This window comes from Bradyrhizobium sp. WSM2254, from assembly GCF_000472645.1.
Classification (GTDB): Bacteria; Pseudomonadota; Alphaproteobacteria; order Rhizobiales; family Xanthobacteraceae; genus Bradyrhizobium; species Bradyrhizobium niftali.
In genome coordinates, this window is the sequence record NZ_AXAB01000035.1 from 1 (window position 1) to 57,405 (window position 57,405).

A 57,405-nucleotide genomic window follows, 5' to 3' on the forward strand; every position below is an offset into this window, starting at 1 on the left:
GGAACAGTGCGAAGTGAGGAGCTATCGATGACGTAACAACCCTTACCCGCCGAGGTCTGCGAGAGGATGAGACGACGATGGAGAATCGGTCTTCCCGGCGCAGGTGAACCCTGGTGACCCAAATGGCCCGGTCGAGGCCTGTCCGCTAACCAGATCACATGCGCGCTGATATCCATGATGGCCCGGAGCACGCGCTCCAAACAGAGGCCGGATACATTGATGCAAGACCGTATCCACCGGATCGTCGAAATCTTCTTGCACCCCACGGCCGGACCATACATTTGGGTCAAACTGAGAAGTCCGGGCGCTCAGCCGGCAGGTCGGCTTTACCCCCAAATCCAGACAAACCGCTGCATCGGACCAACTGAGCCATGGCCCAAAACCAGACATCCCGTTCGTGACGCGGCAACAGGCGGCTTAGAACAGGCGGATGGCGCACCATACGTCCGGAACTTGATTTAGCGCAAAAGAGCTGAGGCGACTTGGGGCTAGGCTTTTCAAGCTTCTCAATCGGTCACCTTGTGGATCGCAGCAATGATCATTGAGCGCTTAAGCCAAGAGCACCGCAATATCGAGAAACTGCTCGCCATCCTTGAGCGGGAACTTGAGGTTTTCGACCGCGGCGACCGCCCCGACTATGAGGTGATTGGCGCGGTTATCAGCTACTTCGAACTATACCCGGAGGTTTACCACCATCCTCAGGAAGACCTGGTCTTCGCCAAGTTGAAAATTCGCGATCCGGGCGCGGCTGCGAAGGTCGGTGATCTCGCTCGCGAACACCAGAAAGGGGCCGATCTTTTGCGCCGGGTCGCTCATGCGATCGACAACGTGCTCGCGGGTCAGGAAGTCCTTCGGCAAGATGTGGATGCCATCGTTCGCGATTTCATAGAGCACGAGCGGCGCCACATCATGAAGGAAGATCGCGATTTCTTTCCCGCCGCCCTGGAAGCTCTCGAGCCTGAAGATTGGACGGAGATCGCTTCGGCCATGACCAATCCTGAGGATCCGCTGTTCAGCGAGGCCGCCGAAGAGACGTTCGACGCGCTACGGGCGCGCATCTTGCAGTTGGAACAGGAAGCCGAAGCCGAACGGCACTAGTCAAGCTCATCCGCATTGCGCCGATCGGACTCAATCTCCGGGAGGCCAAAAGCCTCGTCCTAATCGCCGCCGGTCACTTCCGGTGCGCCAGACGGGCCGACCCGCCCATGAGCGTGGGATTGGGCTTGGGGCCATCCAATCGCGCACCGCCCTATTTTGTGCTACCTAGTTGAACAAAAGGTAGCAGGAGGAAGCCAACGATGACTGACGATCAAGTCAATCGCGTCGTTCAGCACCTTTGCGAGCATATGCACCTGGCGCTCCGATTGAAGGACAGCGAGGCACATCCGCCAAACGCCAAGGATATTGGATTTGATTCCGCCTCTGTAAGAACTGTATTGCTGACCGGGTTGCGTACGGCGGGCGTCGCGATCAACCACGAGGCAGCCGGGGCGGGCGAAGAGCCGCCGTGGTCCTGAACGCAAAACGCGAGACAGAAGCTCCCGCCAATGTCTGAGTCGGGTCAGAAGCGGTCATGGCTGCCGGGCGACCGCCCTCATCCCTGGCCCGCCGGCGGGACGACATAAAGCGTCAGCGCAAAGACCGCATAAATGAAGATCATCAGCGCGCCGACGAACCATGCCGAGCGTCCGCTGGCCGTGATGAAGGTTGCCGTGACCGTTGAAATCATCACCATGGTGACGGCACCGGGCCAGAACTGCAGGTTCATCGGCGTGGGTCCGACGACATAGCTGAGCAGCACCAGCGCGGGTGCAACGAACAGCGCGATCTGGGAGGCGCTGCCGAGCGCAATGCCGACGACCATGTCGAGCCGGTTCTTGCGGGCCGCGCCAAGGGCAACTGCAAATTCGGCGGCGGCTCCGACCAGCGAGACGACGATGAAGCCGACGAAGGCCGGGCTCATCCCGAACGTTTCCGCCGCCTTCTGCACCGATTCCACGAAGATTTCACTCACGAGCGCGACCAGCACGGTGACGACCAGCAGCGTGCCGACCGCGATTCCGATCGGCCAGTGTGCCTCCTTGTCGTCGCCATCATCGGCGCTTGCGAACAATTCCTTGTGCGTCCCGAGCGAGAACAGCAGGCCGAGCGCATAAGCGATGATCAGCAGGACCGAAATGCCGACACTGAGCTTGTGAATGACGGCCCCTCCCTCGGGCAGATGATCGAGATCGGCGACCGCGGAAGGCGCAAGCAGGGCGACCGTTGCCATCAGCAACAGGCCCGACGAGAGCCGCGCGCCGGCGCGATTGTACTCCTGCACGTGGTAGCGCAGGCCGCCGAGCAGCAGGCAGACCCCCAACATGAACACCGCGTTGGTCACGATCGCCCCCGCAATCGAGGCCTTCACCAGCATGTACTGGCCTGCACGCAGCGCCGTGATGGCAATGATGAGCTCCGTCAGATTGCCGAGCGTTGCGTTGAGCAGTCCGCCCACCGCATCGCCGGTCTTGGCGGCGACCGCTTCGGTGGCGTGGCTGAGCAGGGCCGCCAGCGGCACGATCGCAAGCACCGCCAGCACGAAGAGGAGCGTGTGGGAATGCGGGGCAGCCGCCTCGGCCACCAGCACGATGGGCACGAAGACCAGCATCCAGAGCAAAGGGGTATCCCGGATTTCCCTGAGCAGGGTTTGCATGACGGCCGCCCTTTCCATGGATGCGCTGATGGAAGGGTCTGGCGGGCCTGCGAGGCGAGTATTGATCTGCCTCAACGTGGGCCGGAGGAGACGCGCCGCTTGGTGGCATGACGCGGACATCGCGCTTGATGAGAGGGCGCTCCGGTCCTGTCCTCGATCACCGGCACGATAGCATCATGCCAGTGTTTTGCCCGACGGGTCAACGTGATCGCGGTCACGAATGTCGTCGCGGCGCGACACGAAAATCCCTGGTCGATCAAGGGGCCTTCTACTGTGCATGGGGTTGTTTTTCGACTTTTTATTTTGGGCGGCGCAAGACCCTCACTCCGCCCGCAACATCTCCGCGATCGCAGCCCCCGCCGCGATCGTGCCGAGCCTGCCGCCGACATCGCGTGTCGCCCTGCCCTCGCGAAGCGCCTTCGCCACCGCCGCCTCGATCGCCCGCGCGGCCTCCTCAAAGCGGGCGGCGCCGCTGTTTTCGCCGTACCAGCCGAGCAGCAAGGCCGTCGACAGGATCAGCGACACCGGATTGGCGACGTCCTGCCCGGCGATGTCAGGGGCCGAGCCGTGCGCGGCCTGCGCCATGGCGTAGCGGTCGCCGACATTGAGCGAGCCGCCGAGGCCAAGGCTGCCCGAGAGCTCAGCCGTGAGGTCTGACAGGATGTCGCCGAACATGTTGGTGGCGACGATGACGTCGAAACGATCGGGATTGCGCACCACATGCGCCATCATGGCATCGACCAGGATGTCGTCGACTTCGAGGCCGGGATAGGCCTTCGCCGCCTCGCGGCAGATGTCCAGAAACATCCCGTCGCCGATCTTGAGCACATTGGCCTTGTGCACGATGGTGAGGTGCCTGCGCCGCTTCATGGCGAGACGGCAGGCCGCATGCGCGATGCGCTCGCAGCACAGACGCGTGATCCGGCGCAGCGAGATCACGACGTCAGGCGTGACCAGCATCTCGCCATTGCCCTGCTCCATGTTGCGGTCGGCGTAAACCCTTCGGTGTTCTCGCGCACCACGACGAGATCGAAATCGCCGAGGCGGCCGGGCCGCCCGGCATAAGTGCGCGCGGGCCTGACATTGGCGTAGAGGTCGAGGTTCTTGCGGAAGTGCCTGGACGGATTGATCTCGCCATGCGCCTCGTCCTTGAAGTCGAAGGTCGCGGTCGGGCCCAGGATCAGGCCGTCGGCGGCGCGGACGATGTCGAGCAGCTCGGGGCGCACCGTCGTGCCGAATTGTTTCAGGCTCGCATGGCCGACCGCATGCTCCTCCAGGCGAAGATTGAGCTGGAAGCGTTCCGAGGCCTCGCGCAGCACGAGCGATGTCGCGGTCGTGATCTCGGGTCCAATGCCGTCACCGGGCAGAACGACGATATGCATGACGGATCCCCTGAAATTGCAGCAGCTCGCGCGATCATACGCCAGCGCGCGGGCGCATCGCCTGACCTTCGCGCATACACAGCATGCAGGCATGTGCCTGTGGCAGCGGCCTTAAGCGTAGTACATGCCGAAAAGTCCCCTATGGCCACGCCGCCGGAGCAACGCGCTAACGCAATGACGATCACGTTACCTGCCGCCGCGCGCGAGCCCGACCACCCGATCGCCGACGGCCTGCCGGCCGCGCAGCGGCGCTGGGCGATTGCCGCCATCTTCACCGCGCTGGCGATGGCCTCGCTCGACACCGCGATCGCCAACATCGCGCTGCCCGCCATTGCCGCCGATCTGCATGTCACGCCGGAGCAGTCGGTCTGGGTCGTCAACGTCTACCAGATCGCGCTGGTGGCGACGCTGCTGCCGCTAGGGGCGCTCGGCGAGATCGTCGGGCACCAGCGCATCTATCTCGGCGGCCTGATCCTGTTCACCATCGCCTCGCTGTTCTGCGCGGTGGCGTGGTCGCTGGACAGCCTGCTGGTGGCGCGCACGCTGCAAGGCCTGGGAGCTAGCGGCATCATGAGCGTCAACACGGCGCTGGTGCGTTTCGTCTATCCCGGCCGGATGCTGGGCCGCGGCCTCGGCCACAACGCACTGGTGGTCGCAACCGCCTTCACCTTCGGGCCCTCGATCGCCTCCGCCATCCTCGCGCTCGGCCCGTGGCCGTGGCTGTTCGCCGTCAACATCCCCTTCGGCCTCGTTGCGATCGGCATCGGCTTTGCGATGCTGCCGAAGACGCCGCGCGCCGATCACGGCTTTGACTTTCTCGGCGCGATCCTGGCGTCTGCCTGCCTCGGCCTGTTCATCACGGGCATCGGCAGCGCCGCGCACAATCTGTCGCCTTTCGTCGTGGGCATCGAACTGGTCGCAGCCCTCGCGCTCGGCTTCATCCTGACGCGCCGGCACGCCGATCATCCGGCGCCGATGCTGCCGATCGACCTGTTCAGCCGGCCGATGTTCGCGCTGTCGGCGGCGACGGCCGTGTGCTCCTTCGCGGTGCAGGGCCTCGCCTTCGTCTCGCTGCCGTTCTATTTCGAGGATGTGCTGGGGCGCTCGCAGGTCGAGACGGGCTTCTTCATGACGCCCTGGCCGCTGGTGGTCGGCATCATGGCGCCGATCGCCGGGCGCCTGTCCGACCGGCATGCGGTCGGGCTGCTCGGCGGCATCGGGCTCGTGCTGCTCGGCCTCGGCATGGCCCTGCTCGCGCTGCTGCCGGCCAACCCTGCTATCCCCGATATCTTCTGGCGGATGGTTATCTGCGGCATGGGCTTCGGCTTCTTCCAGGCGCCGAACATGAAGACGGTGATGTCGAGCGCGCCGCCCCACCGCAGCGGCAGCGCCTCCGGCATCGTCGCCACCGCGCGCCTGACCGGACAGACGACGGGAGCCGCGCTCGCGGCGCTCTGCTTTGCGCTGGCCGGTCATGACGGTGCGACCGTCGCGCTGGCGCTCGGTGCAGGCTTTGCCGCGCTCGGCAGCGTGATGAGCTTCCTGCGGCTGGCGGTGAAGTAAGGCCTTCAGGCCAAGTGCCGCGCCGCCGTCACATCGATCGTTGCCGGCGGGATGATCGTCCCATCATCCAGCGCAGCGAGACGCGCGTCGATGGCTGCGATGACCTTGCGCGAGTACGGCCCGAGATGCGCATAGGCCGCGATCATCTGCACCGCGATCCGCGCCGATGACGTGTCGCGCTTGGCGCAGTTCATGAAGGTCTGCCAGAGCGGCCCGCGCGCTTCCGGAATGGCGGTGACCACGCGGTGCACCGTCTCCATCGCCCCGATCTTGGCGCGGATATCGCCCTCCGCAAGCTCGTGGCGCTGCCGCGAACGGTCGAGCAGCGTCATCAAGCGGTCGATGCGTCCAGCATAGGCAGCCGGACTGTAGATGCGTTCAAGCACCCGCTTGTAATCCATCAGGATGTCGCGCAACGGGCGCACCGGATCGAAGTTGATCCCATCCGTGCACTGATCGGCGCCGATGGTCGGCGCCAGATCGTGGCCCGGGTGCAGCCGGCCCTCGCGCTCCAGGCGGCGCGTCAGCTGCGTGTTCGGCAAGGCATAGAGCAGGCCGACCATGCTGACGGGGATCGCGGCCTCCTCGATGAATTCGATCATGGCCTCCGCCATCGAGACCTTCTCATTGTCGAAGCCGACGATGAAGCCCGCGGTGACGAGAATGCCGGCGGCGTAGATCTTGTGGATGCTCTCGGCGATGTTGCGCCGCGTGTTCTGCTTCTTCCGCATCGCGACCAGCGTCGCCGGATCCGGACTTTCGATGCCGACGAAGATGCCGAAGAAATTGGCCGCCCCCATTTGCTCCAGCAGCTCCGGATCGTCGGCGAGGTTGATCGAGGCTTCGGTCGAGAATTCGAACGGATAGCCGTGGGCGCGCTGCCATTCGGCGAGCTGCGGGAGGAACAGCCGCAGCGACTTCTTGTTGCCGATGAAATTGTCGTCGACGAAGTCGAGATGGCCGCGGTAGCCCATCTGGTAGAGCGTCTCGAGCTCGACGAACATCTGCTCGGCCGTCTTGGTTCGCGGAACGCGTCCGTAGAGCTCGATGATGTCGCAGAACTCGCAGGTGAACGGGCAGCCGCGCGAATACTGCACGCCGAGATAGAGATAGTCCTCGAATTTGAGCAGGTCGAACCGCGGCACCGGAGTCCCGGTGACGTCGGCCTGGAATTTCGGCGCGGTGAAGACGCCGGAGCGCACACCGCCCTCCCAGGCCGCGATGAATTCGTCGATGACACTCTCGGCCTCGCCGAGCACCCGGAAGTCGGCCTTCTCATAGATGTGGGGGCTGGAGGTCGGATCGGGACCGCCGACGACCACCGGCTTGCCCGCCGCGCGGCATAGTTCGATCAGGCGCAGCGTGTCGGCCTGCTGCGGCAGCATTCCGCCGGTGAAGACGACGTCGGCCCAGGCGAGATCCTCGTCGCTCAGGGGAGTCGTGTTGCAATCGATCAGCCGGACCGTCCAGCTCTTGGGCAGCATCGCGGCAACGGTGATCAGGCCGAGAGGAGCAGCGGGGCGCTTCACGCCCATCAGTTCGCACGACTCACCAAAAGTCCAGAACGACTCCGCCGTGAACAGCGGATAGAGCATCAGCACGTTGGGGCTCGGCACGTTCATGGAACTCCTTCTGGCTTCGACCCAGTGTAGCAGAGCATCTTCGTCTTGCACCCCGGCAAAAGGGACAAACTGTCGCTCGCTCCTGCGAGGGGAACACGCCGGACGTCGCCCCAGGCCCTGGATTGGCGCCCGGGGAGAGGCCACGCCCCGCCGAAACCGGGTACGGCACAACACCGCCCGCCCCTAAATCATCCTGCGACCGCGAAAATCTTCGACGGCCACCCCGCGGACTGTTGATTTGAACCGTTCCAGATTGCCGGACACATTGCGCCCCTGAGTCTAATCGGTGGATTGGGCCAATCAGGGGACTTGCGATGGCAAATCTAACAATAAACGGAAAAACCTTCACCCTCGACGTCGAGCCGGATACGCCGCTGCTCTGGGCGATTCGCGAGAATGCCGGCCTGACCGGCACCAAATATGGCTGCGGCATTGCACAATGCGGCGCCTGCACGGTTCACATCGACGGCGTCGCCACCCGCTCCTGCGGCGTTTCGGTCGCCGAGGCCGAGGGCAAGAAGATCACCACAATCGAAGGGCTCGCCTCCGGCAAAACGCTGCACAAGGTGCAGGAAGCCTGGATCGCGAAGGACGTTCCGCAATGCGGCTATTGCCAGAGCGGCATGATCATGGCGGTGGCGGCCCTGCTGAACGAGAAGCCGAAGCCGACCGATGCCGACATCGACGAGGCCATCACCAATATCTGCCGTTGCGGCACCTTCCAGCAGGTGCGCGAGGCGATCCACACGATCGCAAGCGCGTAAGGAGCCGCCCCATGAACAAGCACGTCTCTCCCAAGATGAACCGTCGTGCCTTCGTCATCGGCAGCGCCGCGGTCGGCGCGGGCCTCGCAATCGGCCTCGACCTTCCCTTCGGCGGTCCCGCCGTGGTGCGCGCCGCCGACGGCTCGCCCGAGATCGGCGCCTGGGTCGTGGTCAGACCCGACGACACCGTGGTGATCCGCATCGCCCGCTCCGAGATGGGCCAGGGCTCGCTGACAGGCCTCGCCCAGCTCGTCGCCGAGGAGCTCGAATGCGACTGGTCGAAGGTCACGACCGAATATCCGACCCCCGGCCAGAGCGTCGCCCGCAAGCGCGTCTGGGGTGATTTCTCGACCGGTGGCAGCCGCGGCATCCGCTCCTCGCAGGACTATGTCCGGAAGGGCGGCGCCACCGCGCGCGTGATGCTGATCCAGGCCGCCGCCGATTCGTGGAAGGTGCCTGCCTCCGAATGCACGGCCGCGAGGAGCGTCATCACCCATACGCCGACGGGCCGAACCACGACCTACGGCAAGGTCGCCGAGGCCGCGGCGAGGCTGACGCCGCCGGCCGACGTCAAGCTGAAGGACCCGAAGGACTGGAAGCTGGTCGGCAAGGGCGTGCTGCGCCTCGACACCGCCGACAAGACCACCGGCACGATGGTCTACGGCATCGACGTCAAGGTACCGGGCATGCTGAATGCCGCGATCAAGGACTGCCCGGTGTTCGGCGGCAAGCTGAAGAGCTATGACGAAGCCAAGATCGCCGGCATGAAAGGCGTCAAGAAGGTCGTCAAGGTCGGCGATACGGCGGTTGCGGTCGTTGCCGACACCTGGTGGCACGCCAAGACCGCGCTGGAAGCGCTGCCGATCGTCTGGGACGAGGGCGACAACGCCAAGGTCTCCAGCGAGTCGATCGCCAAGTGGCTGGCGGAAGGGCTCGACAACGAGCAGCCGGCTTATGTCGGCAACAAGAACGGCGACGTGAAGGCAGCAATTGCCGGCGCCGCCAGGAAGGTCGAAGCGGTCTACAACTACCCTTACCAGAACCACGCCACGATGGAGCCGATGAACGCCACCGCGCTCTACACGGCGGACAAATGCGAGGTCTGGTGCGGCACGCAGAATGGCGAGGCGGCCTTCGCGGCGGTGCTGGAGGCCTCCGGCCTGCCGGCGGAGAAGTGCGACGTGCACAAGGTGATGCCTGGCGGCGGCTTCGGCCGGCGCGGCCAGACCGACTACGTCCGCCAGGCGGTCATGATCGCCAAGCAGATGCCGGGCACGCCAATCAAGCTGTTGTGGTCGCGCGAAGAGGACATGGCGCACGGCAGGTACCACCCGATCACCCAGTGCAAGATGACCGGCGCGTTCGACGCCGACAACAACCTGGTCGCGCTGCACTACCGCCTGTCCGGGCAGTCGATCCTGTTCTCGCTCCGCCCCGAGGCGCTCCAGAACGGGATGGATCCGGCCGCATTCCAGGGCGTCGCCCAATCCGGCGAGGCGGCGTTCGGCTATTCGGTGCCGAACCTGCTGATCGAGCATGCGATGCGCAACCCGCACGTTCCGCCTGGCTTCTGGCGCGGCGTCAACGTCAATCACAACGCGATCTACATGGAATGCTTCATGGACGAGCTGGCCAATGCCGCAGGCCAGGACCCGCTCGAATTCCGCCGCAAGCTGATGGGCAATCACCCCAAGCACCTGGCGGTGCTCAATGCCGTGGCCGAGAAGATCGGCTGGGACAAACCGGCACCGCAGGGCGTCTATCGCGGCATCGCGCAGGTCATGGGCTATGGCAGCTACGTCGCCGGCGCCGCCGAGATCTCGGTGACCGATGGCAGCAAGATCAAGGTGCATCGCATCGTCGCCTCCACCGACCCCGGCTACGTCGTCAATCCGGCGCAGGTGGAACGGCAGATCGCGGGCTCCTTCGTCTATGGCCTGTCCGCGCTGTTCTACGGCGGCTGCACCGTCAAGGACGGCAAGATCGAGCAAACCAACTTCGACACCTACAACTCGATGCGCATCAACGAGATGCCGAAGGTGGAATCGGTGATGGTGCCGAGCGGCGGGTTCTGGGGCGGCGTCGGCGAGCCGACCATCGGCGTTGCGGCGCCGGCGGTGCTCAACGCGTACTTCGCCGCGACCGGCAAGCGCATCCGCTCCGTGCCGCTGCGCGACCAGAACATCACCTTCGCCTGAGAGAAGCCGCGGCGGCCACGACGGCCGCCGCGTCATTTTGCCTGGATGATCCCAATGAGTACGCGCCCGGTGACACGGCGGAATGCCGTGCTCGGCATCACCGCGGCAGCCGCAACGCTGGCGCGGCCATCGATTTCAAGGGCGCGGTCCGCGGGCCTCGTGGTCGTGGTCGGCGGCGGCTTTGGCGGTGCGGCCTGCGCGCGAGCATTGAAGCGGGCCAATGCGTCACTCGACGTCACGCTGATCGACGCGAACAGGGTGTTCACCGCCTGCCCGTTCAGCAACGAGGTGATCGCGGGTCTACGCAACATCCAACTCCAGCAATTCAGCTATGACAAGCTCGCCGCCGACGGCGTCTTTGTCGTCAGCGAGACCGCGACGAAGATCGACCCGCAGCAACAAAGCGTCACTGTCGAAGACAGCACCTCGTTCTTTTACGACCGCCTCGTGCTCTCGCCCGGCATCGACTTCCACGTCGAAGCCCTCCCCGGCTACGACGACGCGGCGTCGGAGAAAATGCCGCATGCCTGGAAGGCCGGCGCGCAGACGCTGCTGCTGCGCAGGCAGTTGGAGGCGATGGACGACGGTGGCACGGTCGCCATTGCAATCCCCGCCAATCCCTCGCGCTGTCCGCCGGCGCCCTACGAGCGCGCCAGCCTGATCGCGCATTACCTGAAGACGAAGAAGCCGCGCTCGAAGGTGCTGGTCCTCGATGCCAAGGACAATTTCTCGCAGCAGCGGCTGTTCGAGAAGGCCTGGAAGGAGCTTTACGGCGACATGATCGAACGCATCGCACTGTCGCAAGGCGGCCGCGTGACCTCCGTTGACGCACCGACGAAGACCATCGTCACCGAGTTCGGCAACTACACCCCTGACGTCGCCAACGTCATCCCGCCGCAGCGCGCCGGCCACGTCGCCCAGATCGCGGGCACGGCGGATGCGACCGGCTGGTGCCCGATCGATCCTGTGACCTTCGAGTCGAAGCTCGTCCGAAACGTCCACGTCATCGGCGATGCCTGCCTCGGCGGCGGCATTCCCAAATCGGCGTCGGCCGCGAGCGCGCAAGGCAAGGCCTGCGCCGCAGCGATCGTCAGCCTGCTCGCAGGCCGTGCCCCGGAGGCGCCGCGGCTCGCCGGTGTCTGCTACACCACGGTCGCGCCCGGTTACGGCTTCTCGCTCGCCGGCAACTACCAGCCCAGAGGCGATATCTTTGCCGAGGTCGAGGGGGGCGCGACCAGCCCGGTCGACGCCCCGCGCGAGCTGCGTGCCCGCGAGGCGACCGAAGCCGAGCGTTGGTTTCAAACCATCACGGCGGACACCTTTGGCTAGATTGACCGTCCATATCGCAGCGATGATCGCTGGTCTCACATTCGCCTGCGAAGCAGGCGCCGAGGAGCTCGCGCCCTACAAGATCGTCGGCGACAGCATTCCGGCTTCGCTCACCGGCACGCCCGGCGATGCCGCGCGCGGACGCGCGCTGGTGCTGGCGCGCACGACGACCTGCATCCTCTGCCATTCCGGCCCCTTCCCGGAAACGCGGTTCCAGGGCGACCTCGCGCCCGATCTGACCGGCGCCGGGAACCGGTGGTCGGTGAGCCAGTTGCGGCTTCGTCTGGTCGATGCCTCGCGCTTCAACGCGGCGACCATCATGCCGTCCTATTATCGCAATGACGACCTTGTCCGCGTCGGGCGCAATTTCGCCGGCAAACCGATATTATCGGCGGCGGAGATCGAGGACATCGTGGCCTATCTTGCAACGCTTCGGGACTAGGACTGCTCATGCCAACCACGCGACGACAATTCCTGAGCCTTGCCGGCGGCATCACCGCCGCCGGGACGATCCCGATCGTCACCCTGCGGCCGCTCGAGGCGACGCCCGCGATGCTCAGCGCGGCGGTCCGCAACGTCGTCGGTGAAGCCCAGATTCGCACCGGCAGGGTGAAGCTCGACATTCCGCCACTGGTCGAGAACGGCAACACCGTGCCGATGACCGTGAGCGTCGCAAGCCCGATGACGCCTGACGACTACGTCAAGAGCATCCACGTCTTCAACGAGAAGAACCCGCAGCCGAACATCGGCAATTTCCATCTCGGCCCCTCCTCCGGCCGCGCCCAGGTCTCGACGAGGATCAGGCTGGCCGACACCCAGAAGGTGGTCGCAATCGCCCGTCTCTCCGACGACACGTTCTGGCAGGTCGCCGCCGACATCGTCGTGACGCTGGCGGCCTGCACCGAGGAGCTGAACTGATGGCCGCGCTGATCAACGTACCGGCAAAGGCCAAGCGCGGCGACGTCATCGAGATCCGCACGCTGACCTCGCACATCATGGAAACCGGCTTTCGCCACACCGCCGACGGCCGGCTCGTGCCGCGCGACATCATCACGAGCTTCACCTGCCGCTACAACGGTGCCGAGATCTTTCGCGCCGACCTGTTTCCGGCGATCGCCGCGAACCCATACCTTTCGTTCTTCACGGTCGCGAAGGAGAGCGGCAAGTTCGAGTTCGAATGGACCGGCGACAACGGCTATTCGTCCACCGCGGCGGCATCGATCACGGTCGAATGAATTCCTGGCGCGCGATAGCGGTGGCGATACTGCTCTCCACGGGCCCCGCCCTACTCGCCGGCGAGATTGCGCCCGAGGCGCGCCGGTCCGGCTACGCTTTCATGGGGCCGGACACGCGTGCCATGCAGGATGACGACACGTCCAATCCGGGCATGCTGTTCGTGCTCGACGGCGAGACACTGTGGACGAAGAAGACCGGCAGCGCGGAGAAGGCCTGCGCGGATTGCCACGGCGATGCGCGAGGCAGCATGAAGGGCGTCGCGGCGCGCTATCCCGCTTTCGACAAAACACAGGGGCGCCCTGTCACACTCGATCAACGCATCAATCTCTGCCGCGCCAATCATCAGCAGGCAACGCCGCTCCCCTACGAGAGCCGCGACCAGCTGTCGCTGTCCGCCTTCGTCGCCCACCAGTCGCGCGGTGTCGCGATCACGGCTGGCGAGGATCCGCAACTCAGGCCGTTCGTCGAACAGGGCCGCGACCTCTTCATGCAGCGTGAGGGCCAGCTCAACCTTGCCTGCACCAATTGCCACGACGACAACTTTGACAAGCATCTCGCCGGTGCGCCGATCACGCAGGGACAGCCGACCGGCTATCCGCTGTATCGGCTGGAATGGCAGACGCTGGGGTCGCTGGAGCGGCGCCTGCGCAGCTGCATGTCCGGCGTCCGCGCCCAGGCCTACGATTACGGCGCACCGGAGCTCGTCGCGCTCGAGCTCTTTTTGATGTCGCGGGCGCGCGGCCTGCCGATGGAAACACCGGCCGTGCGGCCTTGATTCCTTCGAATTAGGACTAGGCAGGCGCGGCACGGTCGCTAGTATCCCTCCCAAAGACGATGAGTCACAGGGAGGACTTGAAGTGGTCGACTACAGAATCTCGCGCCGTACGCTCTTGACGGGCACCGCAGCGGCTGGCGCGCTCAGCCTGACCGGATTGCCGGCGCGCGCCGAGGTCAACTGGAAGAAATACGCCGGGACCAAGCTGGAGGTGATCCTCGCCAAGGGTCCGCGCGGCGACAACCTGCAAAAGAACATCAAGGAGTTCACCGATCTCACCGGCATCCAGGTGGAATCGGAGCAGATCCCCGAGCAGCAGCAGCGCCAGAAGGTCGTGATCGAGCTCACCTCGGGCCGGCCGAGCTTCGACGTCGTGCACATGAGCTATCACGTGCAGAAGCGGCAGTTCGAGAAAGCCGGCTGGCTCGCCGACATGACGCCGTTCATGAAGGATCCGACACTGACCGCGCCCGATCTCGTCGAGAGCGACTTCTCGGCCGCCGGCCTGCAATATGCCAAGAACGACAAGGGCCAGATGCTGTCGCTGCCCTGGTCGGTCGACTATTTCATCCTCTACTACAACAAGGAGCTATTCCAGAAGAAGGGCGTCGCTGTCCCGAAAACCTTCGACGAGATGATCGCGGCCGCCGAGAAGCTGACCGATCCCAAGGAAGGGACCTACGGTTTCGTCGGACGGGGCTTGCGCAACGCCAACATGACGTTGTGGACGAACTTCTTCCTCAATTGCGGAGGCGAATTCCTCGACGCCAAAGGTAACATCCTGACCGACGGTCCGGAAGCAATCGAGGCGACAAAAATCTACCAGACGCTGCTGACGAAGGTCGCTCCGCCCGGCGTCGTCGGCTTCAACTGGATGGAGTCGATGGCTTCGTTCACGCAAGGGCGCTCCGCAATGTGGATCGACGGCGTCGGCTGGGCGCCGCCGCTGGAGGATCCGGCCGCCTCGCGCGTCGTCGGCAAGGTCGGCTACATCGTCGTGCCTGCCGGACCGAAGGGACAATATTCAGCCACCTACGGCGACGGCCTCGGCATTGCCGCGGCGAGCAAGAACAAGGAAGCCGCCTATCTGCTCTGCCAGTGGGCGGTCTCGAAGAAGCAAGGCGCGCGGCTGCTGCAGGCCGGCGGCGGCGTGCCGTTCCGCAACTCGATCCTGAACGACGCTGAAGTCCAGAGCGGCGTGAAGATGCCCAAGGAGTGGCTGCAATCGGTGATCGATTCCGCCAAGATCAGCAAGCTGGGCCTGCCCGTGATCATCCCGGTCGCCGAATTCCGCGATCTTGTCGGCGCCGCAGTTACCTCGACCATCACAGGTACCGACCCCGCCACAGAGCTGAAAAAGGCCCACGACCAGTTTCGGCCGATCCTGGAGCGTAGCGAAAAGACGTGAGTGCGCTGACACAATCGACTCCGGCCGCGGCACAGTCCGATGCCGCGCCGGAGCAAGAGTTGCGGCCGCCGTCCTACTGGCCGTTCGTGGTGCCGGCGCTGGTCGTCGTGCTCGCCATCATCATCTTCCCGTGGGTCTTCACCATCTGGATGAGCCTGAACGAGTGGAAGGTCGGCTCGCCGACCACCTTCGTCGGGGTCTCCAACTATCTGCGGCTGACCAGCGATCCGCGCTTCATCGAGGCGGTGGGCCACACCATCGTCTACACCGCGCTGTCGGTGGTGCTGCCGCTGGTGCTCGGCACGTTCGCGGCCGTGGTGTTCCACCAGAAATTCGCCGGCCGCGGCTTCCTGCGCGGCGTCTTCATCATGCCGATGATGGCGACGCCGGTCGCCATCGCGCTGGTCTGGACCATGATGTTCCACCCGCAGCTCGGCGTGCTGAACTACCTGTTGTCGCTGGTCGGGATACCCGCGCAGCTCTGGGTGTTTCATCCCGCGACCGTCATCCCCTCGCTGGTGCTGGTCGAGACCTGGCAATGGACGCCGCTCGTGATGCTGATCGTGCTCGGCGGCCTCGCTGCAATTCCGACCGAGCCCTATGAGAGCGCGCAGATCGACGGCGCCAATCTCTGGCAGGTGTTCCGCTTCATCACGCTGCCGCTGATCATGCCGTTCCTGTTCATCGCCGGCATGATCCGCATGATCGACGCGGTGAAGAGTTTCGACATCATCTTCGCGATCACGCAAGGAGGACCCGGCTCGGCGTCGGAGACCATCAACATCTACCTCTACAGCGTCGCCTTCACCTATTACGACCTCGGCTACGGCTCGGCGATCGCGGTGGTGTTCTTCCTGCTGATCATCCTGCTTGCGGCTGTGATGCTGTATGCCCGCCAGCGCATGGTGTGGACCGAAATCGCGAGTGGCGCATGACACCTCGTCAGATCATCGGCAAGATCGGCCTGTGGCTTTCGGTGTTCGTCATCGTGTCGCCGGCAATCCTGTTCTTCCTCTGGATGCTGTCGCTGTCGCTCAAATTCGAGATCGACAACGCCGCCTACCCGCCGGTGTTCTTCCCCGAGCGTATCGCCTGGAAGAACTATGCCGACGTGCTCGCCTCCAACCGCTTCCTGACCTATTTCGTCAACAGCCTTGTCGTCACCGGCAGTGCGACCGCGCTGGCGTTGATCGTCGGCGTCCCCGCCGGCTACGGGATCGCGCGCATGGCTGCGCATAAATCCGCGATCGTGATCCTGATCGCGCGCATCACGCCCGGCCTGTCCTATCTGATCCCGCTGTTCCTGCTGTTCCAGTGGCTCGGATTGCTCGGCACGCTGGTGCCGCAGATCATCATCCATCTCGTGGTGACGGTGCCGATCGTGATCTGGATCATGATCGGCTATTTCGAGACGACGCCGCTCGAGCTGGAGGAAGCCGCGCGGATCGACGGCGCCACGCGCTGGCAGGTGTTTCGCCACGTCGCCCTGCCGATCGCCAAGCCGGGGATCGCGGTCGCCTTCATCCTCGCCGTCATCTTCTCCTGGAACAACTTCGTCTTCGGCATCGTGCTGGCCGGACGCGAGACGCGCACCCTGCCCGTCGCCGTCTACAACATGATCTCGTTCGACCAGTTGAGCTGGGGGCCGCTCGCGGCTGCCGCGCTGATCGTCACCCTTCCGGTGCTGCTGCTGACGGTGTTTGCGCAGCGGCAGATCGTGGCCGGGCTCACCGCGGGCGCCGTCAAGGGCGGGTGATCACCCGATGCCGCCAATCGTGGGGATGCGATCCTGGTGGGCTCACCAGCCCACGCGCAGGCCCACGCGTCCGCCGGCGACCTTCTCGTCCGGCCCGTAGCCGATGCCGCCGTTGAACTGCATGTTGCGATTGAGGCGGAGCGCCGCATTGAAGGCGAGACCGTTGGCTCGCTCGAAGGTCCCGTAGTTCATCGTCATGGCGAAGGTCTCGTCCGGCAGCAGCGTCGGCACGCCGGCCATGGCAAAGGCCACGGCGACGCCGCTGGTCGCCTTGCTGGTCCGCGCGCTGAGGTCGTCGAGCCGGCCGTTGATGCTGGCGAGCTGCGCATTGATGGCGCTGAGATCGCTCGTCGAGGCCAGGCCGAGATTGGCGAGCGTGGTGGTCGCGAGATTGCCGGCGCCGTCGGACGTGACAAGCTGCGTTGCGCCGCTTTGCGCGGCCTTGCTTGCCGACGAGGTGATGCCGGCCATGGTGTAGGTGTTGCCTGCCGTGCCGAACGCCTGCTGATTGGCGCGCGTCGCTGTGGCGCCGCTGCCGATCGCGGCGGAGTTGGTGAAGCCGGCGCTGGTGTTGTTGCCGACGGCGACGGCGTTGGCGCCTGCGACCGATACGGTGTTGCCGATCGCGATGCCGCCTGCCCCGGTCACGGTGGCCGTGTTCGCCATCACCAGCGCATTGGGCGCGTTGACGGCGTTGCCGGAGCCGAACACGGAGGAGCCGGCCGCGCTCGCGGTGCCGGCCACGGTGTTGTTGGAGCCGACCACGTTGACGTTGTCGCCCCGGCCGGTCTGGTTGGCGCCGTTGATCGTGTTGTTGTCGCCCAGCACGAAGCTGCCGTTGCCGTTCAGGGTGTTGGGGTCGCCGATCGCGAAGCTGCCATTGCCGCGGACGACCTGACCGGTGCCGAACGCGCCGCTGTTGCTGCCGGTGACGCTGTTGCTCGCACCGACCGCGGTGCTGTTGGCGCCGGTCACCACACTGTTGGAGCCGACCGCCGTCCCGTTCGTGCTGCCTGCATTGGCAATCGCCCACGCACCGACGGCCAGCGAACTGTCGCCGGCCGCATAGCTGCTGTTTCCGTACGCCGAGCTGGACATGCCGGTCGCGGTGCTCCAGCCGCCGGATGCGGTCGCGTAGTCGGCCGTGGCATGGGAGCTCGTCCCCACCGCCGTGGATATCCAGCCGGCAGCACTGCTGTTGGAGCCGACGGCAACGGCAAAGTCGCCGCTCGCATTGCTCACATAGCCGTAGGCGGAGCTCTCATAGCCGTAGGCCGCGCTCTGCGCCCCGGTGGCGGAGGTATATCGACCGCCCGCGTTGGCGCCATACCCGAGCGCGACGCTTTGCTCGTTGGTCGCCTGGCTCAGGGCGCCCGCGGCAAGGCTGAAATTGCCAAACGCGTTGCTCGACGAGCCATAGGCCGAGCTGGATGGGCCGCCGGCCGTGCTGCCGGCGCCGCACGCCGTACTTCCGGCAGAGCCTGCGCCTGCGCCGCCGGTGCTGTTGCTGGCGTCGACGCAGACGAACTGCGCCTGTGCGGATGGCGGATCGAGCAAGGCGCCGAGCACGATTGCCGCCGCTGCACAAATCGTCGCCGGCCGCGTGCGCCGCCACGCCGCCCTCCTGCCCGCTCGTCCGGTCCGCTCGCCGATCCGGCCCTCGGCCAACCGCGCCGCAAGATTCAACCCCCGCTCGTACATCGCTCACCTTCACGTCATTGCAAACTGTCCGAGCCGCGAAACACACACGTCTGGCCCGCGCGCAATAATATGAATATTCATGTCCGGAGACTGCGGTTCGACGGTGCGGAAACTTGCCTGATCGTCCCAATTTGCAGACCAACTGCCCGAGGGAGCGGCCTGGCATGACGAAAATTCCGTATCTGCGCTTCGACACCGCGGAGTTGCCTGTCGCCGAGCGGCTCGACCGCTACCGCGCGATTCTCACGCACTACGACGTGACAGTCCCCGAGGGCATAGACCGGGACGACTTCGAGGTCCTGGCCGAGGCCTGGTTGCTCGGGGGACTGGTCACTGCGTCCACCCGGATGGGGCCGGTGCGCTTCACCCGTTCCGCCGCACTGGCCAAGGCCGATGGCCGCAATTCATTCGCGCTGCTGCTGCTCAGGCGCGGCGCCTGGAGCGGCGAAGTCGACGGCGAGCCGATCTCGGCCGGTCCCGGCCAGGTGCTGGTGCTCGATCTGACCCGGCCCTTCGACGGCACCGCCACGGCGACCGACACCATCAGCCTCGACGTCGAGCGCGATCCGATCGTCAATGCCGCGCCCGACGGCCTCGACCTGCACGGCCTCGTCCTTGACGGCGCCGCCGGCCGCGTTCTCGCCGATCATATGGCGCTCCTGCGGCGCAGGCTTCCGGCGATGGACGAGAACGACGCGCCCGATGCGGTCCGGACGACGCTCGACCTGCTGCGCGGATGTTTTAGCGTGGCCGCCCGGCCGCGCGAGCAGGGGCTTGCCCGGCGTGACATCGCCATCCTTCACCGCGCCAGCCGCTTCATCGACCAGAATCTGGGCCGCTCCGACCTTTCGGTGGCGGCCATCTGCCGCGAGATCGGCGTGTCGCGCTCGGTGCTCTATCGGGTCTTCGCGCCGCTCGCGGGCGTCGCCGACTACATTCGCGGGCGGCGGCTCGAAGCGATCCATGTGCTGCTCGATGACGCCGAAGAAGATCGCTGGAATGCAGAGATCGCCGCTGAATTCGGCTTCGTGAGCCAGGCCCATTTCAGCCGCAGCTTCCGGCAGCATTTCGGCTACTCGCCGCGCACGGCGCGCGACTCCCGCTTGCACGATCTTGCAGCAGCAGTCGAAGCCGGGCCGGAACTGTTTCGCGAGTGGATTGTCCGGCTCGGCTGACCCGCCAGGTGCGGTCCGAAAAGAAGCGGCCGGACGATTCGCCCACATTCTACTTGGAGTTGACGCACGGTTTGCGCGCACATATGCTACGGTTCGTAGCATTTCTCAGTGTGACGAGAGTCGCATCCCGCGTACGAAACGCCAGAGAGACGCCAAATGTCAGCTCGTCCCCTGATCCCGCGCCGGAAGCTGTTTGGTAATCCGACCTACGTCGGCGCCAAATTATCGCCGGATGGACAATTGCTGTCCTGGCTCGCCCCGGTCGACGGCGTTCTGAACATCTGGGTATCCCCGGTCGACAGCATGACGGCAGGCCAGCCCGTGACGCGCACCAGGGGCAGACCGATCAACTGGCAGAGTTGGAGTCCGGACGGTCGCTACATCATGTTTCTCAACGATGAGAACGGGGATGAAAATCTGCACCTGTTCGTTGTCGATCCCCGCAGTTCGGAACTCCGGGATCTCACGCCCTTCGCCAATGTCCGTGCGCTGCCGACGCACTGGTCGCACATTGTCCCCGACAAGATTGCGATCAGCCTCAACGATCGCGACGTGCGATGGCACGATACGTTCCTGCTCGACCTCGCAACCGGCGAGCGCACACTGGTTTGGGAGAATCGCCAGGAATTCCATTTCGTGGGACTCGACTGGCGGCTCAAGCCGCGCCACGCCCACAGCAACGCGCCCGACGGAGGCACGCGCTTTTGGCGCATCGACGAGCAGAAGGTCACGCATTGGCGCGACGTCCCGTACGAAGCCTACACGAGCACACGGCTCTGGGCGTTCGACGCCGGGTGCAACCACCTCCACATGAGTTCGAGCCTGGAGCACGACAAATCGGCGCTTCTGCGAATCAACTGGTCAACCGGTGAGGAGCGCGTCCTGTTCAAAAGCGACCGCGCCGACGTGACGGACGCCATATTCAATGCCCGGACCCTCGAACCGGAAGCGGTCTGCATCGACCCCGGCCGGCAGGAATGGACGGCTTTGACGCCAGCGGTTGCAAGCGAGCTCGATCTGATCAGGGCGCGACTTCCTGGCCACGCGTTCCATGTCGAAAGCCAAAGTGATGACGATCGCCGGTGGATCGTGACGAGCCACACGGCGGATCAGCCCGCCACATATCACCTTCTCGACCGCGACAAGCAGACCATCACCGAGCTGTTCACGGCGCGGCCCGAACTCAAGCCTTATCGCCTGGCACCAATGCAGGCAGTGCAAGGCAAGTCGCGCGACGGCTTTACCCTCGTCTCCTACCTGACCCTGCCGGCGGAGATCGAGGCCGACCGCCCGCCTCGTCCGCTGCCGATGGTCCTCATCGTCCACGGCGGTCCATGGGGGCGCGACATCTACGGCTATCGCAGGGATCACCAGTGGCTGGCCGATCGCGGCTACGCCGTCCTTTCGGTCAACTATCGGGGATCGACGGGCTTCGGCAAGGCGTTCGTTGCCGCGAGCGAAAAGGAGCATGCGCGAAAGATGCATGACGACCTCATCGACATGGTCGATTGGGCTATTGCCGAAGGCATCGCGCAAAAGGACAAGGTCGCGATCTTCGGCGTGTCCTACGGCGGACTGGCCTCATTCATCGCCGCGACCTTCACGCCAGAGGTGTTCTGTTGTTCGGTGCCGGTGGTCGGCATCTCCAACCTGCAAACGCTGCTGGAATCGATGCCACCCTATTGGGCCGGTTTCGCGGAGTTCATGTATCGCAGCTACGGTGATCCGCGCACTGAGGAGGGCCGCAAGCTGCTCGCCGAGCGCTCACCGATCAACAAGGTCGACAACATCAAGAAGCCCATGCTGATCTTTCATGGCGCCAACGACGTCCGGTGTAAGATCGCGGAAAGCGACACCATCGTCGCCGCCATGCAGGCCAAGAACATTCCGGTGACCTACATCGTCTATCCCGACGAGGGGCACGGCTTCCAGAAGCCAGCCAATCAGCTGTCCTACATCGCGATTGCCGAGGCGTTTTTTGCACGGCATCTGGGCGGTGCGTGCGAGCCCATTGGCGAGGACTTCGAAGGATCCAGCCACGAGGTTCGCGCGGGGGCCAATATCCTGTCCGACCTGGGCGTGGCTTGAAAATTGGCGGCCGGGCGACCTTGCGCCACCCGGCCGCGATCATTGCTGGCGACGACCTATTCCGCCGGCGCGGCATGCATCGCCGGATGCGCGGCATAGTGCTCGGTGGTGCCCAGCTTGCTGGCCGCGAACAGGCCGGCGGCCATCACGGCATAGGCGAACGCGACCGCGGGCGTGACGCCGAAGCCGCCGCCGATGCCGACGGCCTCGCCATGCATGAAGCCGAAATAGGTCAGCACCGCACCGACCAGCGCGAAAGCGGAGGCTTTCTCGAAGTCGCGCTCGATGATGAAAACACCGATCGCGCCGAGGATGAGGCCGCCGAGGATGGAGCCGCCGCCCATGACTTCGAGCCCGTGATAGAACACGCCCTGCTGTGGCAGCGCGGCGATCGCGGCCGCCTTGACCGCGTCGGCCTTGTCGGCGGCGAGCCCGCCGACGCTGGTGGCCGCCATCATGGTCGAGCCCAGCATCGTGTCGATCTGGAGCTTGGCCCAGGCGGCCAGATGCGGCGTCAGCGCCAGCACGATCGCCGGCGCATGCTTGACCGGCGTGGTCTGGAACGCTTGCGCGCCGATGAGCATGCCGATGTAGAGCAGGATCGGCGAGATCGCGACGACAGGCACCAGCGCCAGCAGCACCGAGATGATGCCGAACCAGGCCAGCACGACCACCATGATGCCGGTCGCAGCCGAATAGCCGATGCGGCCGCCCATCGCCTTCCAACCGGGATGACCGATATAGACGGCGTTGATGAAGGGATTGCCCATCAGGCAGCCGATCAGGCTGACGACGCCGTCGGCGGTGAGCACGCGCGTGGTCGGGTACTCGTCACCGGCGGCTTCCGCGCTCTCGACATTGTCCATGGCCTCGACGAGATCATAGATGCCGAATGGAATGGCCGTGACCAGGATGACGCCGAGGAATTCGAAGCCGGAGAAGACGTAGCCCACCGCCGGGATCGGCACCGAGAAGCCGAAATTGGCGAACGCTGCGCCGACGCCCGCGATGCTCAATCCGCCGAGGCCAAGACCGAACAGGTTCGAGCCCCAGGCGATGATCATGCCGGCCGCGATGGCGACGAGCCCCGCCGGAATGCCGCGCCAATATTTCACGCCACCGAACCAGCTCACCAGGATGATGGCGAAGCAGACGAGACCAATCTGCGGCGTCATGTACATCTCGAGCGCCGGGCGCATCGAGATGAAGGTGACGGAGACGCCGGCGAGCGTGCCGAGCAGCGCCGCGCGCGGCGTGATCTTGCGGATGAACGGCGCGATGAAGCCGCCGATCATGAGAATAAAACTCTGGAAGAACACCCAGACGAGGCCAGCCGACCAGCCCTTGAGCGGATCGCCGGTCTTGATCGTGATCGGCAGCATGATCACGAAGGTGACGATGAACATGTGCGGCACGCTGACGCCCGAGGGCAGCGCGCAGACGTCGTTGCGGCCGGTCTTCTGTGCCAGACGATAGGCGAGGTAGGCGTAATAGAAGGTCGACAGGCACATCATCAGCCCGAGCGCGGGCAGGATGCGGCCGAACACGAGGCTGTCAGGCATCTTCAGCACGAAGCGCAACAGGCCCGTGAGCACCAGCATGTTGACGAGGATGTTGGTGCCGAAGCCGAAAAACGCGTTCCAGTCGCCCGATGTCCATAGTGCCGGCTTGAACCCGGACGTGTTCAGATCAGATTTGCCGGCCGTCCCTGTCATTGTGCTCATGGTGATGCCCCTAAGCTGAAGTGGAAATCTTCATCGCCTCCAGTACTGCGGCTGAGTCCGCGACCCAGCCGAAGATGCCGCCCTGGGCCTTGATCATTTTCAGGCCCATCTCGTGAAACTCGGGAAAGTAGGATGCGCAGCCGTCCGAGATGACGACGCAGCGATAGCCGCGGTCATTGGCCTCGCGCACGGTGGTGTTGACGCACACTTCGGTGGTGACGCCGCACACCAGCAGATTTTCGATGCCGTATTTCTCCAGCACGTCGGTGAGCTCGGTGGCGTAGAAGGCGCCTTTGCCCGGCTTGTCGATCACGACTTCGCTGTCGAGCGGATAGAGCTCGGGAATGATGTCGTGACCGGCCTCGCCGCGAATGAGAATGCGCCCCATCGGGCCGGGATCGCCGATGCGCAAGGACGGGGCGCCGCGCTCGACCTTCGCCGGCGGCGCATCGGAGAGATCGGGCAGATGGCCCTCGCGGGTGTGGATCACCAGCATGCCGGTGTCGCGCGCCGCCTTCAGCACCGCGCCGATCGGCTTCACCGCACGCGCAAGCTGGCTGACGTCGTTGCCGAGCGTCTCGCCGAAGCCGCCGGGCTCCATGAAATCGCGCTGCATGTCGATGATGAGAAGCGCGGTGGCGGGCCAGTCGAGCCTGATCGGCTCGGGCTCGGCGCTGATGACGCCCAATGTCGGCTTGGTCGAGTTCAACATGACTCAAGGCCCCCGCGAGAACTCTCTTTGCCAGGAGTTCTGCAAACGCCGTGCCATTGTGTACAATAGCGGTGGGGCACAGGCTGCGAGGGAATTCGTTGTGCTGTCAGAAGGTTACGTCAGCAGCTGGCGGCTGCTTATTCCCTGTGCGACGGCTTTGCGACGTGCAGTTGCTTAAAGGATGAGCGGACTCCGCTGTCATTCCGGGGCGCGCGTAGCGCGAGCCCGGAATCCATCGGGCCGCAATACATGAGGCGAAATGGATTCCGGGCTCGACGCTTCGCGCCGCCCCGGAATGACGACAAGAAACTACCGCCCCGCCCCATACAGCCGCCGATACTCGTCCTCATACGGCGCATAGGAATCCTTCAGCGTCGCCATGTTGAGCAGCATGGTGGCCACCATCGCGGCCGTCTTGTCGAACACGCGCGTCTTGACCCAGGCGCTTTCGGTGCGGCGGCTGCCGGAGAGCGCGACCACTTCGCGCTCCACCTCATACGCGTCGTCGACGAAGAGCGGCCCCTTCACCAGCCTGATCTCCTGGTCGGCGAACAAGCCGACCGCCGGGCCCTTGGCCGGCAACGGATCGTCCTTGGAGCGGTACTGGAACAGCACGCTCAGCATCTCCATCGGGATGATCGGCTTGCGCCATGGGTTGTCGACACTGGAATAATACGGCGAGCTCTCGGTGATGACGGCGAGCTTCTGCCGGAGCGAGAACGGATAGAGGTCGCCCATGGTCTGGTCGAACGCCATGCGCACAGCTTGCCGCTTGCTGGTCTGCGCGATCTTCACCTCGCGCAGGATCACGGGATCAGCGAGCGGCTTCAGCTCGGTGAGGCGGGTCTCGAGCGCGGTTGCCGCGTGCGGTTCGCCGACCGAGGCCGTGCCGCGCAGCACTTCGGTGCCGTCGCGCTTGACCATCTGGATCTGGCACCGGCTCGCACCGGCTAGAGGTTTCGACAGGATCGCCTGCACCTCCTCGCCTTCGAAGCAGGCGTTGCGATAATGCGCGGAAAGACAGCCACTCTCGAACCAGGCCTGTCCCCACAGCCGTGCGCCAAGCGGGGCGAACTGGCTGAAATGCGTCGGGCCTTCGATGGTGCCGCCCTTGAAGCCGAGCTTCTGCGCGGTGGCATCGTCATGGATCGAGGCGTGCGCGTCGTAAGTTTGCGCATGGAGCATCTGGCGCGGCTGGCGCCACGGCCCGATCAAGGCCTCGGCCGTCTCGGTGATCTCGGTGTCGAATGCTTTTGCCGTCATGGTGTCCTCCGCAAGCAAGCCATGACTAGCAGGAGCGCCACGGATGCGGCCAGCGATATTGACTTCGCCGGCCCATGCTCTTGACTGCGATCTCCCGCTTCGCACAGCCGCAAGCCTCCCGCGGCGCAAAATCCCTCGCCCGACCAGGACAACAAGGACTTCCGAAATGACGCTGATGCAGGTCGAGCTGGACGATAAATACCGGCTCGAATCGAAGCGGATCTTCCTGTCCGGCACGCAGGCCCTGGTTCGACTGCCCATGTTGCAGCGCGAACGCGATCGGCTTCAGGGGCTCAACACCGGCGGCTTCATCTCGGGCTATCGCGGTTCCCCGCTCGGCATGTACGACCACGCGCTGTGGCGCGCCAAGTCGCACCTCCAGCAGCACGACATCGCCTTCGTCCCCGGCCTGAACGAGGACTTGGCTGCGACCGCGGTCTGGGGCAGCCAGCAGGTCGGCCTGTTTCCCGGCGCCAAGGTCGATGGTGTGTTCGGTATCTGGTACGGCAAGGGCCCCGGCGTCGACCGCTCGGTGGATGCGCTGAAGCACGCCAATGCGGCCGGCACCTCGCTCAATGGCGGCGTGCTGGCGCTCGCAGGCGACGACCACGGCTGCCAGTCCTCGACGCTGGCGCATCAGAGCGAACAGGTGTTCGCGGCAGCGCTGATTCCCGTGATCAATCCGGCAACGCTGCAGGACTATCTCGACCTCGGCCTCTACGGTTTTGCGCTGTCGCGCTTCTCCGGCTGCTGGGTCGGCTTCAAGGCGATCAGCGAGACCGTGGAAAGTTCGGCGTCGATTGATAGCGATCCCGAACGCATCCAGATCAGGCTGCCCGACGATTTCGAGATGCCGCCCGGCGGCCTCAACATCCGCTGGCCCGATCCGCCGCTGGACGCCGAGAGACGCCTGTTCGGCCCGAAGATGGCCGCAGTGCAGGCCTTTGCCCGCGCCAACCAGCTCGATCGCATCGTGCTGGATTCAAAGCCCGCGCGACTCGGCATTGTCGCGACCGGCAAGGCCTATCTCGATCTGCGCCAGGCGCTCGCCGACTTAGGGATTACCGACAAGGACGCGCAGGACCTGGGCCTGCGCATCTACAAGGTCGCGCTGACCTGGCCGCTGGAGGAAAGCGGAGCCAAGCGCTTCGCCGAAGGACTTCAGGATGTCCTGGTGGTCGAGGAGAAGCGCGGCTTCATCGAAGACCAGCTGATGCGCATCCTCTACAATATCGACGCGTCCAGGCGCCCGACCGTCACCGGAAAGCGCGACGAGCGCGGCGCGCCGTTGCTGCCGAGCGAGGGCGAGCTGACGCCGACCATCGTGGCGTCGGCGCTGGTGGCGCGGCTGCGCAAGCTCGGCCATCACAGCCCGGTGCTGGAGCAGCGCCTCGCGCGGCTCGAGGCGTTCGACAATCCCGTGACGGCCAGCGCGCCGATCAAGCTCGCGCGCACGCCGTTCTTCTGCTCGGGCTGCCCGCACAATTCCTCGACCCGCGTGCCCGAGGGCAGCCGCGCCATGGCCGGCATCGGCTGCCACGGCATGGCCCTGAGCATGCCGACGCGCCGCACCGATTTGATCTCGCATATGGGCGCCGAGGGCGTGAACTGGATCGGCCAATCGCCCTTCACCACCGAGAAGCACATCTTCCAGAATCTCGGCGACGGCACCTATACACACTCGGGCTTGCTCGCTCTTCGTGCCGCTTCAGTCGCCGGCATCAACATCACCTACAAGATCCTCTACAACGACGCCGTGGCGATGACCGGCGGCCAGCCGGCCGAGGGCGGCTTCAACGTCGCGCAGATCGCGCACCAGGTCTGGGCCGAGGGCGTCAAGCGCCTCGCGATCGTCTCGGACGATCCGGGCAAATACCCCGAAGGCAACTACTTCCCGCAAGGCGCAACGATCCATCACCGCCGCGAGCTCGATGCCGTGCAGCGCGAGCTGCGCGACATCAAGGGCCTCACGGTCGTCATCTACGACCAGACCTGCGCGGCCGAAAAGCGCCGCCGCCGCAAGCGTGGGCTCTATCCCGACCCCGCCAAGCGCGCTTTCATCAACGAGCTGGTCTGCGAAGGCTGCGGCGACTGCTCGCAGGCCTCGAACTGCGTCTCGGTGCAGCCGCTGGAGACCGAATTCGGCCGCAAGCGCCAGATCGACCAGTCGAACTGCAACAAGGACTTTTCCTGCGTCGAAGGCTTTTGCCCAAGCTTCGTCACCGTGCATGGCGGCACGCTGAAGCGGATGAAGACGTCGGCGGTCGATTCCGGACAGTTGTTCGCCGACCTGCCGCTGCCTCCTGCCCGCGAGCTCGAGGCGCCGTACAACATCCTCGTCACCGGCATCGGCGGCACCGGCGTCATCACCATTGGCGCACTGCTCGGCATGGCCGCCCATGTCGACGGCCGCGGCTGCTCGGCGCTGGACTTCACCGGCCTGTCGCAGAAGAACGGCGCGGTGATGAGCCATGTCCGCATCGCACCGAAGCCCGAGGACATTTCGGCGGTCCGCATCACCACCGGCGGCGCCGACGTCATCCTCGGCTGCGACATGATCGTGTCGGCCGGCCCCTCCGCGCTCAGCCGCGCCGAACGCGGGGTGACCAAGGCCTACATCAACGCCGATCTGCAGCCGACCGCAAGCTTCGTACAAAACCCCGATCTCGATTTCGAGATGGGCACGATGCAGACCGTGCTGCGCGACGCCGTCGGCGACAAGAACCTCGACATCATCGACGCCACGGGCATTGCCTCAGCCCTGATGGGCGACTCGATCGCGACCAATCCCTTCATGCTCGGCTTCGCCTTCCAGAAGGGCGCGATCCCGCTGTCGCTGGAGGCCCTGCTCCGCGCCATCGAGATCAACGGCGCCGCGATCGAGATGAACAAGCTCGCCTTCACCTGGGGGCGCCTCGCCGCCCACGACATGTCACGGGTGCGCAGCGTGCTCCAGTTCAAGAGCCGTGCGGCCGCGCCGAGCAAATCGCTCGATGACATCATCGCAGCGCGCGCGGAGTTTTTGACCGGCTATCAGGACAAGGCGTATGCCGACCGCTATCTCGCAGCCGTCGCCAGGGTGCGCAAGGCGGAGAGCGCGGCCTCGCCCGCGTCCACGGAGCTGACCGAGGCCGTGGCCAAGAACCTGTTCAAGCTGATGTCCTACAAGGACGAGTACGAGGTCGCGCGGCTCTATACCGACGGCAGCTTTGCCAAGAAGGTGTCGGAGAAGTTCGACGGGGACTTCACGCTGAAGTTCTACCTCGCCCCGCCGATCTTCGCGCAGCGCGACAAGACGACCGGGCATCTCCAGAAGAAGGAATTCGGCGGCTGGATGATCCACGCCTTCCGCGTGCTGGCCAAGCTCAAGTTCCTGCGCGGCGGCGCGTTCGATCCGTTCGGCCGCACCGAGGAGCGCAGGACCGAGCGGAAGCTGATCGAGGATTATCTGGCGATGATCGACCAGCGGATCGCTGGGCTGAACGCGGCGCAGGTCCCGCTGCTGGCACGGCTCGCGCGCGTGCCCGAGACGATCCGCGGCTTCGGCCACGTCAAGGAAGGCAATATCAAGCAGGCGATGGCCGAGACGGCACGGCTGCAGGCGGAGCTCGAGAATAGCCGGTTTGCGGCGGCAGCGGAGTAGAGGTCAGGAAGGCGAAAGCCTCTCCTCGTCATTGCGAGGAGCCCTTGCGACGAAGCAATCCAGAGTCCCTCCGCGGGAGGCAGCCTGGATTGCTTCGCTGCGCTCGCAATGACGGAGATTGTGGGAGGCGCTCGCCACACACGCGGTGTCATCGCCCGGCTTGACCGGGCGATCCAGTACGCCGCGGCCGTCGTGATGAATCTCGCTACCTCTGGAATACTGGATGCCCCGCCTTCGCGGGGCATGACAGCGGTGGAGACGGCTAGACCGAGGTCGTGGCGACGCTTGGTGCCAAGGCCGTCACCCCGCCCTCCGCCAGATGCCGCCCCGCGATATACCCGAACGTCAGCGCCGGCCCGAGCGCGATCCCCGCGCTCGGATAGTTGCCGTTCATGATCGAGCCCATGTCATTGCCACACGCATAGAGCCCCGCAATCGGCGTGCCGTCGCCTCGCAGCACGCGGGCCTGGGCATCGACCTTCGTGCCGATCGCCGTGCCGAGATCGGCCGGATAGATCCGTAGCGCGAAGAACGGTGCGCGAAGGATCGGCGCGACGCAGGGGTTCGGCTTGTGAGCGGCGTCGCCGAGGTGACGCTGGTAGATCGTGCTCCCCCGGCCGAATTCAGGATCGCGCCCCTCCTTTGCTCCGGTGTTGTAGCTCGCGACCGTCGCGGCGAGCACGGATGGCTTGATGCCGATCTTGGCCGCAAGCTGCGCGATCTCGGGAGCCTCGATCAACTCACCGCTCGCCACATAGCGCCGAACGTTGAGGGTAAACGGCTTGATGCGGCCGAGGCCATAGCGCCACAAAAACTGACGATCGCAGATCAGGTAGAACGGCCGATCGGGCTCGCCATGGCCGTCGCGCAGCAAGGCGAGCACGAACTCGTGGTAGGACAGCGCCTCGTTGACGAAGCGCCGGCCCGCGGCGTTGACGGCGATCACGCCGGGCTTGGCGCGATCGGTCACCATGTGCGGAAAGACGCCACGGCTGCCGTCCGCGCGCCGGAACAGCGAGGCCGGCACCCAATAGGCCGGGCTCGTCGCCTCCGTATTGAGCGCAGCCCCGGCCGTCGCCGCGAGCCGAAGCCCGTCGCCTGTACCTGATGCATTGGCCGCCGAGACAAATTCGGCCGCAGGCGGAAAGAACCGCTTACGCAAAGCAGCATCGTGCGAAAAGCCGCCGGCCGCGAGCACCACGCCGCGGCGCGCCGCGATCGCACGGTCGCGGGAGCCGTGACGGATCACCACGCCGCTGACGCGATCGCCATGCATCGACAAATCCTCGACATCCACGCTGAAGAGGATCTCGACCTGCCGCGCCAGCAGCGAGGCGTAGAGCCGCGCAGCGAGCGCGTTGCCGAGATGCAGCGTCGTGCCGCGCGGGCTGCGCAGCGGCGGCCGCAATCGCGCGAAAGCCGGGCCCAGCTGCGTGCCGTCGAAAGCCACGGGCTCAAGCACACGCCCGCCTGATGTCGCGCCCAGCCGTTCCGGATAATAGTCCGGACAGATCTTCACCGGCTGGAGCCGCACCTCGGTCCTGGCTTCGAGCCAGGCGATCGCTTCGGGTCCGCGCGCCAGGAAGGCGGCGCGCAGGCCGGCATTGGCCGGCTCGGGGACCGTGCTCGACAGATACTGGACGGCGTCAGTGACGCTGTCGGACAGCCCCGCCGCCTTCATCTTCGGGTTGGCAGGGATCCAGACCATGCCGCCGGACCACGCCGTGGTGCCACCGACGAAGGCCGTCTTCTCGATCACAAGCACACTCAGGCCTTCGGCGGCCGCAACGGCCGCCGCCGTCATGCCACCGGCGCCGGCGCCGACGACAATGACGTCGTAAGTCTCGTGCGCCGGCATCATGCGGCAAGTTTCCGGAGGCGAGGCATGACATCGTCATACCTCGCCCGCGGGCTCGCAGCTAGCGGGCGGGCTTGCGCTCGATCGGGTCGATGTCGATCGCCCGCAGGCGGCCGAGCCGCAGCACGTCCATGGCGAGCCGCCGGCCGATCCGGTCGCGGTCGAGCACGCGGATCAGATCGTCGACGCCGTTGATCTCGACGCCGTCGAGCCTGATCACGACGTCGCCGGGCAACAGGCCCGCCTTCGCCGCCGGCCCATCCGGCTCGATCTGCATCAAGAGCGCGCCCATCTTGTTCTCGACGCCGGCCAGCACGGCATGCCGCCGTGGAACCGGCGCGGTCTGTCCGGCAACGCCGATATAGGCGCGGCGGACATAGCCGTGACGAATGATCTCCGCCAGCACGAATTGCGCGGTGTTGCTGGCGACCGCGAAGCAGATGCCTTGCGCGCCATTGATGATGGCCGTGTTGATGCCGATCACCTCGGCATTCGACGACACCAGCGGGCCGCCGGAATTGCCGGGATTGAGCGCGGCATCGGTCTGGATGACGTCCTCGATGGTGCGGCCGCTAACCGAACGGATCGAGCGTCCCAGCGCCGAGACCACGCCGGCGGTCACGGTCGATTCGAATCCGAGCGGATTGCCGATCGCGATCACGAGTTGGCCGCGCCGCAGGGTCTTGGAGTTGCCGAGCGCGGCATAGGGCAAGTCGCGGACGCCGTTGGCGCGCAGCAGCGCAAGATCGGTGTCGGGATCGACGCCGAGCACGCGGGCGTCGCCGACATGGCCTTCCACATCCCGCAGCCGGATCTCTTTGGAGGCGCCGACCACGTGGCTGTTGGTGAGCACGAGCCCATCCGGCGAGATCACGATGCCCGAGCCGAGCCCGCCGCGCTCGCGGCCGTTCGGCACTTTCGGCCCGGTCTCGACGCGCACGACGGCTGGGCCGACGCGGTCGGTGACGTCGATCACGGCATTGGAATAGGCGTCCAGCAGGGCCCGGTCATTGTCCGGGGCAGCCGCCGCCGTTCGCGATGACGATCCGTCATCGGCGATATCTGAGGTAAAATCCAGCATGGCAAGAGTCCTTGAGGCTCACACAGATGGTGGCCTGTTCCTGCCAGCGCAAGTGGCCCGCCTGGGGCGCAAGGCTGGGCTGCCGGGTATTGACGACTAAGGCGCGCGCCGCAGCGCGCCCCCTCTTGCCTTGACCGGGTCGAGCAGCGACCAGTCGCCGTCCGGCAGCACATACCCCCTGGGGAACGGCGCGCGCAGCTCCAGCCCGAGCGAGCGCAGCACGCGGTCGTCGCGGTAGTAGCATTGCAGCACCACGCGGACGAGGGTTGCCGCGCCGTCGGAGCTGCGGAACTGCTGCGCGACGCCATCGCGCGCGGCGGCTTCGAGATCCGCCAGCGGCATGCCGGCAAGCCGCGCCAGATGATCGAGCGCCGCCACGACCGGCCTCGTGTCGCGGCCGAGGGTTGCAAGAATGTCGGCCTGGATGATCTCGTCATCGGCGCCGGGGACCCGGTATTCCTCGCTCGGTGGAATGATCATCGCGGCGATGGTGCGCAAATCCTGGCGCTGTCGCGGCGTGAGGGTGAGCTGTTCGGTCATAAGAATCCTCAGTCGAACAAATTGGCGAGGCGCTGCTTCATCTGGTCGGCGATGTACAGCGCGAGGGCCTGGATGGTGGACGTCGGGTTCACGCCGCCCGAGGTGACGAAGATGCTGCCGTCGACGATGAAGAGGTTCTTCACGTCGTGCGAGCGGCCCCATTCGTTGACGACGGAGCGTTCGGGGTCGGTGCCCATCCGCGCGGTGCCGAGCAGGTGCCAGCCGCCCCACGGGATCGGCGAGTTGACGCAGATGTCGGTCGCCCCCGCGGTCTCGAGCACCTCCCGGCCGCGCGCCAGCGCGTGCTCCATCATCTTCCGGCTGTTCTCGCTGAGCGTGTAGTCGATCTTCGGCGCGGGAATGCCGTGGCTGTCCTTCAGGACGGGATCGAGCGTGACGCGATTGTGCTCTTCCGGCAGGTCCTCGCAGATCGCGGAGAAACCTAAGCGATGGCCGTTGAGCTTGCGGAAGACGCGATGATGATCGGCGCCCCAGGGCAGGATGCCCTTCTGCTCGCTGACGACGGCCTCGAACACTGGCCCTGCCCCGCGCACGAACTGGACGCCGTAGCCGCGCACGAAGCCGCGCGACAGGTCGGTGTCATACCATTCCTTGCTCCACAGGCAGGTCGGTGGCGCGCGGTTGCTATCGGTCGGCTCCTTCACATAGCCGTAGATCTGCGCATAGGGATGGAACATCAGGTTCTTGCCGACGAGACCCGACGAATTGGCAAGTCCGTTCGGAAAGCGGCCCGACGCGGAGTTCAGCAGCAGCCGCGGCGTACCGACACCGTTGCAGGCGATGATGACGACATGCGCCGGCTGAAACTGCTCGACACCGTCCTTGTCGTAATAGACCACGCCCGAGGCCATGCCGTTCTCGTCGGTGGTGATCTCGCGCACCCGGCAATGGGTGCGCAGCTCGACACCGGCACGGACCGCATGCGGCCAATAGGTGATGTCGGTCGAGGATTTGGCGCCTTGCGCGCAGGCCGGCGTGCAATGGCCGAGATTGATGCAGCGCGCCCGGCCCTCATAATCCATGGTAGCGACCGTCGTGTCCGACGGCCACCAGTGCCAGCCGAGCTTGTTCATGGCCTTGCCGATGATCGCACCGGACAATCCCATCGGCTGTTGCGGCATCGGCGGATGCGTCAGCGGCGAGAGCGGATCGCCCGATAGCCCCGACGTGCCCATCATCCGGTCGTTCTCTTCGAAGAACGGGGTCAGCGCGTCGTAGTCGATCGGCCAGTCGTCGGCGACGCCGTCGAGCGTCTTCACCTTGAAATCGGAGGGATGCAGCCGCGGCCAGTGTGCGGTGTACATCACCGTCGAGCCGCCGACCGCATTGTAGTTGACGACCTTGATCGGCGAATTGTCGTCGTTGATCGGATAGTCCTCGGGCCGACCGCGGACGTTCGGGCTCGACGACCACTCGCCGTAGAACTTGGCTTCCCAGTCCCGACCCGTGCTGGGATATTCCGCCGGGTTCATCCAGCCGCCCTGCTCCAGGCAGAGGATGTGCATCTTGGTCTCGGCCAGCGACCACGCCACCGCCGCGCCTGAAGCGCCGGCGCCGATGATCAGGACGTCCACGGGGTCTTTCATCGCGACCTTTTCCTCCCCCTCGCCGCTTCCCGGGCGATTCGGCCTCCGCAGTCCGCAAGGCCGGCGCAAACGATAGGGGCAGAGCGACGGCTGAGTAAAGCCGCGGGGCCGGAATGTCGCACTTCGCAGGGCGCAGACCATTGGTATCGCCACATCCGGATGCTAGGAACGAGACGAAAGAGCAATCGATAGCGAGACCGTATGTCCTTCGAGAATTCATTTGCCGCCGCCCGCGCTTTCGCGCTTGTTTTGTTTCTTGCTCTGCCCGGATTTCTGGCCTCCTCAGCGCCTGGGTTCGCACTGACCGCGACGGCGACCGTGCGGGACGCCAATTCCATCCAGCTTGGCGACGTCACCTATCGGCTCGACGGCGTCGACGCGCCCGAGCTCGACCAGGTCTGCATCGACGATCACGCCGATCCCTGGACCTGCGGCATCGAGGCCCGCGATCAGCTGGCCAAGCTGATCGGCAAACGGGCGGTACGTTGTGACGATGTCGGGCCGGAAAAGAGCTTCGGCAAACGCCACCGTGCGATCTGCACGGCCGAGGGCGACAAGGCCAGCCTGAACGAGCAACTGGTGAAGCTCGGCTTCGCCATCGCCCGCGAGCCGATCAAGGCCAACGTCAAGCCGGCGGCAGCCGAGGCCAAGACGGCCTCGTCCGGAATCTGGAAGGGCTGTTTTGTTGCACCGCAAGAATTCCGGACCGGCAAAAAGGACGGCGCACTCCTGGGCGCCGCCTGCCGGCCGGACCGCGACAAGGAAATCCGCGCCGTGCTGTTTCCGGACGAACTGACCATGCCGCCCAGTTGCGGCATCAAGGGCAAGCTTGCGGTGCGCGCCCGCGTCACCGGCAATATCGGCATCTATCATCTGCGGGGCTGCCCGAGCTATCCGGCGACCACCAAGCCGGACCGCTGGTTCTGCTCGGAGGACGACGCCCAGGCCGCCGGCTTCCGCAAGGCCTATAATTGCCGCCGGCCGAAGTGAACAAGTCGTTCACGCGGCCGTGAGCGGTACCCGGAGACAGTATTGATCCGGAATTGAACTCCATGGCGAGTTGCTGCACTTATCAACGTGCGCACGCGCTTTGCGCGAGCGCTTCCTTGGCAGACGATCCTCATTGGATTGTCTTTGCTCGGGCGTTTCCTCCCTAGACTTGGGCCGCTTGTCACAAACAAGCGGCTCTTCTTTTTTGTGCCCCCTACTTCCGCATCGGCATGATCTGGTCCATCGGCGGCATGTTCTGGTTGAGATGCGCCATGATCCAGACGGTGCCGCCGACCACCAGGAAGACGACCAGCAGCCCGAAGGCGAGCGCCAGCACGTTGTTGGTATTGTCCGGCCCCGTCGTGATGTGCAGGAAGAACACGAGGTGCACGCCCATCTGCGCGATCGCGAGCACGATCAGCGCGACGGGAATGGACGGCTGCCAGACCAGGTCAGTGCCAGCGATGAAGAACGACGTCGCCGTGAGCAGCAGCGCGAGTGCGAGGCCGACGACGTAGCCGAGGATGCGCGCGCCGACGCTATGCTGCTCTTCCTCGCCCGGCGCGAGATCGTGCCCGGCCGGAATATGGGTCTGATCGCTCATGCGCCACCCCCAAGTAAATAGACGACAGAGAACACCCCGACCCAGATGATGTCGAGTGCGTGCCAGAACAGCGCAAAGCACATCATCCGCCGCAACACGTCGGCGCGAAAGCCCTTGGCGAAGACCTGCGCCATCATGGTGAGGAGCCAGAGCACGCCGGCGGAGACGTGCAGGCCGTGGCAGCCGACCAGCGAGAAGAACGACGTCAGGAACGCGCTACGCGAGGGGCCGTAACCGCGCGCGACGAGATCGCCGAACTCGCGGAACTCGATGGCGAGGAAGATCAGCCCGAGCGCGCAGGTCACGGCCATGCCGAGATAGAACCAGAACCGGTTGCGCACGTCGGCCGCGATGCTGGCCATGCCGCAGGTGAAGCTCGACAGCAGCAGGCAGACCGTCTCGATCGCGACGTTGCGCTGCTCGAAGATCTCCGACCCCTTGGGGCCGTCGGCGGTCTGGCCGGACAGCACCGCATAGGCCGCAAAGAAGCAGGAAAACATCACGATGTCGGAGAGCAGGAAGACCCAGAACCCGTAGGCGGTCACGATCCGCTTCGACGCCGGCCCGGGATGCTCGACGACGAGCCCGATGTGATGGGGATCGGCATGCGCACGGCCGACAGTCGCGGTCATCGACATCAGAGCGCCCCCGCCATGCTGACGAGGCTGCGTCGCTCCTCGAGATTGATGCGGTCGATCCGTGCGACCTCGTCGGCCGGGATGACGTATTCGTCATGGTCGCGCCAGGCGAACACGACGAAGGTCGCGAACGCGCCGATGCCACCCAGGATCACCATCCACCAGATGTGCCAGATCAGCGCAAAGCCCATGATGGTGGCGAAGAACGCGCAGACGAAACCGGTCGGCGAGTTCCGGGGCATTTCGATGTCGTGATATTCGGGCGCCTCGTGCTCGAGCGATTGCTGCCGGGCATGGGTCTTCATGTCCCAATAGGCATCCTCACCGCGCACATCGGGACTGAAAGCGAAGTTGAAAACCGGCGGCGGCGACGAGGTCGCCCATTCCAGCGAGCGGCCGTCCCAGGGATCGCCGGTGCGGTCGCGCAAGGCCTCGCGATTCCTGATGCTGACGACGAGCTGCATGATCTGGCAGATCACCCCGATCGTCAGCACGGCCATGCCGGCCGCCGCAACCAGCATCCAGGGCCGCCACGCCGCGACGTCGTAATGCTGCAAACGCCTGGTCATGCCGAGCATGCCGGCGATATAGAGCGGCATGAAGGTGACGTAGAAACCGAGGAAGGTGAACCAGAACGCGAGCTTGCCCCAGCGCTCGTCCAGGCGGAAGCCGAACGCCTTCGGAAACCAGTATTCGAAGCCGGCGAACGCGCCGAACAACACGCCGCCGATGATGACGTTGTGGAAGTGCGCGACCAGGAACATGCTGTTGTGGAGCATGAAGTCGGCCGGCGGCACCGCGACCAGTACGCCGGTCAGGCCGCCGATGATGAAGGTGACCATGAAGCCGACCGCCCACAGCATCGGGGTCGCGAAGCGGATGCGGCCTCCATACATCGTGAACAGCCAGTTGTAGATCTTCACCCCGGTCGGCACCGCGATGATCATGCTGGCGATGCCGAAGATGGCGTTGACATCGGGGCCGGCGCCCATCGTGAAGAAATGGTGCAGCCAGACCATGAAGGAGATGACGCAGATCGCCATGGTGGCCAGCACCATGGAGCGATAGCCGAACAGCGCCTTGCCGGAGAAGGTCGAAACCACCTCGGAGAAGATGCCGAAGGCCGGCAGCACCAGGATGTAGACCTCAGGATGGCCCCACGCCCAGATCAGGTTCATGAACATCATGACGTTGCCGCCGGCCTCGTTGGTGAAGAAGTGGAAGCCGAGGTAACGGTCGAGCAGCAGCATCGCGAGCGTGGCGGTGAGGATCGGAAACGCAGCGACGATGAGCAGGTTCGAGGCCAGCGTGGTCCAGCAGAACATCGGCATGCGCAGATAGTTCATGCCCCGGGTGCGCAGCTTCAGCACGGTGGTGACGAGATTGATGCCGGCGACCAGCGTGCCGACGCCGGAGATCTGCAGCGACCACGCGTAGTAGTCGACGCCGACGCCCGGCGAATAGGACAGTCCCGACAGCGGCGGGAAGGCGAGCCAGCCGGTGCGGGCGAACTCGCCGATCACGAGCGAGAGATTGACCAGCAGCGCGCCGGTCGCGGTCAGCCAGAACCCGACCGAATTGAGCGTCGGAAACGCGACGTCGCGCACGCCGAGCTGGAGCGGAACGACCAGGTTCATCAGACCGATCACGAACGGCATCGCGACGAAGAAGATCATGATGGTGCCGTGCGCCGAAAAGATCTGGTTGTAATGCTCCGGCGGCAGGTAGCCCTGCGACTGGTAGGCCACCGCCTGCTGGATCCGCATCATGATCGCGTCGCTGCCGCCGCGCAGCAGCATCACCGAGGCCAGCAGGATGTACATCACGCCGATCCGCTTGTGGTCGACGCTGGTGATCCATTCGTGCCAGAGATAGGGCAGATGCCCTTTCACCACGACCCAGATCAACACGCCGAGGATCGCGACCAGCACCACGGCACCCGCGACGAGGGGTATCGGCTGGTCGAACGGGATCGCCGACCAATCGAGCTTACCGAGCATCGTGGCCTCCACTGTGCGGCCTGCCGGCATCGGAGAGCAGCTCCGGGCCGGGCCCTGGCGGAATGTGCTGGGTCGCGATCAGGTCGAACAGGCGGGGATCTTCGAGACGATAGGTCGGCCTACCCCTCTCGATGCCCTGTTGCATCAGCTTCGTGTAACTCTCCTCGTTCAGCACGGCATCGGACTTCGCCGTGGTCGCGACCCAATCCGGAAAGGCGAGCGGCGAGATCACGTTGACGTCGAACATCATGTCGGGAAAGCCGTCGCCGGAGAAATGCGCCGACAGACCTTGCAACTTGCCCTCATTGTCGGCACGCAGGTTCAGCTTCGTCACCATGCCGTTCATGGTGTAGATCATGCTGCCGAGCTGCGGGATGAAGAACACGTTCATCACGCTCGACGACGTCAGCTGGAAATTCAACTCGGCGCCGGCCGGCACCGTCAGCGTGTTGACGGTGGCGATGCGTTGGTCCGGATAGATGAACAGCCATTTCCAGTCGAGCGAGACCGCCTGGATGCGGACCGGACTGCCGGTGCCCGGCACGGGCGCTGCGGGATCGAGCTGATGCGAGCCGATCCAGGCGACGCCGCCGAGCAGGATCACGGTGAGCGCGGGGATCGCCCACACCACCATCTCGACGCGCCCGGAATAGACGAAATCGGGCTGGAAGCGCGCTTTCGTGTTGGACGCGCGAAACCAGAACGCAAAGGCCAGGATCGCGATGATGGTCGGCACCACGATCGTAAGCATGATGAAGACGGAATCGACCAGGATGGTGCTGTTGGCGGCAGCCACCGGCCCTTGTGGATCGAGCAGATTCATCGGCAAGCCACTGGCGATTGGGAAACCCCAGGCGAGAGCCTAGCGCGGAAAAGCCCCCGCAACAAACGCAAGCTCGGTAGAACGGTTCCGCAACACGCCCGCTCAATCGCGCGCCGTGCCGTCCGGCGGCATGCAATTCCATGCGATGTCAATGACATCTACGCGGGACGGCCGGCCTTCTCACCTCCGCACTCCATTGCTAGTTTGCACGAAATTATCGGGATGAAACGGGATGCAGGGCCCTGAGGACGATGCCGGCCGCGCTGCAGCAATTCTGCTGGCCCGCGGCGTGGTGCGGGTACTCGCGACAATGAAGATCGACAACGAGCCCGCTTACAAAGAGGTACTCCAGCAGTACCCGATCCCCGGAGTGAACTGACATGCGCTTGAAGGACAAGGTTGCAATCGTCGTCGGCGCCGGCCAGAGCCCCGGCGAAGGCATGGGCAACGGCCGCGCCACCGCGCTGACCTTCGCGCGCGAGGGCGCCAAGGTGTTGTGCGTCGATCATCATCTGGAATCGGCACAGGAAACCGTCGCGATGATCGCCGAGAAGAACGGCACCGCCGCAGCCTTCAAGGCGGACGTGACGAAAGCCGCCGACATCAAGGCGATGGTCAAGGACGCGCAGACACGCTGGGGCCGGATCGACGTGCTGCACAACAATGTCGGCGTCAGCCTGTCCGGCGGCGATGCCGAATTGCTAGAGATCACCGAAGAGGCGTTCGACCGCGTCGTCGCCATCAATTTGAAAAGCTGCATTCTCGCTGCGAAAGAAGTGATCCCGATCATGCGCGCGCAGCACAGCGGCGCCATCATCAACATCTCCTCGATGGCCGCGATCACCACCTACCCTTACGTCGCCTACAAGGCGACGAAGTCGGCGATGATCGCCTTCACCGAACAGCTCGCCTACCAGAATGCCGAATACGGCATCCGCGCCAACGTCATCCTGCCCGGCCTGATGAACACGCCGATGGCCGTCGATACCCGCGCCCGCGAGTGGCACAAGACCCGCGCCGAAGTCGAAGCCGAACGCGACAGCAAGGTGCCGCTGCGCAAGAAGATGGGAACGGGATGGGACGTCGCCAACGCCGCGCTGTTCCTGGCGTCGGACGAGGCAAATTTCATCACCGGCGTGACGCTGCCGGTTGACGGCGGGGCGAGTGTGAGACGGGGGTAGGCGAAGCGAGCGCAGTGCCCTTTCCCTTCTCCCCTTGTGGGAGAAGGTGGCGCGAAGCGCCGGATGAGGGGTCCCTCTCAGCGAACTCAACTGGCGAAGGGACTCGCGGAGAGAAACCCCTCACCCGGCTTCGCTTTCGCGAAGCCACCCTCTCCCACAAGGGGAGAGGGTGCACTGTCACTGCGGCGACCGACTGACCCGCCAGATCGTGCCGTTCCCGTCCTCCGACACCAGCAGCGATCCGTCCTTCGCCACGGCTACTCCCACCGGCCTTCCCCACACCTCCGTGTCGCTCACCACAAACCCCGTGACGAAATCCTCGTATTCGCCGGTCGGCTTGCCGTCCTTCATCCGGATGCGGATCACCTTGTAGCCGGTGCGCTTCGAGCGGTTCCAGGAGCCGTGCTCGGCGGCGAAGGCGTCGCCCTGGTATTCGGATGAAAACTGCGTGCCCTGGTAGAAGGTCATGCCGAGCGAGGCCGAGTGCGGCTGTATCAGCACGTCGGGGACCGTCACCTTGTCCTTGAGGTCGGGCCGCGCGCCGGCATGGCGCGGGTCTTCGTTGCCGCCGATATAGAACCACGGCCAGCCATAGAAGGCGCCCTCCTTCACGCTGGTCACGTAGTCGGGCACGAGGTCGTCGCCGAGGCCGTCGCGTTCGTTGGTCGAGCACCACGGCAGGCCGGTCTGCGGCTGGATCGCGAGGCCGACGCAATTGCGGATGCCGGTGGCGTAGATCTTCCGCTCCTTGCCATCGGGATTGAAGGCCAGCACGGTGGCGCGTTCGGTCTCGCTGGCCCAGGCCGCACCGAGCGGCTGCGTTTTCGACCACGCATCCATCCCGCCCGGCGGCGTGCCCATGCCCTCGGCGACGTTGCTGAGCGAGCCGACCGAGACCAGCATGCGCTTGTTGTCAGGCGTGAAGACGATGTCGCGGGTGGAATGGCCGCCGTCATGCGGCAGGCTTGCCACGATCGTCTCGGCCTTGCCGCGCGCCTTGAGGTCACCGGCCTGATAGGGAAAGCGGACGACGCTGTCGGTGTTGGCGACATAGACCCATTGCGGATTGTCGCCGTTCGGAAAGAAGGCGATGCCGAACGGCTGCCGCAGGCCGCCGGCGAACATCTCGTTGGTCGCGACCTTGCCGCCCTCGCCGGCGCGCAACACGCGGATGGTGCCGGCCCGCGTCTCCGCGACGAAGACGTCGCCGTTCGGCGCCACGCGCACGATGCGCGGCGCGCGCAGCCCTTCCGCGAACAGCTCGATCTTGAAGCCCGCCGGCACCTGAAGCGCGGCCTCCGGCGGACGCGGCACCACACGCGACGAACTCGCGACCGACCGCGTGGCGCCGGGCCTGACCAGATCCTGCGGCCGGATCAGCCTGATTGTGCCGGGCTTGTCGGCCTGCCAGTCGCCGTAGGCATCCTTGCCCTGCAGCACCGGCTCGGCTTGTGCGCCGGCCGCGGCGGCCACCAGCAAGCTCGCAGATATCACCGCGGTCGAAATCCGGTTCTTCACGTCGTCTTCCTCCCGGCCTGCATGTCTCGAACGTCAACACCGATCGATCCGTAAACGTTCTGCGGCGGGTCAAGCGCCTGCCGAATCCCACATCAGCTCATGCCCGCACGATGTGCATCAGCCGCGACCCATCGTACTGGAAAATGCCGCTGATCGGTGCGACACATTGTAAGGGCACGGCCGCCGGCTGCGGTCATCAAAGCTGCGGCATTTGTGTCGCACCTGATGGGGTGATCATGTGGGGATCCATCATATCGGAATGGGCGAGCCTGCTGCTCCGCTGGCTGCACGTGGTGGCGGCGATCGCCTGGATCGGCAGTTCCTTCTATTTCATCGCCCTCGACCTCAGCCTTAAACCCAGGAGCGATCTGCCTGATGGCGTGCAGGGCGAGGCCTGGCAGGTCCATGGCGGCGGCTTCTACCGGATCATGAAATACCTGGTCGCGCCCACCCGGATGCCGGACGAGCTGACCTGGTTCAAATGGGAGGCCTACACCACCTGGCTGTCCGGCTTCGCGCTGATGGTGGTGGTCTATTATCTCGAGGCCGATCTATTCCTAGTCGACAAGTCGATCCTCGACCTCACGCCAGTCCAGGCCGGGCTGTTCAGCTTCTTCAGCCTGGCTCTGGCATGGGCGCTCTACGAGGCCGCCTGCCGCACCGGGCTAGCCCAGCGCGAGCTGCCGTTCGCCATCGGCGGATATCTGTTCCTGGTCGCGCTGACCTACGCCTTCACCCATGTGCTGAGCGGCCGCGGTGCGTTCAACCAGATCGCAGCGATCATCGGCACCATCATGGTCGCCAACGTCTTCACGCTGATCATCCCGAACCAGAAGAAGATCGTGGCGGCGCTGATCGCGGGACGGGGGCCCGATCCGAAGCTCGGCAAGACCAGCAAGGAGCGTTCGGTCCACAACAACTACCTGACGCTTCCCGTCGTCGTGCTGATGATCAGCAACCACTATCCCCTGCTCTACGCCACGCGCTTCAACTGGATCATCGTCGCGATCATCCTGGCGCTCGGCCCCGTGATCCGCCACTTCTTCAACGAGCGTCACGCCGGGCGGAAATCGCCGTGGTGGGTGTGGGGGGTCGCCTCCGCGGGGGTGATCGCGATCCTTTTCCTCTCCGCAGCCGGCCCGCGCGAGGTGAAGACCGGCGCGCTGTCGGTGCAGCCCACGGTCGCCAATGTCGAGGAGATCGTGATGTCCCGCTGCAGCATGTGCCACGCGGCTGAACCGGTCTGGGCCGGGATCGTCACCGCGCCGAAGGGCATATTGCTCGACGCGCCCGAGCACATCCAGCGCAACATCCGCCTGATCGGCCGCGTCGCGGCCTGGTCCACCGCGATGCCGCCCGGCAACATCACCGAAATGACCAGCGAGGAGCGTGCCATCCTCGCCGCCTATATCGAGCAGGCGCGCTGACGCCATCACGGCTCGATATCGCGTTTCGCGGAATGAAATTTCCGCATGTCCCACTGAATTGAAAATGACTTGATCGTCCATCCGGCGTAGACAGGGACGGCGGCCGCTCGTGCCGTCCAAATCCAGTCAGCATCTGCCGCGGGGAAATCACAGTGGCCCTCAAGAACGTCATCGGTATCGACCACGCCGTAGTCATGGTGAAGGACCTCGACAAGGCCGCCGAGAACTACCGGCAGCTCGGCTTCACGGTCTCGCCGCGCGGCACCCACAGCGCGCATATGGGCACCGGCAATTACACCATCATGTTCGACCCGGACTACATGGAGCTGCTCGGCGTGCTGGCCGCGACCGAGCACAATGCGCCGGCCCGCGCCTTCCTCGACACGCGCGGCGAAGGCATCGAGCGCATCGCCTTCACCGCGGTCGACAGCGCCGCCGGCGCGGAGGAAATCCGCGCGCGTGGCCTGACGCCGATCGGCCCGACCGATTTCGAGCGGCCGGTGACGCTGCCTGATGGCACGGTCTCGGCGGCGAAATTCCGCACCTTCATGTGGCCGACCGCGGAAGCGCCGGGCGGCGTGCGCATCTTCGCCTGCCAGCACAAGACCCGCGAGACCGTGTGGATTCCCGAGTTGATGAAGCACGCCAATGCGGCAAAACGGATCAGGCAGACGCTGATCGCAACGCCCGAGCCGGCGAAGGAAGCTGCGCACCTCGCGCGCCTGATCGACCGCGAGCCGCAGGCGGAGGCCGACGGCGCGGTCACCGTGCCCTCCGGCGGCGATCGTGCCGACTTCGTCTATCTGACGCTGGACCAGCTCGGCAAACGCTATCCCGGCGTGCCGCTCGCAGGCCTCTCCGCGCGCGGCGGCGCGGCGCTGGTGCTCGTCAGCAGCGATCTCGCCGCAACCGAGAAGGCGCTGGGCGCGGCGGCGCTGCGCAGCGGATCTGCCATCGTCGTGCCGCCGGCCAAGGCCAACGGCACCCTGCTCGCCTTCGTTGCCAGCTGATTTGAACTAATTCTTTAACAAGCGTTTACCGGGCGGCTCTAGGTTTCCGGCCTATCCACGCCGCCCGGAACCCGACGCATGTTTAAAGAGGGATCGCCGATCGTCTATGACGCGCCGGCCGAACTGAAGAAGTGGCCGTCGCTGAAGGGCGAGCGGCAGAAGGACCGAGGTCCGCCCTATCTCGTCTACAACGGCACGCTCGCCGACTGCGTCCGCGAGCTTATGGGCAAGCCCATCAAAGGCATCTCGCTCTACGACATCATGACGAGGCCGCAACCGGCCTTCAACCAGACCGTGTTGTCGCCCGGCGACGCCGCCGAGATCGCGATGCGCAAGGATTTTCCGAAGGATTAGTTCGCCGCGCGCCTGGCGGCAGGCTTTCCCTGCTGCTTCGACGAAGTGTCCGTCGGGGCATCGAGGAAGACGACCGGCGTGCCGCGCTTGACGCTCTCGCCCAGCGCGCGAACGTCCCAATTGGTGAGCCTGATGCAACCGTGGGACGCGGACTTACTCACCCTGTCGGGCTCCGCCGTCCCGTGGATGCCGTAGCCCTGCGCCGACAGGCCGATCCAGTACGAACCGACCGGATTGTTCGGCCCGGGTTTGACATCGAACGGCTTTCTGGATCTGACGCTGCTGAATCTGTACTCCGGATTGTAGTGATAAGTCGGCTTGTCATTGGTCGAGGTGACCTTGAGCGTCCCGCTCGGCGTCGGCCGATCCGGACTGCCGATTGACGCCGGATAGAACGCGACCAGGCGGCCAGCGCCGTCGAACGCCTTCAAAGTCCCGTTCTTCTTGTCGATCTCGAGCCGCGCGGCACGCGGCAGCTCCCGCCGTGCCGAAACATTCGCGACGACGATGGTCTCGCCGGCCTTGTCGAAGGACTTGCCGGGATTGAGGGCCTTGAGCAGATCCGCACTCACGTGGAATTTCTCGGCGAGACCCTCGAGAGGGCTGGTGTAATTCAGCGCCTCCAGCGACTTCATGTCGTCGAGCTTCGCCGGCAGCGCCTTCAGGAACGGACCTTTCACATCCGCATCGCCAATCCTGTAGTCGACGACGACAGGGCCTTCGCTCGCCGCATTCAACTTGTCCCACAGCTCCGGCGCGATACCCTTGTCGGACGCGATGCCGTTCTGCTCCGCGAATGCCTTCAGCGCCTTCTGCACATTCTCGCCGAATTTGCCGTCGATCTCGCCGGGAGAGAATTGCGCACGGTCGAGCAGGATCTGAAGCTTCACCACGGATGCATCGACCTTGTCGGCGGCCGGCTGTTTTGCGGGGCGCGCAGCGTCATTCACGGCTGCGGCGCCAAGATTGCCCGCGACGGCCGGGACAGCAAGCCACAGCGAAATCACCGCACCGAAGATCCATCGCATCATGTTCGCTCGTCCCGCTTCGCAGATGCCCGCAAACGCACGGGAAGTTTCCCTTCGGGAACACCGTAGTAGCACCGACGCAACCTGTGAGATCGCAGCTTTGCCGCAATCGGACGATTAAGAAACACCTTATCGCCGGGCGTATCGCCGGCCGTTCATCCCACAGTTCGAGGTTGTCCACGCAATGCGATTTGTCGTCGCGGCTTGCGCCGCGTTTCTGATTCTGATGTGCGACCTCGATCCGTCGGCGTCCCGGCAAACATCGACTTTCGATCACGCCGTTGTTGAGAACAACCGAGCCTCCCCGCTTGTTCCAGTGGTGGAGCTCTTCCTCGCAAGCGTGCAGGCCATCGAGCTCGCCAACGCCCGCGCGGCCTATGAGGAGACGGTCGAACCTCCGCGCGCGGTCGAGCCCGTAGCGCAGGCCCCGGTTTCACCGACTGAACGGTTCTGCCGCGCGCTTCGCGAAGCCGCCGAGGCCAGCGGCATTCCCGTGCCGTTCTTCGCACGCCTGCTCTGGCAGGAGAGCCGCTTTCGTTCCCACGAGGTCAGCCCGGCCGGCGCACAGGGCGTCGCGCAGTTCATGCCGGAGACGGCGGCCGAGGTCGGGTTGGATGATCCCTTCGATCCCATGAAGGCGCTGCCCGCATCGGCAAAATTCCTGCGCAAGCTGCGTGATGATTTCGGCAATCTCGGCCTCGCCGCAGCCGCCTACAACGCAGGTCCCGGCCGCATCCAGAAGTGGCTCGCCAGAGAGAGCGAGCTGCCGCGCGAGACGCGCGACTATGTCCGCATCATTACGGGCACCAGGGCCGAGGACTGGACCGAGCGCGCAGAAGCTCTCGCAATCCGGATCGACCTGCCGCGCGAAGCGCCTTGCGAAGGTGTCGGCAGCCTGTCCAAGACGAAGGACGTCGCCTGGGTTCCGGTGAACCTGACACCGTCGGTCGTCACCATCATGCGCAAGGCCGAGCAGCTGGCGGCGCGACTCTCGGCGAGCCGTGCACGCAAGCGGTTCGCAATCTTGCTGCGCAAGAATGCCGGGGCCCACGGCAAGGCACGGAGCATGATCGCGGCCCGCGCGGCCGGAAAGAGTGCAAGAGCTCGTACGATCCGGTTTGCGGCGCGCGAACGGTCCTCGAGCTAGCTCACACCGGCCACGCTCTTTAGTGCCGCGGACACCTCACTCCGCCTTGATGTTCGCCGCCACCACGACTTCGGCGAGCTCCTTGGTCTCCTTCGCGATCTTCGCGGCGTACTCGGCCGGGCTCAGCACGCTGACGACGCCCTGCGATCCGAGCTTCTCCGCGACCGCCGGATCCTTGGCGGCGGCGACGATCTCCCGGTGCAGCGTCTCCAGGATCGGCGCGGGCACAGCCTTCGGCATGAAGAAGCCGACCCAGAACGACAGGTCGAAGCCGGGGTAGCCTGCTTCCGCAACCGTCGGCACATCGGGCAACGACGGCAGCCGCTCGGCGGAGGACACCGCGAGCGCGCGCAGCTTTCCGGCTTTCACCAGCGGCACGGCGGAGAGCGGATCGAACACCGCCAGCACCTCCTGCGCGAGGATGCCGACCTCGGAGGCGGCACCGCCGCGATAGGGCACGTGGATCATCTTGATGCCGGCCTTCTGGCCGAGCAGCTCCATGGCGAGATGGGCGAGGTTGCCGTTGCCGCCTGAGCCGTAGGCAAGCTCGCCTGGCCTGGCCTTCGCCGCGGCCACGAGATCGGCCACGGTCTTGATGTCGGTGGTCCTGGGGTTCTCCGGATTGACCACCAGCACCAGCGGCGCCGACACCACGGTCGTCAGCGGCGCGAAGTCGCTTATCGGGTCGTAGCGAATGTCCTTGAACAGCGTCTTGTTGAGCGTGATGGTGGAGGAGTTGCAGGCGAGCATCGTGTAGCCGTCCGCATCCGCATGGGCCACGCCCTCGGCGGCGATCATGCCGTTGGCGCCGGCGCGGTTCTCGACCACGAAGGGCTGCCCGAGCTTGTTGCTCAGCCGGTCGCCGATGATCCGCGCGACGACATCGACCGGCCCGCCCGCGCTGAAGCCGACCATGACCTTGACCGGCCGCACCGGATATTTCTGCGCGAGGACCTCCGTCGACAGCGCGCAGGCGCACAATCCGGCGATGACTGCCAGCAGGCGAGCCGTTCGTTGCATTCCTTCTCTCCCCAGACTTCAGTGCCGCTTGTGCATGTTTGTTGGTGCGGCGTTCGGCGATCATGATGAGCGGCCGCACGGGATTCCGCAATCGCGTTTCCGCGCAGTCAATTCCGCGGCACGGCACGTAAGCGCCGGCTCAAAACAAAAAATGCGAAAACAACCCCATGCACAGTAGCCGGCGCCTGAGAGAACAAGGACTTGCGCGCTTGGCAATGCCGTTTGACTCGTCGGGCAAAACACCTGCAGAATGGCATCATCGCAACAATCGTGAACGTGACGGCCGGCCTGACCAGGGCCGCCCCGACGTGGTTGCGCGTAAGCCCTTCATCGACATCTGAAAATTCGCATCCGCGCGCAGCAGCGAACGGTCGTTCGCGCGCGCCTGCGCCGGCAAAGGACACAGCACATGACGACAGCACCGAACCGCCGCATCACCTCGCCGCTTGCGACAAACGATCGCGGCGGCCCCGCGGTGAGCCCGCGGATCAGACTCTACAAGCGCAGCATTGCGATCAGCCATCCGGACCCGCAAGCCGGCGAGCGTCTGCTGGCCGAAGCGCTCGGTGCCGCCGACCGCGACGCGCTGCACGGCATGCTGAGGCAATTGGTCAAAGCGAGCGCGATCGGGCAGAAGCCTGATGAGGCCAATCTCGCCTTCATGGTCTCGATGATCAGGAGCATCGCACCGAAGGATTCCATCGAGGCCATGCTGGTGTCCCAGATGGTTTCCGTTCACGTGGCGGCGATGCGCTGCGCCTGTCGCCTCGCCTGCACGGACAACCTTCCGCAGCAGGAGAGCGTCACGCGCGCATTGACCCGGCTGACCCGCACCTTCGCCGCTCAGGTCGAGGCCCTGAACCGCCACCGCAACAGCGACGAGCGCGCAATCACGGTGCAAAACCTGTCCGTGCAGGACGGAGGACGAGCGATCGTGGGCAACGTCACGCAGCACGCGAACGTGCTTGTCGCGGAGGCGAGCCCGCGCGAGGCAACGCAAGGCGCCAACCCATGACCGGCGACCACACCCGCAACACCGTCCCGATGCGGGCCAGTCCCCGCTGCGGCGCCCGAACCCGCGATGGCGATGCCTGCCGCGCACCAGCCACACACGGCAAGGCGCGCTGCCGCATGCACGGCGGCGCGCTGAGGACCGGTGCGCCGAGAGGAAACCGGAATGCGCGCACGCACGGCGCCTTCACACCGGACGGCATCGCGGAACGACAGGCGATCCAGGCGTTGCTGGACGAGACGCGGAAGCTGTTGGCCGAGATAAAGTCAAGCTGACGGCCGAGAACTGGAGATCCAGCCACGGCGGCGCTGGCGCGGAGGAATCCGCGACGGCCGGTGGCCGCCACTATCCTCGCAGTGTAGAGCCTGTTGCCGCGCCTCGAATGGTTTCGAAGCTGGTACGTTGCAACGCGGCTCGCCTCTCGGCAATGGCATTGCTCAAGAGATCGAGCACCAGCCCAAATGCGGCGAGTTCCTCCTCCTCGATAGCGCCGTCATCGTAGCACTCGAGCGTTTCAGCGATGATGGCGTCCGCCTCATTCTGCAGGGTCAGCAGTTCCTGGTTGGATTCCGCGGTACGCGCGCTCGAGACCATGGCGAGGATTCTCTTGCGATGGCTGGTGTTGTCCTCCCTTTCGTCGCGGTTCAAATAACGGCGCAACCAGGCGGCGGCCGAGCCGATCCCGGAGAGAAGCAGGAGCCCGAACCAGAAGAGATCGCCGTACCGATCGAGAAAGGTGCGTTCGTTGCCGTCGATGACGGCCGCCGCTCCCCGATGTACCGGCAGCTCTGTGTCCTTCTCGAGGTCCGGCTTGGTGATGTGTGCAGCGCCAGGTACCTGCTTCGCAATCGCCTGACGGACGGCAAAGAGCTGCCGGAAAAACGTCGCTACCGTGGTTTCGGACATGGTCTTTCTTGCCACGATGAGGTGGCTGACGCTGACCGTCTCGACCTTGTCACCCGGCCAGGCCGGATCCGCATTGAAGACGCTGGGCGGAATTTCCTCCGATTCATACCGGGGATGCCTCAGGGCGATCGCTTCCGATGTCTCGATGTCGAGAAACTTCGGTTCGCCGCGGGCGCGCGCCGTAGCAGCAACGGCGTCGGATGTGATTTTGCTGTCGAGTGGCCCGACTGTCATGAACGCATCGAGGGTGAGATCGCGCGCCAGCTCCCCGATTTGTTCCGTGCCAAACTGCGTCACCGCGACCTTCTCGGCGTCCACCCCAGCGGCGCTCAGGATGACCCGCAGCAACGCGGCATTCACGGGGGTCCGCCCAATCACGCCGACACGGTGCCCCGCGAGATCGGCGACCTCCTTGATTTTCGGCGGCCGCTTTCCTTTCGAGCTCTTGCCCGCAGGCGCGGAGGGCGCCCACAGCACGACGAAATTCTTACGCACGACGGCGACGGTCTGCGCCTCGGAGGGCATGTCCAGATCACCGCGGCCGACGGCAAGGTCCGCCTTGCCAGCCCCAAGCAGAGCAAGAGACTCCACCGCCCCATTGGTTTTGATCAGAGACAGCCTGACGGTTCGACTTTCGCTCCTGAAGGCATCGGCCATTGCTTCGATGACTTTGGAATCGTCGCTGCCGGGCGGTCCAACGGCGATGCGGAGAACTTCCGGCCGCAATGCGTAGTAGAGTGCCCCCGCGGCCGCGCCAAAGACAAGAAATCCAACGGCGAGAGCCAACAGTAAGGAATTGCTCCTCCTCCGCTCTCGGCGGGCCGCGTCGCTGGTCGTCTTGCTTGTACTCTCGGTGGAAGACATTGCCGCCGCCAGCTGCAGATCCTGGTCCCCATGATACCACATCTTCCCGGGAACAACGTCCTGACGGCCGGCTTGGTTCATGGTCTCAGACAGCGGCGTCAGACCCGCTTTGATGGGCAACGTGCCTGCCGTCACGGCGCGCGGGCACCACTTTGCGCTGACGGCGCCGCCATTCCGGAATGAGGGGGTCGCGCTGCCGCCATTGGCGGCCGCCCCGCGATCATGTACCCCCATCCAAAACCTTCTCGGGACGGGACACTCATGGAGACCGCAGCCACTAACGACGCGGGAGGCGCCACCCGCGCGCTGATCTTCGCGCTGGTCGCGCTCGCCTGCGGGCATATGCTCTCGACCTTGCTGCGCACGATTCCCGCCATCAGCCTCGACCTGATGGCGGCGGATTTCCGCGTCAAACCGCAGGCGCTGGCGAGCCTGACCTCGGTCTATCATTTCGCCTTTGCCGCGGCGCAGATCCCGGTCGGCGCGGCGATGGATCGCTTCGGCGTGCGGCCGGTGTCGCTCGGCCTGCTGGCGGGAACCGTGTTCGGCGCGGTCGCATCGGGCTTTGCGACAGGCCCCGAGAGCTTTGCGGTCGGCCAGCTCATGCTCGGCGTCGCCACCTCGGGCATGCTGATGTGCCCGATGACGCTGGCGGCCAAGCAATTGTCGGCGGCGCGCTTCGGGCTGTGGTCGGGCGCGATCCTCTCGATCGGCAATATCGGCATGCTGCTGTCGTCGAGCCCGCTCGCCTTCGTCGTCGACACCTGGGGCTGGCGCGCCGGGTTCTGGATCTCCGCGGCTGGCGGCGTCGCAGTCGCGCTCGCGGTGTTCGCGCTGGTGCCGAACCAGCCGGCCGAGCACAAGGACCATTCCTCGCCGCTGTCGCAGATGATCGAGGTGCTCAGGCTCGGCCTGTCGCGGCCACTGCGCGGCCTGATCGCGCTGGCGTTGGTGTCGCTGGCGACCTCGCTGGTGCTTCGCGGCCTGTGGGGCGGACCGTGGCTCATGGACGTCAAGGGACTGTTGCGGATCGAGGCCGGCAACCAGCTCGGTGCGTTCACGCTGGCGATGATCGTGGGGCCGCTCCTCATCGGCATGATCGATCGCAGGCTCGGCCGCCGCCGCGAACTGGTGGCCGGCTCGCATCTCGCCGGCGCGTTGCTGCTGGCGCTGATGGCGCTCGGCGCGCCGCACTTTGCGGTCTCCGCACTGTTCGGCGTCGACGTGATGCCGCCGCAATACGATTTGGTGCTGTTCGTGCTGATTGGGCTCGCGACCTCCGCGCAGCCGCTGCTGTTCGGCATGTCCAGGCAACTGGTCGACGCGCAGGTTGCGGGCAAGGCGCTCGCGGCGATCAACCTCGCCTTCTTCCTCGGCGCGGCACTGATGCAGTCGCTCACCGGCGCGGTCGCGGCGCTCGCGGGGCTGCCGGCAGTGCTGCTGTTCATGGCGGCAGCGCTCCTTTTCGGCACGCTGATCTTCCTGGCGTATACGCGGCCTGCGTGAAGCAGCGAAATTCCCGATTCTTCCTGTCGCGCCAGCCTCTGGGAAAAGTCGCAACCTGCAGTGGCCGTTATTTCCACTGTGGCCCGGTGGTTACAGCCGCCGCGTGACCCGCCGCGTACTGTGACCAGATCGCGAAGTCGGGCAACTCACCAGATGAAGTCGCTGGCCTGTGCGATGCCGACGCGCACGATACGCTTCAGGCGCCATTGCCGTTAGTTGAAGGAAGATCCTCGCATGACCACCAAGACCCTTGTCAGCGCCATCGCGCTGGCAGTTTCGACGTTCACCTCGGCCATGGCGGCGGACGTGTCGATGCCGTACAAGGCGGCGCCTGCGGCCCCGGCCTTCTCCTGGACCGGTTGCTATGTCGGCGGCAATGGCGGCGGCGGTCGCGGGGTCAACGAGCAGCAGCCCCTTGTCGGGATAACATTCAATGCCGACCACAACAGCGGCTGGCTCGCTGGTGTGCAGGGGGGCTGCGACTATCAGGTCGGCTCCCTCGTGGTCGGCCTCGAAGGCCAGTTCGATTGGGCCGACATGAAGGACACCACCGCGACACTGATTTCGGGCGGCGCCGTCGGCATCCTGCTGACGACCCAGCTCGATCGCGTCGCCACCGCCACCGGCCGCATCGGCTACGCCTTCGATCGCGTGCTGTTCTACGCCAAGGGCGGCGCCGCCTTCGCCCGCTTCAACCATCAGATGACGCAGACCGATTTCGCCGCCTTCACGGCTGATTTCAAGGGGTCGCGCGATGCGGCGGGATTCGTCGTCGGTGCCGGTATCGAATATGCGCTGCTGCCAAACCTGTCGTTGAAGGCCGAATACAATTATTTCGACTTTGGAACGAACGGCTACACGCTGAACTGCTCCGGCAATCCCGCATGTGCCGGCACTCCCTTGTTCCCGGTCAGTGTCCGGCAGAACATGCAAACCGTCATGCTCGGCGTGAATTGGCGATTCAATACGGCCCTCGCCCCGCTCGTCGCGCGATACTGATTCGTGTGCCGAAGGCGGCCGCTGTGCGTCGTGTTCGGCGCGCCGCGGCCGTAGCTTTGATGCGGTCGTCCCTGCCCCGCCCCAGATTCACCGGACTGTCCGAGAGGCCTTGCGAAACACGGCGCAGCGAAGGATGCTGACACGTACCGTGCATCAAAGGACCATCTCATGCCTGTCGATACCAAAGCCGCCACCGATCGCCTCATGCGCTTCCTCGCCGTCGAGGGCGTCACCGGACAGGAGGCGGCGATCGGGCGTGAGCTCACCGCCGCACTTAAGGAAAGCGGCGTGCCGGCCAAGGCGATCCGGCTCGACGACGCCAACACCCGCATTCCGGTGCCGACCGAGACCGGCAACCTCATCGTCGACCTGCCGGGCCGCGGCGCGCTGCACAACCAGCCGCGCATCATGTTCATGACCCACATGGACACGGTGCCGCTGTGCGCCGGCGCCAGGCCGAAGAAATCCGGCCGCAAGATCGTCAACGAGGCCAAGACCGCGCTCGGCGGCGACAACCGCTGCGGCTGCGGCGTGCTGGTGACGCTGGCCGCCGAGCTCGCCAAGCAGAAGCTCGATCATCCGCCGATCACGCTTTTGTTCTGCGTGCGCGAGGAGAGCGGGCTCTATGGCGCGCGCCACGTCAAGCTCGACGAGCTCGGCTCACCGGTGATGGCGTTCAACTATGACGGCGGCTCGGCCTCCAACGTGATCATCGGCGCGGTCGGGGCCGACCGCTGGACCGTCGAGATCTTCGGCCGCGCCTCGCATGCCGGCGTTGCGCCCGAGCGCGGCATCTCCTCGACCATGATCATGGCGCTCGCCCTTGCGGACGCCAAGGCCGGCGGCTGGTTCGGCAAGGTGGTGAAGGGCAAGCAGCAAGGGACCAGCAATATCGGCCCGGTCACCGGCGGCGAGGGCCGCCCGGCGGGCGATGCCACCAACGTCGTCACCGACTACGTGCATGTGCGCGGCGAAAGCCGCAGCCACGACGGAAAGTTCTTCAAGGAGATCACCAAGGCCTACAAGGCCGCGTTCGAGAAGGCGGCCAAGAAGGTGACGAATGCGCAGGGCAAATCCGGCAAGGTCAAGTTCAAGGCCGAGACCGACTATTATCCGTTCCGCATGAAGGACAACCTGCCGGTCGTCAAACGCGCGATCGAGGCGGTGTCCGCGGTCGGCGGCACCCCGAATGTCCGCGCCGCCAATGGCGGGCTGGATGCGAACTGGATGGTCCGCCACGGCGTTCCGACCGTGACCTTCGGCGCGGGGCAGAACGAGGCGCACACGGTCGACGAATGGATCAATCTCGACGAATACGACCGCGCCTGCGCGCTGGCGCTCCAGCTTGCAACGATGCGGTGAGCCGCGTCGCGTGAGCTCTGAGAGATCGTTTGTCGCCAATGACGGCACCGTCATTGGGTACCGGCAGCTCGGTTCAGGTCCCGGACTTGTGCTGCTCCATGGCGGACTGCAGAGCGCAGCAAGCTTTGCCGACCTCGGAGCAGCGCTGGCTGACCGCTTTACTGTCATCATCCCGGACCGTCGAGGTCGGGGTCTGAGCGGCCCCTTCCGGCCCGATCACTGCATGGCGACCGAGATCCATGATCTCGGCCGGCTTCTCGCCGAGACAGGAGCCCGCAATGTGTTTGCACTCAGCTCCGGAGCGCTGGTTGCCTTGCACACCGCGCTTGTCGATCCGGCGATCTCACGCCTTGCCCTTTACGAGCCTCCGCTCGAGTTCGGCTCGGTCCAACCACGGTACTGGGCCTCGAACTACGAGGCGGCCCTGACAAAGGGAGACCTGGCCGCCGCCTTTGTTGCCGTGGTCAAAGGCACCGGCGACAACGGGGTCATGACAAGGCTCCCCGCGCCTGTGCTGAGATCGTTCTTCGCCATGATGATGCGCCTGCGTCGAGATGCAAGCGCGGGCGATCGCCCACCTCTGGCTACTCTCATCCCGCTGGTCCATTACGATATCGAGCTCATCAAGGAAATGGCCGGCGACCCCGATCGCTACAGGGGCCTGGGCACGAAAACGCTGCTTCTCGGTGGCGATCGCAGCCAGGGCTATCTCAAGGCCGGGGTCGATGCTCTCACGGCGATCCTGCCGAACGCGACACGAATTGAACTCAAGGGCACCGGCCACATCGCGGCAGACAACGAAGGCGATCCGACCCGCGTCGCCGCAGAGCTGCGTCGTTTCTTCGCTTGATGTCGTTCGCAGCGACTGGAACGGGCTGGCGAAGCTGGCGTGATACCCATTGCTCGTCATTCCGGGGCGCGACGAAGTCGCGAGCCCGGAATCCATCGGGCCGCAGAGATTGCTGCACGATGGATTCCGGGTTCGCGCCAAGGGGCGCGCCCCGGAATGACAGGCAGAGGGGGCGCGCATTGCTGCACGCGAGGCATTCCAAGGGGCTTGATGCGCGGCGCGGATAATCCGCTATGGTGACGGCAACCGACACCATTCGAGAGAGCCGCGCCTTGACACCCGAACTGCACCAGAAACTGACCGCGTGGCGCCGCCATTTGCATGCCAATCCCGAACTGTCCCTCCAGGAGAAGGCGACCGCGGCCTTCGTGCAGGACAGGCTCACCGAGCTCGGCATTCCCTTCGAGGCTGGCGTCGGCGGCCACGGCGTCGTCGCGACCTTGACGCGCGGTCACGCGCAAGGCCGCGTCGGCCTGCGCGCCGACATGGACGCGCTGCCGATCACCGAGGATACCGGCCTGCCCTATGCCTCGAAAAGCGCGGGCGTGATGCATGCCTGCGGCCATGACGGGCACACCGCCTCGCTGCTCGGCGCCGCGGCGCTGCTCGCGGCCGACACCAGCTGGAGCGGCACGGTCGATTTCATCTTCCAGCCGGCCGAGGAAGGCTATGGCGGCTCGCGCGCGATGGTCGGCGCCGGGCTGTTCGAGCGCTTTCCGATGGACCGGGTGTTCGGCTTCCACAACTGGCCGGGCCTTGCCGCCGGCACCATCGCGGTCCATGACGGCGTCGTCATGGCCTCGGGCGGGCGCGTCACCATCACCATCGAGGGCCATGCCGGGCACGCCGGCATGCCGCATCTGACGCGCGATCCGGTCATGGCGGCCGGCCATCTCATCGTGGCGCTGCAGTCGATCGTGTCGCGCAGCGTCGATCCGCTCGACACCGCCGTGCTCTCGCTCTGCACGATCGAGGGCGGCACCGCACCGAACCAGATCGCGGGACGCGTGACCATCCGCGGCACGCTGCGGTTTCATCGCGAGGCGGTCAAGGACGTCCTCCTCGCGCGGATCAGCGAGATCTGCGCCGGAATCGCCACGAGCTTTGGCGTCAAGGTCACGCCCGAGATCGTCATGGGCGTCGGCGTCGTGGTCAACACGCCTGATGAGGCGAGCCTTGCGCGCGCTGCCGCGGAGAAGGTGCGGGCCGAGGTCAGGCGCGACCTTGCGCCCAGCATGGCCGGCGAGGATTTCGCCTTCTACCTCCAGAAGCGGCCCGGCGCCTTCGTCTGGATCGGCAACGGCGAACTGCGCGACGGTGCCGAGCTGCACGGCCCGCGCTATGATTTCAACGACGCGATCCTTCCCGTGGCATCCGGCTGGATGGCCGAGGTCGCCAAGACGGCGCTGGCGTCGAACTAGGAACGCCCCGTGGCTCCCCCGGACCGGTTGCGCTAGGATAGAGGCTCGTTCGAGCCCGCGAGATCCGGATGAATCGGCGCGAATTCGTTTCGGGATTGACGGCTGCAGCCGCGCTTGCCGGCGTGGCGCCGACGGCTGCAGCAGCGGAAGGCAGGCGGGTCGCGCTGGTCATCGGCAACGGCGCCTACAGCAACGTTCCCGCGCTGCTCAATCCGCCGAACGACGCGAGCGACATCGCGGCGGCGCTGAAGCGGCTAGGCTTCACCGTGTCCCTCGCCACCAACGCCAGCTTCGATGAGATGCGCCGCGGCCTGATCGCATTAGGGCGCGACGCCGCCGGCGCGGACATGGCGGCCGTGTATTTCGCCGGCCACGGCATGGAGATCAACGGCGAGAACTGGCTGATCCCGATCGACGCAGCGCTGAAGCGCGACACGGACGCGGCGAATGAAGCCATCAACCTGCAAAGCGTGATGTTGCAGGTGTCCAATACCACGAGCCTCGGCCTCGTCATCCTCGACGCCTGCCGCGACAATCCTTTTGCTGTCAAGATGAGCCGCTCGCTCGCCACACGGGCGGCCACGATGGGTGGGCTCGGCCGCATCGAGCCCACCGGTAACGTTCT

General features: G+C 65.3%; 50 protein-coding genes and 1 pseudogene (1 of these 51 only partly in view). 31 read left to right on the top strand and 20 right to left on the bottom strand.

Going from position 1 to position 57,405, the window contains the following annotated elements; translation table 11 throughout:
• The first annotated feature begins 534 nt into the window (after positions 1-534).
• Positions 535-1,098 (top strand): hemerythrin domain-containing protein, encoded by a 564-nt coding sequence (locus A3M7_RS0124920; protein WP_027546350.1) that lies wholly within the window; start codon positions 535-537, stop codon positions 1,096-1,098.
• A 200-nt stretch (positions 1,099-1,298) separates the two neighbouring features.
• Positions 1,299-1,517: a hypothetical protein gene (locus tag A3M7_RS0124925; protein ID WP_027546351.1), complete on the top strand. Its 219-nt coding sequence runs from the start codon at positions 1,299-1,301 to the stop codon at positions 1,515-1,517.
• A gap of 77 nt (positions 1,518-1,594) precedes the next feature.
• Here A3M7_RS0124925 and cax read toward each other — a convergent pair whose 3' ends face one another.
• Together cax and A3M7_RS0124935 are read right to left on the bottom strand one after the other, a co-directional pair.
• Positions 1,595-2,695 carry a calcium/proton exchanger gene (gene cax / locus A3M7_RS0124930; protein WP_027546352.1) on the bottom strand — a complete coding sequence of 367 codons (1,101 nt, stop codon included), beginning with the start codon at positions 2,693-2,695 and terminating at the stop codon, positions 1,595-1,597.
• Positions 2,696-3,016: 321 nt separating this feature from the next.
• Positions 3,017-4,077 (bottom strand): annotated as a pseudogene (locus A3M7_RS0124935) (isocitrate/isopropylmalate dehydrogenase family protein).
• Between the two features lie 174 nt (positions 4,078-4,251).
• On the opposite strand from A3M7_RS0124935, the gene A3M7_RS0124940 reads away from it, so the two are divergent.
• A complete protein-coding gene (locus tag A3M7_RS0124940) occupies positions 4,252-5,640 on the top strand; it encodes an MFS transporter (RefSeq protein ID WP_027546353.1) in 1,389 nt (462 codons plus the stop codon).
• Between the two features lie 5 nt (positions 5,641-5,645).
• On the opposite strand, the gene A3M7_RS0124945 is transcribed toward A3M7_RS0124940, so the two are convergent.
• Entirely contained in the window at positions 5,646-7,262 is a 1,617-nt protein-coding gene (locus tag A3M7_RS0124945) for a B12-binding domain-containing radical SAM protein (protein ID WP_027546354.1), read from the bottom strand.
• Positions 7,263-7,576: 314 nt separating this feature from the next.
• On the opposite strand from A3M7_RS0124945, the gene A3M7_RS0124950 reads away from it, so the two are divergent.
• The 10 genes from A3M7_RS0124950 (at position 7,577) to A3M7_RS0124995 (ending at position 16,728) form a co-directional block, all read left to right on the top strand.
• On the top strand, positions 7,577-8,026 hold the full coding sequence (locus A3M7_RS0124950) for a (2Fe-2S)-binding protein (protein ID WP_027546355.1): 450 nt from the start codon (positions 7,577-7,579) through the stop codon (positions 8,024-8,026).
• A gap of 11 nt (positions 8,027-8,037) precedes the next feature.
• Positions 8,038-10,224, top strand: coding sequence for a xanthine dehydrogenase family protein molybdopterin-binding subunit (locus A3M7_RS0124955; protein ID WP_027546356.1), 2,187 nt, complete (start codon positions 8,038-8,040; stop codon positions 10,222-10,224).
• Between the two features lie 45 nt (positions 10,225-10,269).
• Positions 10,270-11,553 carry an NAD(P)/FAD-dependent oxidoreductase gene (locus A3M7_RS0124960; protein ID WP_027546357.1) on the top strand — a complete coding sequence of 428 codons (1,284 nt, stop codon included), beginning with the start codon at positions 10,270-10,272 and terminating at the stop codon, positions 11,551-11,553.
• The gene (soxX, locus tag A3M7_RS0124965) at positions 11,546-11,995 is read left to right on the top strand and encodes a sulfur oxidation c-type cytochrome SoxX (RefSeq protein ID WP_027546358.1); all 450 of its coding nucleotides are present in this window, start codon (positions 11,546-11,548) and stop codon (positions 11,993-11,995) included. Before A3M7_RS0124960 ends, soxX begins: the two co-directional genes overlap by 8 nt.
• Positions 11,996-12,003: 8 nt before the next feature.
• Positions 12,004-12,471 (top strand): SoxY-related AACIE arm protein, encoded by a 468-nt coding sequence (locus A3M7_RS0124970; RefSeq protein WP_027546359.1) that lies wholly within the window; start codon positions 12,004-12,006, stop codon positions 12,469-12,471.
• Positions 12,471-12,788 carry a thiosulfate oxidation carrier complex protein SoxZ gene (soxZ, locus tag A3M7_RS0124975; protein WP_027546360.1) on the top strand — a complete coding sequence of 106 codons (318 nt, stop codon included), beginning with the start codon at positions 12,471-12,473 and terminating at the stop codon, positions 12,786-12,788. Before A3M7_RS0124970 ends, soxZ begins: the two co-directional genes overlap by 1 nt.
• Positions 12,785-13,564 carry a sulfur oxidation c-type cytochrome SoxA gene (gene soxA / locus A3M7_RS0124980; RefSeq protein WP_027546361.1) on the top strand — a complete coding sequence of 260 codons (780 nt, stop codon included), beginning with the start codon at positions 12,785-12,787 and terminating at the stop codon, positions 13,562-13,564. The genes soxZ and soxA overlap by 4 nt, the downstream gene beginning before the upstream one ends.
• A gap of 82 nt (positions 13,565-13,646) precedes the next feature.
• Positions 13,647-14,972 (top strand): ABC transporter substrate-binding protein, encoded by a 1,326-nt coding sequence (locus tag A3M7_RS0124985; protein ID WP_027546362.1) that lies wholly within the window; start codon positions 13,647-13,649, stop codon positions 14,970-14,972.
• Complete coding sequence (locus tag A3M7_RS0124990) at positions 14,969-15,907, top strand: carbohydrate ABC transporter permease (RefSeq protein ID WP_027546363.1); 939 nt, start codon at positions 14,969-14,971, stop codon at positions 15,905-15,907. Before A3M7_RS0124985 ends, A3M7_RS0124990 begins: the two co-directional genes overlap by 4 nt.
• Entirely contained in the window at positions 15,904-16,728 is an 825-nt protein-coding gene (locus A3M7_RS0124995; RefSeq protein WP_027546364.1) for a carbohydrate ABC transporter permease, read from the top strand. Before A3M7_RS0124990 ends, A3M7_RS0124995 begins: the two co-directional genes overlap by 4 nt.
• A 42-nt stretch (positions 16,729-16,770) precedes the next feature.
• Here the strand turns inward: A3M7_RS0124995 and A3M7_RS0125000 are convergent, their stop codons facing one another.
• Positions 16,771-18,297: a hypothetical protein gene (locus A3M7_RS0125000; protein WP_245284315.1), complete on the bottom strand. Its 1,527-nt coding sequence runs from the start codon at positions 18,295-18,297 to the stop codon at positions 16,771-16,773.
• A 263-nt stretch (positions 18,298-18,560) separates the two neighbouring features.
• On the opposite strand from A3M7_RS0125000, the gene A3M7_RS0125005 reads away from it, so the two are divergent.
• Complete coding sequence (locus A3M7_RS0125005) at positions 18,561-19,604, top strand: helix-turn-helix domain-containing protein (protein ID WP_245284316.1); 1,044 nt, start codon at positions 18,561-18,563, stop codon at positions 19,602-19,604.
• A gap of 222 nt (positions 19,605-19,826) precedes the next feature.
• Here the strand turns inward: A3M7_RS0125005 and A3M7_RS50645 are convergent, their stop codons facing one another.
• Positions 19,827-20,237 (bottom strand): hypothetical protein, encoded by a 411-nt coding sequence (locus A3M7_RS50645; RefSeq protein ID WP_245284317.1) that lies wholly within the window; start codon positions 20,235-20,237, stop codon positions 19,827-19,829.
• A 3-nt stretch (positions 20,238-20,240) separates the two neighbouring features.
• Between A3M7_RS50645 and A3M7_RS0125010 the strand changes: the two genes are divergently transcribed.
• Positions 20,241-21,692, top strand: coding sequence for a S9 family peptidase (locus tag A3M7_RS0125010; RefSeq protein ID WP_245284318.1), 1,452 nt, complete (start codon positions 20,241-20,243; stop codon positions 21,690-21,692).
• Positions 21,693-21,748: 56 nt separating this feature from the next.
• Here A3M7_RS0125010 and A3M7_RS0125015 read toward each other — a convergent pair whose 3' ends face one another.
• The 3 genes from A3M7_RS0125015 to A3M7_RS0125025 form a co-directional block, all read right to left on the bottom strand.
• A complete protein-coding gene (locus A3M7_RS0125015) occupies positions 21,749-23,416 on the bottom strand; it encodes a hypothetical protein (RefSeq protein ID WP_027546368.1) in 1,668 nt (555 codons plus the stop codon).
• Between the two features lie 10 nt (positions 23,417-23,426).
• On the bottom strand, positions 23,427-24,128 hold the full coding sequence (locus A3M7_RS0125020) for a cysteine hydrolase family protein (RefSeq protein ID WP_027546369.1): 702 nt from the start codon (positions 24,126-24,128) through the stop codon (positions 23,427-23,429).
• A 309-nt stretch (positions 24,129-24,437) separates the two neighbouring features.
• Positions 24,438-25,391, bottom strand: a complete 954-nt coding sequence (locus tag A3M7_RS0125025; protein WP_027546370.1) for a hypothetical protein — start codon at positions 25,389-25,391, stop codon at positions 24,438-24,440.
• Positions 25,392-25,434: 43 nt separating this feature from the next.
• Between A3M7_RS0125025 and A3M7_RS0125030 the strand changes: the two genes are divergently transcribed.
• Positions 25,435-29,034 carry an indolepyruvate ferredoxin oxidoreductase family protein gene (locus tag A3M7_RS0125030; protein WP_256374882.1) on the top strand — a complete coding sequence of 1,200 codons (3,600 nt, stop codon included), beginning with the start codon at positions 25,435-25,437 and terminating at the stop codon, positions 29,032-29,034.
• Positions 29,035-29,296: 262 nt separating this feature from the next.
• On the opposite strand, the gene A3M7_RS0125035 is transcribed toward A3M7_RS0125030, so the two are convergent.
• The 4 genes from A3M7_RS0125035 to A3M7_RS0125050 all read right to left on the bottom strand — a co-directional run bounded on the left by A3M7_RS0125035 (position 29,297) and on the right by A3M7_RS0125050 (position 34,120).
• Positions 29,297-30,895, bottom strand: coding sequence for an FAD-dependent oxidoreductase (locus A3M7_RS0125035; RefSeq protein WP_027546372.1), 1,599 nt, complete (start codon positions 30,893-30,895; stop codon positions 29,297-29,299).
• A gap of 58 nt (positions 30,896-30,953) precedes the next feature.
• Positions 30,954-31,973, bottom strand: coding sequence for a S1C family serine protease (locus tag A3M7_RS0125040; protein ID WP_027546373.1), 1,020 nt, complete (start codon positions 31,971-31,973; stop codon positions 30,954-30,956).
• Between the two features lie 96 nt (positions 31,974-32,069).
• Entirely contained in the window at positions 32,070-32,513 is a 444-nt protein-coding gene (locus A3M7_RS0125045; protein WP_027546374.1) for a hypothetical protein, read from the bottom strand.
• A gap of 8 nt (positions 32,514-32,521) precedes the next feature.
• Positions 32,522-34,120, bottom strand: a complete 1,599-nt coding sequence (locus A3M7_RS0125050; RefSeq protein ID WP_027546375.1) for a GMC family oxidoreductase — start codon at positions 34,118-34,120, stop codon at positions 32,522-32,524.
• Positions 34,121-34,321: 201 nt separating this feature from the next.
• Between A3M7_RS0125050 and A3M7_RS0125055 the strand changes: the two genes are divergently transcribed.
• Complete coding sequence (locus tag A3M7_RS0125055; protein WP_027546376.1) at positions 34,322-35,110, top strand: thermonuclease family protein; 789 nt, start codon at positions 34,322-34,324, stop codon at positions 35,108-35,110.
• Positions 35,111-35,324: 214 nt separating this feature from the next.
• Here A3M7_RS0125055 and cyoD read toward each other — a convergent pair whose 3' ends face one another.
• The 4 genes from cyoD to A3M7_RS0125075 are packed head-to-tail and all read right to left on the bottom strand — an operon-like array spanning position 35,325 to position 39,175.
• A complete protein-coding gene (gene cyoD / locus A3M7_RS0125060) occupies positions 35,325-35,714 on the bottom strand; it encodes a cytochrome o ubiquinol oxidase subunit IV (RefSeq protein WP_027546377.1) in 390 nt (129 codons plus the stop codon).
• A complete protein-coding gene (locus tag A3M7_RS0125065) occupies positions 35,711-36,352 on the bottom strand; it encodes a cytochrome (ubi)quinol oxidase subunit III (protein WP_027546378.1) in 642 nt (213 codons plus the stop codon). The genes cyoD and A3M7_RS0125065 overlap by 4 nt, the downstream gene beginning before the upstream one ends.
• Positions 36,352-38,352 carry a cytochrome o ubiquinol oxidase subunit I gene (gene cyoB / locus A3M7_RS0125070; protein WP_027546379.1) on the bottom strand — a complete coding sequence of 667 codons (2,001 nt, stop codon included), beginning with the start codon at positions 38,350-38,352 and terminating at the stop codon, positions 36,352-36,354. The genes A3M7_RS0125065 and cyoB overlap by 1 nt, the downstream gene beginning before the upstream one ends.
• Complete coding sequence (locus A3M7_RS0125075) at positions 38,342-39,175, bottom strand: ubiquinol oxidase subunit II (RefSeq protein ID WP_027546380.1); 834 nt, start codon at positions 39,173-39,175, stop codon at positions 38,342-38,344. The genes cyoB and A3M7_RS0125075 overlap by 11 nt, the downstream gene beginning before the upstream one ends.
• A gap of 232 nt (positions 39,176-39,407) precedes the next feature.
• Between A3M7_RS0125075 and A3M7_RS50650 the strand changes: the two genes are divergently transcribed.
• Together A3M7_RS50650 and A3M7_RS0125085 are read left to right on the top strand one after the other, a co-directional pair.
• The gene (locus A3M7_RS50650; RefSeq protein WP_245284319.1) at positions 39,408-39,554 is read left to right on the top strand and encodes a hypothetical protein; all 147 of its coding nucleotides are present in this window, start codon (positions 39,408-39,410) and stop codon (positions 39,552-39,554) included.
• 1 nt (position 39,555) lies between these two features.
• The gene (locus tag A3M7_RS0125085; protein WP_027546381.1) at positions 39,556-40,356 is read left to right on the top strand and encodes an SDR family NAD(P)-dependent oxidoreductase; all 801 of its coding nucleotides are present in this window, start codon (positions 39,556-39,558) and stop codon (positions 40,354-40,356) included.
• Between the two features lie 177 nt (positions 40,357-40,533).
• On the opposite strand, the gene A3M7_RS0125090 is transcribed toward A3M7_RS0125085, so the two are convergent.
• Positions 40,534-41,874 (bottom strand): sorbosone dehydrogenase family protein, encoded by a 1,341-nt coding sequence (locus A3M7_RS0125090; RefSeq protein WP_027546382.1) that lies wholly within the window; start codon positions 41,872-41,874, stop codon positions 40,534-40,536.
• Between the two features lie 236 nt (positions 41,875-42,110).
• On the opposite strand from A3M7_RS0125090, the gene A3M7_RS0125095 reads away from it, so the two are divergent.
• From A3M7_RS0125095 to A3M7_RS0125105, 3 genes are all read left to right on the top strand, one after another.
• On the top strand, positions 42,111-43,301 hold the full coding sequence (locus tag A3M7_RS0125095; RefSeq protein ID WP_027546383.1) for a urate hydroxylase PuuD: 1,191 nt from the start codon (positions 42,111-42,113) through the stop codon (positions 43,299-43,301).
• Positions 43,302-43,453: 152 nt separating this feature from the next.
• Positions 43,454-44,311 carry a VOC family protein gene (locus A3M7_RS0125100; RefSeq protein WP_027546384.1) on the top strand — a complete coding sequence of 286 codons (858 nt, stop codon included), beginning with the start codon at positions 43,454-43,456 and terminating at the stop codon, positions 44,309-44,311.
• Positions 44,312-44,389: 78 nt separating this feature from the next.
• Positions 44,390-44,665: a hypothetical protein gene (locus A3M7_RS0125105; RefSeq protein ID WP_027546385.1), complete on the top strand. Its 276-nt coding sequence runs from the start codon at positions 44,390-44,392 to the stop codon at positions 44,663-44,665.
• Here the strand turns inward: A3M7_RS0125105 and A3M7_RS0125110 are convergent.
• Complete coding sequence (locus tag A3M7_RS0125110) at positions 44,662-45,696, bottom strand: L,D-transpeptidase family protein (protein ID WP_027546386.1); 1,035 nt, start codon at positions 45,694-45,696, stop codon at positions 44,662-44,664. The two genes, A3M7_RS0125105 and A3M7_RS0125110, sit on opposite strands and share 4 nt — an antisense overlap.
• A gap of 181 nt (positions 45,697-45,877) precedes the next feature.
• Between A3M7_RS0125110 and A3M7_RS0125115 the strand changes: the two genes are divergently transcribed.
• The gene (locus A3M7_RS0125115) at positions 45,878-46,840 is read left to right on the top strand and encodes a lytic transglycosylase domain-containing protein (protein WP_027546387.1); all 963 of its coding nucleotides are present in this window, start codon (positions 45,878-45,880) and stop codon (positions 46,838-46,840) included.
• 36 nt (positions 46,841-46,876) lie between these two features.
• On the opposite strand, the gene A3M7_RS0125120 is transcribed toward A3M7_RS0125115, so the two are convergent.
• Entirely contained in the window at positions 46,877-47,860 is a 984-nt protein-coding gene (locus A3M7_RS0125120; RefSeq protein WP_027546388.1) for a tripartite tricarboxylate transporter substrate binding protein, read from the bottom strand.
• Between the two features lie 409 nt (positions 47,861-48,269).
• Between A3M7_RS0125120 and A3M7_RS0125125 the strand changes: the two genes are divergently transcribed.
• Together A3M7_RS0125125 and A3M7_RS0125130 are read left to right on the top strand one after the other, a co-directional pair.
• Positions 48,270-48,875, top strand: a complete 606-nt coding sequence (locus A3M7_RS0125125) for a hypothetical protein (protein WP_027546389.1) — start codon at positions 48,270-48,272, stop codon at positions 48,873-48,875.
• Positions 48,872-49,147 carry an HGGxSTG domain-containing protein gene (locus A3M7_RS0125130; RefSeq protein ID WP_027546390.1) on the top strand — a complete coding sequence of 92 codons (276 nt, stop codon included), beginning with the start codon at positions 48,872-48,874 and terminating at the stop codon, positions 49,145-49,147. The genes A3M7_RS0125125 and A3M7_RS0125130 overlap by 4 nt, the downstream gene beginning before the upstream one ends.
• Positions 49,148-49,217: 70 nt before the next feature.
• Here the strand turns inward: A3M7_RS0125130 and A3M7_RS0125135 are convergent, their stop codons facing one another.
• Complete coding sequence (locus A3M7_RS0125135; protein ID WP_027546391.1) at positions 49,218-50,642, bottom strand: TAXI family TRAP transporter solute-binding subunit; 1,425 nt, start codon at positions 50,640-50,642, stop codon at positions 49,218-49,220.
• 261 nt (positions 50,643-50,903) lie between these two features.
• Between A3M7_RS0125135 and A3M7_RS0125140 the strand changes: the two genes are divergently transcribed.
• The 6 genes from A3M7_RS0125140 to A3M7_RS44895 form a co-directional block, all read left to right on the top strand.
• Complete coding sequence (locus tag A3M7_RS0125140; protein WP_027546392.1) at positions 50,904-52,148, top strand: MFS transporter; 1,245 nt, start codon at positions 50,904-50,906, stop codon at positions 52,146-52,148.
• A 234-nt stretch (positions 52,149-52,382) separates the two neighbouring features.
• Positions 52,383-53,147, top strand: a complete 765-nt coding sequence (locus A3M7_RS0125145) for an outer membrane protein (protein ID WP_027546393.1) — start codon at positions 52,383-52,385, stop codon at positions 53,145-53,147.
• A 168-nt stretch (positions 53,148-53,315) separates the two neighbouring features.
• Positions 53,316-54,509 (top strand): M20/M25/M40 family metallo-hydrolase, encoded by a 1,194-nt coding sequence (locus A3M7_RS0125150; RefSeq protein WP_027546394.1) that lies wholly within the window; start codon positions 53,316-53,318, stop codon positions 54,507-54,509.
• A gap of 88 nt (positions 54,510-54,597) precedes the next feature.
• Positions 54,598-55,359: an alpha/beta fold hydrolase gene (locus A3M7_RS0125155; protein ID WP_245284321.1), complete on the top strand. Its 762-nt coding sequence runs from the start codon at positions 54,598-54,600 to the stop codon at positions 55,357-55,359.
• Positions 55,360-55,631: 272 nt separating this feature from the next.
• Positions 55,632-56,780 carry an amidohydrolase gene (locus tag A3M7_RS0125160; RefSeq protein ID WP_027546396.1) on the top strand — a complete coding sequence of 383 codons (1,149 nt, stop codon included), beginning with the start codon at positions 55,632-55,634 and terminating at the stop codon, positions 56,778-56,780.
• Between the two features lie 68 nt (positions 56,781-56,848).
• Positions 56,849-57,405: the 5' portion of a caspase family protein gene (locus tag A3M7_RS44895; protein ID WP_049823665.1), read on the top strand. Its footprint extends 586 nt past the window's final position; only the first 557 of its 1,143 coding nucleotides appear in the window; it begins with the start codon at positions 56,849-56,851; its stop codon lies off the right edge, out of view.

Excerpts from the sequence above, each read along its gene's own strand:
- A3M7_RS0124920 (WP_027546350.1), top strand. The coding sequence starts at position 535 with ATGATCATTGAGCGCTTAAGCCAAGAGCACCGCAATATCGAGAAACTG.
- A3M7_RS0124925 (WP_027546351.1), top strand. The coding sequence starts at position 1,299 with ATGACTGACGATCAAGTCAATCGCGTCGTTCAGCACCTTTGCGAGCAT.
- cax (WP_027546352.1), bottom strand. The coding sequence starts at position 2,695 with ATGCAAACCCTGCTCAGGGAAATCCGGGATACCCCTTTGCTCTGGATG.
- A3M7_RS0124940 (WP_027546353.1), top strand. The coding sequence starts at position 4,252 with ATGACGATCACGTTACCTGCCGCCGCGCGCGAGCCCGACCACCCGATC.
- A3M7_RS0124945 (WP_027546354.1), bottom strand. The coding sequence starts at position 7,262 with ATGAACGTGCCGAGCCCCAACGTGCTGATGCTCTATCCGCTGTTCACG.
- A3M7_RS0124950 (WP_027546355.1), top strand. The coding sequence starts at position 7,577 with ATGGCAAATCTAACAATAAACGGAAAAACCTTCACCCTCGACGTCGAG.
- A3M7_RS0124955 (WP_027546356.1), top strand. The coding sequence starts at position 8,038 with ATGAACAAGCACGTCTCTCCCAAGATGAACCGTCGTGCCTTCGTCATC.
- A3M7_RS0124960 (WP_027546357.1), top strand. The coding sequence starts at position 10,270 with ATGATCCCAATGAGTACGCGCCCGGTGACACGGCGGAATGCCGTGCTC.
- A3M7_RS0124970 (WP_027546359.1), top strand. The coding sequence starts at position 12,004 with ATGCCAACCACGCGACGACAATTCCTGAGCCTTGCCGGCGGCATCACC.
- soxZ (WP_027546360.1), top strand. The coding sequence starts at position 12,471 with ATGGCCGCGCTGATCAACGTACCGGCAAAGGCCAAGCGCGGCGACGTC.
- soxA (WP_027546361.1), top strand. The coding sequence starts at position 12,785 with ATGAATTCCTGGCGCGCGATAGCGGTGGCGATACTGCTCTCCACGGGC.
- A3M7_RS0124995 (WP_027546364.1), top strand. The coding sequence starts at position 15,904 with ATGACACCTCGTCAGATCATCGGCAAGATCGGCCTGTGGCTTTCGGTG.
- A3M7_RS50645 (WP_245284317.1), bottom strand. The coding sequence starts at position 20,237 with ATGGAATTCCTGGCGATTCTCCCAAACCAGTGTGCGCTCGCCGGTTGC.
- A3M7_RS0125015 (WP_027546368.1), bottom strand. The coding sequence starts at position 23,416 with ATGAGCACAATGACAGGGACGGCCGGCAAATCTGATCTGAACACGTCC.
- A3M7_RS0125020 (WP_027546369.1), bottom strand. The coding sequence starts at position 24,128 with ATGTTGAACTCGACCAAGCCGACATTGGGCGTCATCAGCGCCGAGCCC.
- A3M7_RS0125025 (WP_027546370.1), bottom strand. The coding sequence starts at position 25,391 with ATGACGGCAAAAGCATTCGACACCGAGATCACCGAGACGGCCGAGGCC.
- A3M7_RS0125030 (WP_256374882.1), top strand. The coding sequence starts at position 25,435 with ATGCGGCCAGCGATATTGACTTCGCCGGCCCATGCTCTTGACTGCGAT.
- A3M7_RS0125035 (WP_027546372.1), bottom strand. The coding sequence starts at position 30,895 with ATGATGCCGGCGCACGAGACTTACGACGTCATTGTCGTCGGCGCCGGC.
- A3M7_RS0125040 (WP_027546373.1), bottom strand. The coding sequence starts at position 31,973 with ATGCTGGATTTTACCTCAGATATCGCCGATGACGGATCGTCATCGCGA.
- A3M7_RS0125045 (WP_027546374.1), bottom strand. The coding sequence starts at position 32,513 with ATGACCGAACAGCTCACCCTCACGCCGCGACAGCGCCAGGATTTGCGC.
- A3M7_RS0125050 (WP_027546375.1), bottom strand. The coding sequence starts at position 34,120 with ATGAAAGACCCCGTGGACGTCCTGATCATCGGCGCCGGCGCTTCAGGC.
- A3M7_RS0125055 (WP_027546376.1), top strand. The coding sequence starts at position 34,322 with ATGTCCTTCGAGAATTCATTTGCCGCCGCCCGCGCTTTCGCGCTTGTT.
- cyoD (WP_027546377.1), bottom strand. The coding sequence starts at position 35,714 with ATGAGCGATCAGACCCATATTCCGGCCGGGCACGATCTCGCGCCGGGC.
- A3M7_RS0125065 (WP_027546378.1), bottom strand. The coding sequence starts at position 36,352 with ATGTCGATGACCGCGACTGTCGGCCGTGCGCATGCCGATCCCCATCAC.
- cyoB (WP_027546379.1), bottom strand. The coding sequence starts at position 38,352 with ATGCTCGGTAAGCTCGATTGGTCGGCGATCCCGTTCGACCAGCCGATA.
- A3M7_RS0125075 (WP_027546380.1), bottom strand. The coding sequence starts at position 39,175 with ATGAATCTGCTCGATCCACAAGGGCCGGTGGCTGCCGCCAACAGCACC.
- A3M7_RS50650 (WP_245284319.1), top strand. The coding sequence starts at position 39,408 with ATGCAGGGCCCTGAGGACGATGCCGGCCGCGCTGCAGCAATTCTGCTG.
- A3M7_RS0125085 (WP_027546381.1), top strand. The coding sequence starts at position 39,556 with ATGCGCTTGAAGGACAAGGTTGCAATCGTCGTCGGCGCCGGCCAGAGC.
- A3M7_RS0125095 (WP_027546383.1), top strand. The coding sequence starts at position 42,111 with ATGTGGGGATCCATCATATCGGAATGGGCGAGCCTGCTGCTCCGCTGG.
- A3M7_RS0125105 (WP_027546385.1), top strand. The coding sequence starts at position 44,390 with ATGTTTAAAGAGGGATCGCCGATCGTCTATGACGCGCCGGCCGAACTG.
- A3M7_RS0125110 (WP_027546386.1), bottom strand. The coding sequence starts at position 45,696 with ATGATGCGATGGATCTTCGGTGCGGTGATTTCGCTGTGGCTTGCTGTC.
- A3M7_RS0125115 (WP_027546387.1), top strand. The coding sequence starts at position 45,878 with ATGCGATTTGTCGTCGCGGCTTGCGCCGCGTTTCTGATTCTGATGTGC.
- A3M7_RS0125120 (WP_027546388.1), bottom strand. The coding sequence starts at position 47,860 with ATGCAACGAACGGCTCGCCTGCTGGCAGTCATCGCCGGATTGTGCGCC.
- A3M7_RS0125125 (WP_027546389.1), top strand. The coding sequence starts at position 48,270 with ATGACGACAGCACCGAACCGCCGCATCACCTCGCCGCTTGCGACAAAC.
- A3M7_RS0125130 (WP_027546390.1), top strand. The coding sequence starts at position 48,872 with ATGACCGGCGACCACACCCGCAACACCGTCCCGATGCGGGCCAGTCCC.
- A3M7_RS0125135 (WP_027546391.1), bottom strand. The coding sequence starts at position 50,642 with ATGTCTTCCACCGAGAGTACAAGCAAGACGACCAGCGACGCGGCCCGC.
- A3M7_RS0125140 (WP_027546392.1), top strand. The coding sequence starts at position 50,904 with ATGGAGACCGCAGCCACTAACGACGCGGGAGGCGCCACCCGCGCGCTG.
- A3M7_RS0125145 (WP_027546393.1), top strand. The coding sequence starts at position 52,383 with ATGACCACCAAGACCCTTGTCAGCGCCATCGCGCTGGCAGTTTCGACG.
- A3M7_RS0125150 (WP_027546394.1), top strand. The coding sequence starts at position 53,316 with ATGCCTGTCGATACCAAAGCCGCCACCGATCGCCTCATGCGCTTCCTC.